The sequence below is a fragment of the Hungatella hominis genome (assembly GCF_014288005.1).
In the GTDB taxonomy this organism is placed as follows: Bacteria; Bacillota; Clostridia; order Lachnospirales; family Lachnospiraceae; genus Hungatella; species Hungatella effluvii.
The window spans coordinates 57672-115342 of record NZ_JACOPB010000005.1 but is presented as its reverse complement, the minus strand read 5'-3'; the positions used below and the strand labels follow the sequence as shown (position 1 = coordinate 115342).

The following is a 57671-nucleotide window of genomic DNA, read 5'->3' as shown; positions in this document are numbered from 1 at the left end:
ATTGATATAATTTTTTAAAAATTGGCCGATTTTCTTCGGAATTATCTACAAAAGGCGCAATTGTCATCAATCCCTGAATATGCACATGGGAAAATGCCGCAATTTCTCTCAGCGCCTGCTCCGTTTCCTCCAGGCGGAAGCCGTATTTGCTCTCCTCCTCCGCCACATTCACCTCCAGCAGAATGTCCGCGGTAATGCCCTTTTTTGCTGCTTCCTCGTCGATCTGAGCCGCCAGCCTGACCGAATCCACACTGTGAATCAGGACGGTCTTGTCCACCACCTGGCGTACCTTGTTTCTCTGTAAATGGCCAATCATATGCCAGCGGATATCTGATTCCAGCACCTCGTGCTTTTCACACAGCTCCTGAACCTTGTTTTCTCCAAAATCGCGGATTCCTGTCCCGTACGCTTCTTCAATCATGGAAACCGGCTTCGTCTTGCTGACCGCTACCAGCGTCACTTCCTCACGGCTTCTTCCCGCCCGTCTGCAGGCCTCTGAAATACGTCTTTCTACCTCTTCCAGATTTTCTTTTACCATATTGTAACACCTCTTTACTGATAGATTAATTCACCTTCACTGACTGTCGACGCATCCAGCACGATGTGGTCGTATACAGCCAGACCATAAGTCATATTCTTCTTAATTGTATAGTATTCGTCGTTGGACGCCAGCACATCGATCTGCTTAAACACGGCATAGCCCTTATTGATGTTGTACACACCTTTCAAGGACGCGCTCGCCCCGATCTGGTAGCGGTCTGTGGAATCCGGCTTCACGATGTAATCGCCTGCGTTAAAGCCGTTCTCTCCGCCCATCTCGATATAGTAGTTGTCCTCCTCGGAATAATAGATCGTCGTCGGAACAAATACCACAGAACTTCCCGATTCCGAATAGACTTCTTTATTAAATCCGCTTTCGGAGCTGTCGCCCCCCTGGGTTAAGTACTCCATGGGAACGAGATAGAAATCCTTCGTCGTCACGGCGCTGGCGGGAATCTTAAGCCCGTCCACCTTATCGGAAATAATCTCAAAGTCCACGTAACGGTCTGAAGCGAACTGGACCATATATTTATCAAAATCCAGTTTGCCGTATGGCTTTCCGTCCGTTCCGGTAAGCATGGAAAAGCTGCCTGTGGCTTTTAAATCATGACCGGAAAATGTGACCGTCAGGCTTGTCTTATCCCCATAAGTCTTCACATCATCGTCACTCAGCGGAAATACCACGGACCACTGATCCGACGTGATCATCTTATAGACAGGAATCCCCTTTTCAATCAGATTTCCTGCTTTTGTAATCGTCTTCGTATACTTGCTGCGGTCGAATACTGCCTCCGAAATTCCTGAGGCATTCAGGTTCTCATAAGAGTCCACTCCGTAGGACACGACACCGGCCTCATCGGCCCGCACCTGCTGAAAATTAAATCCCGCCTCATCAAGGAGGCTTCCAGCGTTATCGAGCGCATTAAAATTCATGTATTCCATCACGTCCGCTTCCAGCGTATACTTCGTATCGTAAACCGAGTTAAAACGGTTGTCGTCGTACGTAAGGCTGAATACAGTCAGCTGTTTCTTTAAATCAGCCAGATTCTCCGCTGTCAGTGTGACATTTTCTTCTGTATTTTCTTCCAGGAATGATGCGATATTTCCTGTTTCATCAATGGAATAGATCCGCGTTCCCACCGACGCCCTTTTTCCCTCCCGGATATAATAATTGATGTATCCGGAGCGGTCGGCGGTCTTCACCTCTTCCTCTCTCAAAATAATACCGGTATAATCGGTATTATTCACGATGCTTCCTTCCTGTACTTCATAGAACTGGATCTTGTCCCTCCGTATGTAGGTATAGACGCTGAACACCATATAAACAAAAATCAATGCGAAGATGATCATTCCGACATTAATATGAAGCGGCTTCCGGTATTTAATGATCTTCTTATTCTTTTTTTTCGGGGCCGCCTCCTTCTTTCGGGGCCTTACCTTCTGTTGTGCCAAGAGAGCGCCTCCTTTCCCTTCTAGTTATTATAAGAGTAAAATGCAAAAAGTTCAAGTGAAAGATATGCGGAAGATACGCGGACGCGGCTTAGGCTGTGAGGAAAGGAGCCATGGAGCGGGCGGGGAGCTTTGGCTCATGTTACCTCGGGGGATGTGTCTAAGCCGGGAGAGGCCATTCCACAGGGGGATCGGGCCTGGAGACTGCCCCCGAGGTAACATGAGCCAGGACTTCGACCGTCCCCCGCCGCTCTTCCGGCAAGCCTCCGACACGTCCGCGTCCTTCCGCCAAAAAAACAAAAAAACGCATCTGACTCCCGCCAATACTTTCAGCGTTAGTCAGATACGTCCCTCTTTTGTTTATGTATGATTATAATGAAACAATCACATCGGCCTGCGCGTTCTCAGGCAGATTCTCCGCGTCCATGGATACGCTGAGAACGAAGGTCACGTGATACTTTTCACCGATTCTTTCCAAAGTCGTGATGGTGTCTGTAATATCTTCACCTTCTAAACAGGACAGTTTTAAAAAGCTGTCTAAAAACATCATTTCCAAATCGTGATCCTGTGAAATGATTCCACAGATAAAACCAATAAATCCTTCACTCGATTTAATCGGGTACTCATTGACATTAATGAGACGAATCTTGTTGCTTAACTCATACATGTGCTTGGAACTCTTGTCTAAATAGACGATGGATCCCTTGGAATCCCTGATGGCGGAATTGGCCCTATCCAACAGATGTTTTGTCTTCCCCTTACCCTTTTTTCCTGCTATTATCTGCACCATAGCGATCTCCTCCTTGAGTTATATGATTTGTATAAAAAGTCTATTAATATTAAAGTAATTATAGTACAAATCCCCATAAAACGCAACGACTAATCTACAATTTTATTCAATATATTTGACATATTATCGTAAAGGCCCGTTCTATCAGGGGCTTTTAAGACAACGGAAATATATTCCATCCCTGAAGAGCCGCTGCTGCCCATGATCAGACAGCTTCCCGCAGCCTTTGTCGTGCCTGTTTTGCCGCCCAGCGCAGTCAGTCCTTCCGGCATATCCCGCTCACCAGTCATATACCAGTTGCTCTGCTTCCAGGTCTTTGTCAGCGTATCTCCCGAGGCCGTCGCGTAGACAGCGTCATAGGATGACGTACCGATCACCTTCCTGAAATCAGGATATTTCATGGCTTCATTGAAAATCAGATACAGATCGTATGCGGTCGTATAGTGGTTTTCATCGTTTAAGCCATGGGGATTGACGAAATGAGTCCCTGTCGCTCCCAGCTTTCTTGCCTCTTCATTCATACGGTCGGCAAACTTCTCAATACTGCCATCCATGTGGACTGCAATCGCAGCGCCGGCGTCATTGCCGGAAGGCAGCATAAGACCGTAGAGCAGCTGCTCCATAGTCAGTTTATCGCCTGGTTTGATGCCGCATAAGGTCGCACCGCTCTCCGTAATCACCGCTTCCTCCGGTACCGTTACCTCATCGGACAGATTCCCGTATTTGATCGCCAGCAGAGCCGTCATCGTCTTGGTGATACTGGCCGGATACAGCTTTTCAAAGGGATTCTTTCCGAAAATCACCGTTTTATCCGACAGGTCAAAGACCGCCGCCGCTTCCGCGGTAACCGCCTGATCTGTGGATGGAGTGTCCGCCGTGACGACACAGAGATTATGTGCAAAACTCTCTGCCCTGTCCGATAGCGCAGTTCCTTCATAAAGAGCTGTCCTCTGCGTGAAGTCATAGGGATTATCCAGTTTTTTGAAGCTGGAGCAGCCCGACAGCATGGTCACGCATAAAAACGCGCAGCCGGCTTTCATCGTAATTTTCTTCTTCACTTACAGACTCCTACTTATACATCTCACGCCACTCTAAGTCACCGCGGTCCAGAGACTTGATTAAGAGCTCTGCAGTCGCCAGGTTTGTTGCCAGCGGGATATTGTGCATGTCGCAGGTTTTCATGATATTAACGAGATCCGGCTCATGAGCCTTTGATGAGAGCGGGTCTCTCAAAAAGATCACCAGATCGATCTCGTTGTGCTCGATCTGGGCTCCCAGCTGCTGCTCACCGCCTAAATGACCAGCCAGATACTTATGGATATTTAAATTCGTGACCTCTTCAATCAGACGGCCAGTGGTCCCTGTCGCGTACAGGGTGTGCTTGCTTAAAATCCCCCGGTAGGCGATGCAGAAGTTCTGCATCAGTTTTTTCTTTGAATCATGTGCAACTAATCCTATATTCATAACGATATACCTCCTTAATAATTACCAATTTTGCGTTGCAATCCAACATTCAGAACAAGGCCCATCCCGATAAAGATACTGATCAGGGAACTGACTCCCGAGCTGATAAACGGAAGCGGCAGGCCGGTATTGGGGAAAATCTGTGTCGCTACGGCGATGTTGGCAAATGCCTGAAATCCGATAAGCGCCGCCATGCCGGTGCAGATCAGCCGCCCCGCCATGTCTCTGGATTTGTACGCCAAGCGCAGACATTCAAATACGATGAGACCGAAGAGCACAATGACGGTTACCCCGCCGATAAAGCCCAGCTCCTCTCCGATAATTGCAAAGATGAAATCTGTCTCTCCGGTGGTGCCCAGCCAGTTTCCATCCTTTACGGATGCGATAGTCGTATTAAAAAGTCCCTTCCCCTGAAGCTGTCCGGAACTGATTGCCATGATAGAATTCTTCTGCTGATACATATTCTCCGCGTACTGTTCCGCATGCGGATAGATCCACGCCAGAATACGTCTCGCCTGGTAATCGTGGATAAAGGGGATCAACCCCTGCGTCAGCAGATAGATAAACAATGCGCCTGCAGGTATGGCAACCGCAAGCACGCCGCCAATCCAGCGGTAACTGATGCCGGCTGTATACACCATACAGAGTATGATGACAATGACAACCAGACTGGTGGATAAGTTCGGCTCCGCGAAAATAAGGCCGATGGGTATTACGGCCAATATGGCCGCGATCCCCACCATAACAGGCATATTCATCTTTTCCTGATATTTATTCCAATACCAGGAAAAGAATACAATAAGCCCGATCTTCACGAATTCGGAAGGCTGTATCCGTCCGATACCCGGAACGTCGATCCACCTTGTGGCTCCGCCTGCCGTGTGACCCATCACCAGCACCGCACCTAAAAGAAGGATGCATACTGCGTAATCCAGCGCATATAAATTAATAATTCTATGATAATCGATGATGGAAAGCCCTATGGCCAGGGCAAATCCCACCAGGATACCGATTATCTGTTTTGTAACCGTCGAGGAATCCTGTCCGGATGCGCTTGCAACCACGAGAATCCCAATGACGGATAACGCCACCATGTAAAGAACCAAACGGTAATTATAGTATTTAAAATTGTAGTCAAAAAACATAGTCAGTATATCCCCTTGTCAGGTATATCGCGAATAGGGATGTTCGCATAAAGCACCGGCATATAGCTGTCACAGTCCGGCTGCTTCATCTTCGTCATCTGTATCTCTATTCTGTCGGAATCAACATCCATGTATCTCGATATCACATGGATCATGTCGTCTTTTATCATCTGCATAACTTCAGGAGAACAGTCCGCCTTGTCCGCAACCAGCAAAAGTTTCAGACGATTTCTTGCAATCTCTCCTGAATTCTTCTTACGGAATACAGGAAACAGGCTCATCTCATCCCTCCTACGCTCTCTTCAAGAGGTTGGAAAGCTTAAAGAAAAACCCTCCACGCGCCGCCACATGAAGGAGCGGCACCGTTTCGCCGGTTATACGTTTGCAAATGTCCATATAAGCCTGTCCGGCCGGTGTTCCTATGCCAACCAGAGGTTCTCCCTGATTGGTGGATATGACGATATCCTCGTCATCCGGGACTGCGCCGATGATATCGATGGCCAGAATGTCCATCACGTCATCGAGGGACATCATATCCCCGCGTCTCACCATATCCATACGGATCCGGTTCACCACCAGATCGATGGTTTTCATGCCGGAGGCTTCCAGGAGTCCGATAATGCGGTCCGCATCACGGATCGCCGATACTTCGGGTGTCGTTACCACAAGCGCCCTGTCGGCGCCTGCGATGGCGTTCTGAAAACCCTGTTCAATGCCAGCCGGGCAGTCCAGAAGCACATAGTCGAACTCTTCCCGCAGATCATCAACAAGTTTCACCATCTGGCCCGGATTCACCGAGGTCTTGTCCCTGGTCTGAGCCGATGGAAGCAAAAACAGATTTGGATATCTTTTGTCTTTTATCAGGGCCTGCTTCATACGGCAGTTGCCTTCTACCACATCTACAAGATTGTAGACAATGCGGTTTTCCAGTCCCATGACCACATCTAAGTTCCTGAGTCCTATATCTGTATCGATAAGAACTACCTTTTTCCCCAGAATGGCCAGGCCGGTACCAACATTGGCAGAGGTTGTTGTCTTGCCTACCCCGCCTTTTCCGGAAGTAATGACAATGATTTCACTCATTTCATATCCTCCTGATTCAATCCATATTCTATTCTACATTAATTTTCGGAATATTTCCACACTTTTTTTCATTGGTTTGATAGAGACTTTATTTCCATCCAGTGAAGCGGTCATCGGTCCGCGGCCCAGCTTCTTCCCACGGCCGTCAAGCCGCGAGGTGCAGTCTGCGATGCGAAGCTGCGTCGGCGCCATGGTCAACGCCACAATCACAGCGCCCTCATTGCCCGCAACACCCGCGCATACGGTGCCGTACAGCGCGCCGAGAACGATCACGTTCCCCTTCGCCATAACCTTGGAGCCTCGTTCCACATCTCCGATGATAATGATGCTGGCTTCCGATTCCAGCGTCTCTCCGTCCTGTAAATTTCCTTTAAAGAATTGTCCCGTCTGGCAGGACAGTTCCATCAGTTTCTCATTCAGTGCTTTTTCGCAGCGTTCGATGCGGTTAGCGTCCGTATCAACGAGGCAGACGATCTCTAAATTGGAGTTCTCCATAATCTGGTTTACAACCGCAAATTCCTCTTCCGCCGTCAGTTTTCTTCCCTCCAGCGTCAGCGTCATCTGGGCCGAGCCCCAGAACTTCGTGTTGTCCCCGAACTTCCTGCCGATATCGGCAAGAAGCGTCTGAAACGGGACCTCCGGTTCCAGATAAACGGTCATACCCGCCTTGTTGCTTTTAATCACTACGGTATTATGCATCATATCCACCTGACCTTTTCTCTCACCCTTCTTAATCGCGAATCGTGACATTCGCCGCATCACGCGCACCGGCATTCAGGATCGATTCCAAATCAATCTCTCCATAATAGTACTGATACACGCTCTTTGCTATATTCGCGGCATTGGAAGCCGAATATCCGAACGGAATGTTCACGGTAACACAGATCTCCGGATTGTTATATGGCGCATAGGAAATAAAGAACGCATGGTTCGGCTTGTTTTTTGCCTCCTGGGCCGTACCGGTCTTGCCGGCGATCGGAACCTCCAAATCGGCAAACAGCTTCTTCGCCGTACCACTGGCGATAACTTCCCTCATTCCCTGCTGTACAGTATCCCACGTTGAATCCGCCGCGTCAATATGAGAAGAAATCTCAGGGGTATAATCTTTAATCAGATTACCTTCAGAATCGGTTGTCTTATCCAGTAAGCTGAGTTCGAATACATTACCCCTGCTGGCGATCGCCGCCACATATCTCGATAACTGTACATTGGTATAGGCGTGGTTACCCTGTCCCATGGCGGAACGCTCCGGGTCGATGTCTGAAATTTGAGGCTCCAGCTCGTCGATTTCCACGCCGGATTTATGATCCAGTCCGAACAGGGCTGCGTATTTATGCAGCTTATCCAGTCCGAGAGACGGAACGTAATTGCCGTCGGCATCCATGGACAGCCTGTGTCCAAGGTCCGCAAAGAAGAAGTTGCAGGAATTCTGAAGACCGCCAACCATGTTAAGCGGGCCGTGGCGTCCAGGATATATCCAGCACTTGATCGGCGTGTCGATCTCTTCATATCGTCCGGTACAGTCGATCGTATCCTCGATTCCGATTGCATTTTCCTCCAGTGCAGCAACGGCAGTAAGAGGTTTAAAAGTAGATCCGGGCGCCTTCTTGGCCTGTGTCGCATTGTTATATAACGGCAGTGACAAATCATTCTGAAGCTGGCTGAAATAGGCGCTGTCGCCGATCCGGTTATTATCGTAACCAGGATACGACACGAGGGCCAGAACCTCTCCGGTCTTGATATCCGTTACCACCACACCTGCGTTGCACGGAGCCAGCGCCAGCTGGGCTGGTGTGATCTCAAGAGTTGATATCTTTTTCATCAGAAATGCGTATGCGTCACCAGTCGCCTTAAGCTGGCTAATATCTTCCTCATTGTATTCCAGGATTCCCTGGTCAAACAGAGCCAGACAGAGTTCCTGTCCCGTGATGACATCGTCATTGATCAGATAACGGTAAATTCTCTTTGTAAAGTTCCGGTCTTCCTTCAGTTCAGCCAGCACATAATCCACCAGTGAACGAAATGTATCGTCGGCGTTGGAATATTTGGAATCAGTTTCCAGCTTCGTGGTATCCAGCCAGCCGTTTGCAATTCCATAATACAGGTAATCTCGCAGACTGATCTCGTCTGCTTTCCACGCCAGGTATTCCGTACTCGTCTTATCAATGAAATCTTCTTTTATAATTCCCACAGTCGGGCTCGCCAGATACGTATAAATATAATACATATAGGCCGCCAGGTCCTGATCCAGGTCCTTTAAGGAAGCCGGATGGCTGCTCATCAATTCATTTTGCAGTTCTGTAAAAATCTGATCTCTGGATGATAAGAATTTACTGTTAATATTCTTTTCAACATCAGATGCTTCCTCTGATTCGAAGTGCTTCAGGGACAGAATATTGTTGTTAATCAACTGGAAATATGCATCCTTTACAGGAATTTTCATATTAGATCCGTCTGTGGAACTTGTAATCTCCACATCCCCGTTTACAATGGTCTTTAGCAGAACACCGGCCAAAGACTGTTCAACCAGATGGTAAATACCTGTCTGCAGGCCCGCAATCTGTGTAAGATAGATGTCATTGCCAGCCTTAGATTCCGTTTCATTAAGAGTCTCCCTGACCCGTCCGCGGCTGTCCTTGTAAATTGTCTTACTGCCCTTCGTTCCCTGAAGTTCCTGTTCCATTGTAGCTTCGATCCCCGTCGTTCCCACAATATCATTTACATCATAGTCCGGACGGCTCTTTTTCAGTTCCTCTAGCTGGTCTTCCTGTACCTTGCCGGTATAGCCAATAATAGGGGCAAATGCGATACTGTCATTATAAGCCCGAATGGTAGTTTCCTCCACGTTGACTCCCGCCAGGTCCGCCGTATGCTCCAGAACATCAGCAACGGTTTCGTCCGAAACCTGGGTTGCCACTGTAGTCGCCTCGTATTTACGGAACGACATGAGACGAAGTGCATACTTGATATTGATGATGTCCAGCGCCTCCTGATCTGTCATGGTAACAGGATTTCCGTCGGAATCCTTCATCTCATTTAACTTAGCCGTGACACACGCTTTTTCAAACAGCTCTCTGGCCGAAATCGCGGAAGGATACTTGTTGTCTTCGTCATCTAACTCCTCCACACTCTTTAAGCCGTAATAATCCCGCAGAAAGCGTTTCCTGCCGGCCTCTGAGGAAGAGGTATAGATCATATCCCCATTGCTGTCAATGGCTACCTCAAACTTTCCCTGTACCGTCTCCCCATGCTTCTCCAGGATTCTGACCAGCCTTAGATACATGGCGTTCTGCTCTGCCGTGGTCTTATATTCCCCGGTGTCCTGAACGGTCACGGAATAAGCCAGCTTGTTATAAGCCAGCACCTTGCCGTTCCTGTCATAGATGTTGCCGCGTGTCCCCGCTGTGGTAAGGGTCTGCTCCGTCAGCTGCATATAATCGTTTAACGCCTGTTCTCCGTTTACGATCTGTAAATTAAACAGCTTATGGACGAGTCCTGCGTACATGGCTATACAGATGATTCCCAGCACCAGGAGTCTTGACGATGCAATTTTCTTCAAAAAGTCTTTTAAGATGTCTAATAAATCTCTAAACAATCGATGAATCTCCTCTTTTTTCTATCTCTTCCAGATGACGGTTGAACATCAGGAAAATGCGGTAAATAAGCAGTGTTGTCACCACCGTGAAAATGATCTCCGGCAGCATTAAGTTCATGAAGTAGTATCCGATTCCGAGACGTTTCCGGATCAGGAACCGGAACACATAAATATAAAGATTGTACGCCAGATCATTGAGCACGCTTAAAATAAGCGGCAGCGTAATGTAATCCTCATAATAGTATTTGGTACAGATGCCGTTTACATATCCCACGTAGATGAAAATAAGCGTGTAAAAACCGAACGGGCCGCTGTAGAATAAATCCATCAGAAGACCGGAAAGAAGGCCGTAGTACATACCGGCCTCCTTTCCGTGGATAAATCCGAAGGAAAAGGTCAGAATCAGAAGCAGATTCGGAGATGCAGAGAGAAACGGGAGCAGCGGGAAGATACAGTTCTGAACCGTAAACGCCAGAATAATCATAAGAATATTAAAGATGATTCGTTTCATCGCCGCCGCTCCTTTCGTTATCGTTTTCTCTATTCTTCATAGCTTCTACTGTGCCGCAGCAGTCTCTTCTTCCGAAGAAGCCGCCGTCTCCCCGGCCTCGTTCGTCTCACTCTCTCCCGCCTGCGTCTCGGCAGAGGCGCCGTCTTCCGCGGTTGTCTCCTCTGTCATCTTCACTTTGAGATCGGTGATGACCAGAACCTCCTGCAGGCTGTCAAATTCAGCCGCAGGAATTAAGTAACCCGATTTGGTCACATTGTTTGTGTCATTGGTAATCTCCGCGGCATAGCCCACCAGGATTCCCGGCACAAAGACGGAACTGGTGTTGGAGGTAACGATCTTATCGCCATCCTTTAAGTCACTGTCCTTCAGCACGTTGGTGATGCGGAGGCGCCCCTCTTTAAACAGCGTTAAGTCACCGCCCACGATACAGCCGTCTCCGGACTGGATGGCCATGGCGCTGACCCGGCTGGAATCATCGATGATGGACCGGACCGTGGCGTAATTGGCGCCGACGTCCGTGACGATTCCCACCAGACCTCCGCCTGCAACCACGTTCATATCCGCGGCGATTCCGTCCTTCGATCCCTTATCGATCCGGAACACCTGGAACCAGTTGCTGGAGTCGTTGGCGATAACTCTGGCCCCGACCTTATTGTACTGGCCGTATTCCTGGTCCAGCTCATACAGCTGTCTCAGCCGCTTCAGTTCGAATTCCTCCGCCTGAAGCCTGGTATTTTCCTCCGTCAGCTGGGTGATGATGTCCTTCATCTCCTTGTTATCTTCCAGAGCGTCTTTCAGTTTTGTATAATCCACGATTTCATCGTAAATGGCGGAGCCCACCTTATTGACTCCGGACTGCACCGGGATCAGAAAGTACCCGACTCCGGTCCTCAAAGGTGTCAGCCACTCGTCATGGATTGATGTAAGGCCGATTAAAAGCACACAGATCACCGTTAAGGCAATCAGGACGTATTTACTGCGTTTCGATTCCATCTATATGATTCCCCGTTCTTTAAAACTGGTATAGGAATTGTCTCCTATGATAATATGATCCAACATGCGGATTCCGATCAATTCTCCGGCTTCCATAATTCTTCTGGTTAATGTGATATCTTCCCGGCTGGGTGCCGGATCGCCGCTGGGATGGTTGTGAACCACAATGACATTCACTGCGTGGTACTTCAGCGCCTCAATAAAAATCTCCCTGGGTGAAACGACGGAAGCGTTCACCGTCCCCTGGGAAATCAGCACATCTCTTATGAGCACGCCCTTTGTGTTCAGCAGCATGATGCGGATCTGCTCCTGCTCCATATGCCGCATGTCTTCCACATAGTAGTTCACGATGTCTTCCGGGTTTGAAAAGGTGGCCACGTCTTCCAGCACGGCTTTCTTCCAAATCCGCTTCGACAGCTCTCCGATACAGAGGAGCTGCGCCCCCTTCACCCTTCCGATTCCCTTAATCTGAGTCAATTCGGGGAGTGAAAGATGCAAAAGCCCTAAAATACCCTCGCTGGGGTAATTTAAGGCCAGTATCTTTTGTGCAAGTGCCAGGGAACTGTCTTCCCTGGATCCCGTCCGGATGATAATGGAGAGAAGTTCTCCGTCGCTTAACCCCTCAGGGCCTGTCCGAAGGCACTTCTCATAAGGCCGGTCATCCGCCGGTATGTCTTTCATCGTAATTCTGTTCATATGTCTCCTGTCCGTTACTCTCCAGGTACGTGTCAAAGACATATGTATTTAAATGAACCGATAGGTAATGAGAGCCAATGCCACTCCGATGATGCTCGCCATAGTGATCTTGATACTCAGGCCAAAGGTAATGACCAAAATACCGAAGTTAATAATGAGCGGTGAATCGAATCCGAAGGACTGTCCGAAATTCAGCCAGGACAGCCAGGATACATCCTGAGCCATCGTCCCGATAAATCCGCCCAGCACGATCCCCGTCAGCACCAGAAGAAGCAGTACCCAGCAGTTTTTACGTTTCATCTGTTACTACCCCTCATTTGTTTTTGGCAGGATAATCCATGCCTGCTTTGTTATTCTATCATAGAAACGCAGTCGTGTATACACTTTTTTTGCCGTTTGGCGCTATAACGTGATCAGTCCCGCGTCCTTTAATTTCTGCATGGACATGAGAATTCCAAGCTTCGCATGGTACCAGGTAAGCCCTCCCTGGAAATAAACGGCGTACGGAGGTTTGATCGGTCCGTCGGCGGAAAGCTCGATGGATGCGCCCTGTACGAAGGCTCCTGCAGCCATGATAACCGGTGCGTCGTAGCCCGGCATCGCCCATGGCTCCGGAGTGACAAAACTGTCCACCGGCGCGGCTGCCTGAATTCCCTGACAGAACGCGATAACGCCCTCCGGCTTTCCGAAGGTCACCGCCTGAATGATGTCGTGGCGCGGCTCGGTGCTGTTCGGAACCACGGAAAATCCCAGTTTTTCATAGACATTGGCTGCGAATACGGCTCCCTTCAAGGCTCCTGCCACCACCGTTGGCGCGAGGAACAGTCCCTGATAGAAGGACTGGTTAAGCCCCAGGCTGGCTCCTACCTCACGTCCCAGACCAGGGGCGGTCAGACGGTAGGAGGCGCGGTCGATGCAGTCCTTTCTTCCGGCGATGTATCCGCCGATCGGCGCCAGTCCGCCACCCGGATTCTTGATGAGAGACCCCACCATCATATCTGCTCCCACGTCGGCCGGTTCCATCCGCTCCACAAACTCGCCGTAGCAGTTATCCACCATACAGATGACATCCGGCTTCCGTTCCTTGATAAAGGCGATCAGCTGACCGATCCGCTCTACCGACAGGGTCGGCCGGGTGGCGTATCCCTTGGAACGCTGGATTGTCACCAGTTTCGTCTTCTCACCTACTGCCGCTGCAATTCCATCAAAATCAAAGCTTCCATCCGGAAGCAGATCCACCTGGCGGTAGATAACCCCGTACTCTTTTAAAGAGCCTGCGCTCTCCCGTATTCCGATTACCTCCTCCAGCGTGTCATACGGTTTCCCCACCGGTGAAAGAAGCTCGTCTCCTGGCCGCAGATTGCCGGACAGCGCCACGTGAAGCGCGTGGGTTCCGCTGATTAAGTTCGGCCTCACCAGGGCGCTTTCCGTGTGGAACACGCTGGCGTATACATCTTCCAGTGTATCCCGTCCCAGGTCGTTGTAACCGTATCCGGTGGTTGCGGCAAAATGAATGTCGCTGACGCGGTTGTCCTGCATGGCTTTTATCACCTTCAGCTGATTATACTCCGCCGTCTCATCGATCGCCGCGAAGCGCTCAGAAAGCAGCCCTTCTATCTCCTTTCCGAACTCCAGAACCTTTCTTTCGATTCCCAGCTGCTCATACATCGCATCCATTTCCATGATTTTCTGTCTCCAATCCATACGTTTCTCTGATATCCTGAAGCATTTTCTCCAGGACCTTTTCTCTGTCGCGGCCGAAGTCTTCCAGATTCAGCCACCGCACATCCCGCTCCCGCTTAAACCAGGTGATCTGGCGCTTCGCGAAATGTCTCGTATCTCTCTTTAAAATGGTGACCGCCTCGTCAAGAGAACTGTTCCCCTGAAGGTAATCCAGGATTTCCTTGTATCCCAGTCCCTGCATGGAGACCATGTCTTTTGTGCAGCCCATTTCCATTAATTTTTCCACTTCACCGACCAGCCCGGCCTCTATCATGGCGTCAACCCGCTGGTCGATCCGCTCATAGAGCATCTTCCTGTCATCCGTAAGGACGTAATACAGGAAGTCATAGGGAGAGCGTTTCTGCCTCTCCCGTTTGTTGTGCTCGGAGATTCTTTCTCCCGTCTGCCGGTAAAACTCGATGGCGCGGATCACGCGTTTCCGGTTGTTGGCATGGATTTCCATGGCAGCCTCCGGATCGATCTCCGCCAGCATATCATGCAGAAAAACGGCGCCGCGCTCCTCTCCCAGCCGTTCCAGTTCCTCCCTGATGTCCCGTTCCTCCCCCTGCTCTGTAAAATCGATGTCATACAGAAGGGCCTGAATGTAAAAACCGGTTCCCCCGGCAACGATGGGAAGATGTCCGTGAGCGTATATCTCCTGTACCGCCTCCGACGCCATTTTTTTAAACACGGCGACGTTAAACTCCCCGGCAGGCTCCAGAATATCAATGAGATAATGAGGAACCCCATCCATCTCCTCCCGGGTCACCTTGGCAGAACCGATATCCATGTGGCGGTAAACCTGCATGGAATCGGCGCTTATGATCTCTCCGCCCACGGCCTTTGCCAGACGTACAGACAGAGCCGTCTTTCCCACAGCCGTGGGACCCGTCAAGATAATCAGTGGTTTCATCATACTATCCTCTTGAATTTTTTCTCCAGCTCGTACCTGCTCATGGAGATAATCGTCGGACGTCCATGAGGACACGCATACGGATTCTCCAGATTCAGGAGCTGGTCTATCAGTTCGTTGGCCTCCGCCGTCGACAGCCGGCTGCCGCCTTTGACCGCAGCCTTGCAGGACATGGTCGCTACCCGCTCATAAATGATATCCGGATTATGAGTCGAAACATCGTCGGAAAGCCCGTCGATCATCTCGATCAGCAAATCCTTCTTGGCGATGGACAGCAAGTTGGCCGGTACGCCTCTCACTGCATACTCCCTGCCGCCAAACGGTTCGATCTCGAAGCCCATGTCCGAGAAATACTTCATGTGCTCTTTTAACAGCACCTCCTCATTCATGTTCAGTGTCAGAATGATCGGCGGGTTGAGCATCTGTGATGAGTATTCCCTTTTTTTAAGTGTTGCCATGGTTTTCTCATATAAAACCTTTTCATGGGCCGCATGCTGGTCAATAATGTAAAGCTGTTCGTTAAACTCCACCAGCCAGTAGGTGTCGAACACCTGGCCGATCAGCTTATGCATCAGCCTTGATTTCGGTTCCAGCAGTTTTCCATCAAAGAGATCCAGCTGTTCCGGCTTCCTGGAAAATGCGGCTGCCTGATTTTGTACCGTTTCCTCATTTTTCGCAGCCGATTCCGTCGATAACCCATGTAAAAAGTCTGCGCCTGCCGCCGTTTCTTCCGCCGCATCCCTTCCGTCGAAGCGGTTCGGAGCCATCTGCCCCCCAGCCGGCTTCTTCAGCCAGTTTTCAGCCAGAAAATCAGGATCTCTCATAAGAGACGGTTCTGCCGGCTTAAGCCGTTTGGAGCCAGGCGCGCAGGCGGCCTGCTGCCGGCTCATGGCCTCCAGCCTGCGAAGCTCAAAAGGCTCCGGTGACGGCTCGTGCTTCCTCGCCTCTTTTGCCTCCTGCTCCGCCTTTTCCTTATTCAGTTCCACCTCCGGAATCAGCTCCTTGTGAGCAAGCGCCCCTGATACGGCGTCGTAGACCATACGGTACACCATCTCCCCGTCGCGGAAGCGAAGTTCCATCTTGGTGGGATGGACATTGACATCCAGAAGCTCCGGCTCAATGGTGAAATGTAGCATGGTAAACGGATACTTGTGCTGCATCATAAACGGCTTGTAGGCCTCTTCTATGGCCTTCGATATGATGCTGCTTCTGATATACCGCCCATTGATAAAATAATTTTCGTAGTTTCTGTTGCCCCTGGCGATCACAGGCTTCCCGATAAAGCCGCTGATGGCGATATCCTGCTTCTTCGCCTCAACTGCCAGCAGATTCGCTGCGATCTCCCTGCCGAAGACCGTATAGATGATGTCCTTTAAGTTGTGGTTGCCGGAGGTATGCAGCTTGTTCTGGTTATTCTGGATAAAACGGATCGAAATCTCCGGATGGGAAAGCGCGATCTTTTCCACCAGCTCGGCCACATGGGAGCCCTCTGTCATGGGAGTCTTTAAAAATTTCCTTCTGGCAGGCGTGTTAAAGAATAAGTTTCTGGCGATAAATGTAGTGCCCTCCGGGGCGCCGATCTCCTCCAGCGGCCGTTCAATGCCGCCTTCGATGCTGTAGCGGCTTCCCGTCAGGGCTTCGCTGGTCTTCGTGATCAGCTCCACCTGGCAGACGGAAGCGATACTTGCGAGGGCCTCACCGCGAAAGCCCAGGGATGAGATCGTAAAGAGATCTTCCACGGACTTGATCTTGCTGGTGGAGTGGCGCAGAAACGCCAGAGGAACCTCTTCTCTCGGAATTCCGCAGCCGTTGTCGGTCACGCGGATGAAGGTGGTGCCCCCTTCCTTTATTTCAACCGTCACAGCCGTAGCCCTGGCGTCGATGGCGTTCTCTAAAAGCTCCTTCACAACAGAGGCCGGCCTTTCGATCACCTCGCCCGCTGCAATCTTGTTTATGGTATTTTGATCCAGTAGCGTAATGTTTGGCATATGGCTTATCGCTCCTTTATGTCCTCTAACAGTTCAGCCGTGCATCTATGCCTTACTGCCAGCGGTTCTTAAGTTTCGTCTGAAGGCGGTACAGCGTGTTCAGGGCGTCGATCGGCGTCATATTTCCCAGTTCCAGTTCGCCCAGTTCCCGGACAATGTCGTCGTCCTTTACCGTGTCAAACAGGGACATCTGCTGCAAATCCACTTCATCCGGCCGCGGAACACTGGTATGCTTCTGCGTACCGGCGCCTGTCCCCGCTTCCGCGATCTCCTTTGCCCTCGCCGTGATATCCGCGTCACTTAACTCCACCAGAAGCTCCTTCGCCCGTACAATCACGGAATCGGGAACTCCGGCAAGCTTGGCGACCTGAACGCCGTAGCTCTTATCCGCCCCGCCCTTCACAATCTTTCGAAGAAATACGATATCATCGCCCTGTTCCTTTACGGCGATGCAGTAGTTGTTGACGCCGTTTATGGTTCCTTCCAGCTCCGTCAGTTCATGGTAATGGGTGGCAAACAGCGTCTTGGCTCCTAAAAGCTTCGGGTTGCTGATGTGCTCCACCACCGCCCAGGCGATGGATAAGCCGTCGAAGGTACTGGTGCCCCGGCCGATCTCGTCGAGAACGATCAGGCTGTTTTTCGTGGCGTTTCTCAGGATGTTCGCGACCTCGGTCATCTCCACCATGAAGGTACTCTGGCCAGATGCCAGATCATCGGAAGCGCCCACACGGGTAAAGATTCTGTCGCAGATGCCGATATTGGCGTCATCCGCGGGCACAAAACTTCCCAGCTGAGCCATCAGTACGATTAAGGCCGTCTGGCGCATATACGTCGATTTACCGGCCATGTTGGGGCCGGTGATGATGGAGAGCCTGTTCTTCGTATTGTCCAGATACGTATCGTTGGCGACGAATAAATCGTCCCGCATCATCTTTTCCACCACCGGATGGCGGCCGTTTTTGATGTCGATCACACCTTTTTCATTAATGCGCGGCTTCACGTAATTATTCTTCGTAGCCACGGCGGAAAGGGAAGTCATCACATCGATGCCCGCAACCGCCCGGGCCGTCTGCTGGATCCGCAGGACCTCGGCGGCGACGGCGTCTCTCACCTCGCAGAACAGGCCGTATTCCAGGGTATAGAGCTTGTCCTCCGCTCCCAGGATCATGTCCTCCAGCTCCTTCAGTTCATCCGTTGTGTACCGCTCGGCGTTGGCCAGCGTCTGCTTGCGGACAAAGTAATCAGGAACCATCCCTTTAAAGGAGTTCGTCACTTCGAAGTAATATCCAAATACCTTGTTGTACTTGACCTTTAGGTTCTTGATTCCGGTCTTATCGCGCTCTCTCGATTCCAGTTCGGCGAGCCACGTCTTTCCTTCCGTCTTTGCATGGCGCAGCTTATCTGTCTCCTCGTGATAGCCGTCCTTTATGATTCCGCCGTCACGCAGGGATATGGGCGGGTCCTCCACAATGGCGCGGGAGACGAGATCGTGGACATCCTCTAAGGCATCCAGCTCTTCCCAGAGCTCTTTCAGCAGAGGAGTCGTGAATTCTCCCATAAGGTCTTTTATGTAAGGAAGCATTTCCAGAGAATTCCTGAAGGAGATTAAATCCCTGGGATTCGCCGTCTTATAGCTGATGCGGCCAATCAGACGTTCCAGATCGTAGATGGGATTTAAGTATTCACAGATTTCCTCCCTGGAAATGTAATTCATGTTCAGCTCTTCGATGGCATTCTGACGGGCAATAATATCGTCCCTGTGGATCAGCGGCTGTTCGATATAGGTTCTCAAAAGCCTGGCGCCCATGGCCGTCTTCGTCTTATCCAGCACCCACAGAAGGGTTCCCCTCTTCTGCTTCTCCCTCATGGTCTCCAGGAGTTCCAGATTCCTTCTGGTCGAGGTGTCGATAATCATGAACTGCCCTGTGGAATAGGGAACGATGGTCGTAATATGGGACAGCGTGCTCTTCTGAGTCTCGTACATGTACTCCATGACGGCCCCCGCCGCGATCACTCCCGTATCGTAATCCTGCAGTCCCAGACCGTCCAGAGAGCCTACTTTAAAGTGTTCCTTTAAGATCCTCCTGCAGCCCTCGTCGGAAAAGAAATGGCTGTCAAGTGCGGCAATCACGGTCTGGTAGCGGTTCTTGACCTCCTCTGTGTCCACGCCGGACACAAAGAACGCATCGTTGCAGATAATCTCGGAGGGGCTGAACTTGTTGATCTCATCCGCCAGCTCCCGCTCTGTCTCCACCTCAGTCACCAGGAAATCGCCTGTGCTGATATCAGAGACGGCAATGCCGAACCGCTGGTCGATATAGACGATGCCCATCAGGTAGTTGTTCTTCGTCTCATCCAGCGCCTGGGCGCTGGTAATGGTTCCGGGGGTGACGACACGGATGACCTCTCTCTTAACCAGCCCCTTGGCCTGCTTCGGGTCCTCCATCTGCTCTGCGATCGCTACTTTATAGCCCTTCTGTACCAGCCTGTACAGATAATTTTCAAGCGCATGGTAAGGAATACCGCACATCGGCGCCCGTTCCTCCAGCCCGCATTCTTTTCCTGTCAGGGTAATCTCCAGTTCCTTGGAGACGGTCAGCGCGTCTTCAAAAAACATCTCATAAAAATCTCCCAGCCTGTAAAACAGGATACAGTCCGGGTACTGTTTCTTGGTTTCCAAATAATGGACCATCATTGGTGACATTCCGGCCACGTTTTTTCCTCTTTTCTTCTGTCGTACTGTTACGTTGCTATTTCATGGTTCCCATATAATAAAAGCCCTTCGACTCATCCAGATATACTTCCACCATCTGACCGATCAGCGCGGAATCCCCTTTAAAATGAACGATGGTATTGTTATCGAGCCGGCCCGTTACGAAGCCTTCCACATGGTCGTCTTTTTCTTCCACCAGCACTTCCTTAACGGTATGCGCGTCTCGTCCGCACACTTCGGCTGATATTTTCTGCACCTCTGAGAGCAGGCGGTCAAACCGTTCCTTCACCACATCCTCCGGAATCTGTTCTTCCATGGCCGCCGCCGGAGTGCCTGTGCGCTTCGAGTAAATGAACGTAAATGCACTGTCAAAACGGACCTTTCTCACCACGTCCATAGTCTCCAGGAAATCCTCCTCCGTCTCTCCCGGGAAGCCGACGATAATATCCGTGGTCAGAGAGATATCGGGAACCGCTGCCCTGATCTTTTCTACCAGTTCCAGATACTGTTCCTTCGTGTATCTCCGGTTCATTGCCTTCAAGACCCTGCTGCTTCCGGACTGGAGCGGCAGATGGAGATGATGGCAGATCTTCCCGGAATTCTTCATGACCTCGATTAAGTCATCTGATAAGTCCTTCGGATGAGAGGTCATAAAACGGATCCGCCGAAGTCCATCGATGGCCTCCACCTCTTTTAACAGCTGTGCAAATGTCATGGACTCCTCCAGATTCTTACCATAGGAGTTGACATTCTGCCCCAGGAGCATGACCTCGACCACGCCGTCTGCAACCAGGCGTCTGATCTCTTCCACAATATCCTGAGGGTTCCGGCTTCTCTCACGGCCGCGCACGTAAGGAACGATACAGTAGCTGCAGAAATTATTGCAGCCAAACATAATATTAACGCCGGACTTGAACGGATACTTCCGGTCGGTGGGAAGTTCTTCCACGATGCGGTCGGTCTCTTTCCAGATATCAACCACCATCTTTTTCTCATCCATGCGTTCAGAAATCAGTTCTGCCAGTTTGAAAATATTATGGGTTCCGAATATAATGTCGACAAAGCGGTAGCTCTTCCTGATCTTTGCCACCACGGTTTCCTCCTGCATCATACACCCGCAGAGAGCGATCATCATATTGGGATTCTTCTGTTTCATTTTTTTTAAATAGCCAAGACGGCCATAGACACGCTGATTTGCATTATCCCGGACGGTACACGTATTATAGAGGACAAAATCCGCTTCTTCCTCCGTATCCGTCTCTGTAAAACCGGATGCCTCCAAAATTCCGACCAGCTTTTCCGAATCCCTGGCATTCATCTGACACCCCATATTAACCACACAGGATTGGGGCGCGCGTCCATTTTGCTTCTCAAAGTCTTTTGCCCACTCTCTGCATTTGGCCATGAAATAATACTGACGGGCTGGTTCTTCCGCAGGTGGTTCTGATTTTATATCTATTTTATCTATATCAATTTCATTATACATTTCTGTTGACTTTCTCCTTTTCTATGTATATAAAAATAAAAAGAAGTGGTTTTTTTACCGTACAGCTTTATGGCTCAAGCGGGGTGCTCGCTTCTTTTTTTATATTTATAATGTCATATAAATACATCTTTCCTTTTTCAGAATGTCTTATCATCAACTCCTTTATAATGCCTATGTTCTTTCTCATCATGTATTTATCCGCATTCCCTGTTTTGACTTGAATATTATAGCATAAATAAATTCTATTGCAAACACAAAAAATAAAGTGCCTGATCCAAAAATATCCGGGATTCAGTTAAGAATCCCGGATATTTTTATCAAAAAGCCCTGCTGCAATCAGCGGGGTAAAAGTCTTCTTATTCCGCCGTTACTGTACGGAGCGCCTCCAGCAGCTGATCCCGTATGCCCCTTTTATCAAAGACCATAGAAACTCCTTCCTGCCGTTTTTTCCTGCCCTTCACGGATACATCCGCCGTCCGATACCGAAAGACAATTTCATAGTTTTGATTTCTCACGTTCGCATTGCCTACTTTTTGAGTCGTCGTATAGGCATCCGTTTCAATCTTTTCTACTTTTCTCAAATCAACCAGCTGGACAAGGTTGGCAGACGGATTAATTCTCAGAACAAAATCCTTTGTTACCCGGATCACTTCCTCTTTATGGCTGTTCTCATTCTTTGTAATACGGCAGAGGCTGTCTTTGCCATACCGGCCCAGCATCTGAGCTGCAAATTCTTCTTTTTCACTATCCTGGGGAAATTCCTTATCCAGCATGCGGCGAATGAACTTTTTATAAGATTTTCCGGGGGTAAAGCCAAAATAGCTCATGAGGCACAGGAAAAATACCACCACACCAGCCAATGCTCCGTATTTTATGTTGCTGATTCCCTGTTCCAATATTCCGTTTGATACCCATCCAAGTGCAAAAAGGCCAAGAACACAGGCAACAGGAAGCCCTATCATCCATTTCACCATTGATTTTTTAAATCGTTTATCAATCTCCTCGGCCCATGCATCCTCGGCTTCCAGCCATGTCCCATAATTTGTTCCCATATGTATACTCCTCCGTTTCTATATCAGCCGTCAATCTTTCTCATAACGGGACTCGTAATGGTATCCGCTCCCATCCTCTTTGATCACGAACTTCATGGAATAATATCCCTTTTTCCATATTACGGTAGTTTCCCCATCATCTGTACGGCTGCTTTTCGGCTCTCCTGCAGCTTTCGTCAGCGCATCAATGCTGATATCTGCTCCTGAAACTCCATCGATCGAAGATTGTTCGGCATCCGTATCGGAATTAAATACCATAACAGAGCGTACCTTACACTCTAATGCCATCTTACTCGAGGAAGATTCATTAACAATCTCTATCTTGGCGTACTTTTTATCGTCTTTGGTTAAGTCCATATTCATATAGTAGCTTTTTGCATCCAGTTCATCCAGCAAATTGTAAATCCGGATTCCGGTGCCTCTCTTATCGTAAGCTGAAAGCTGAAATCCTGCAGATGACAATTCCTGTACGGTGGTCTTACCCGGTTCGATGGTAAAACCGGCCACAATTACCGGATGCGGTGTGCCGATAAAAGCCGGGTGGTGGCTGTCAAGGTAAACATAGGCCAAAAACACTACAACAGCAATCCCAAGCACCACTTGTTTGATCAGTTTCTTTTTCCTGCCTTCCGGTGTCTGTTCCGCTGCAATTCGTTCTGATTCTTTGTCTACTATTTCCATACTTTTTATGTCCCCTTCCGTATAAAATCACCATCACTTTTCTTATGAGGCGTGTAAACCTCCCAATGATGATAAGTATATTATATCTGCAAAAGCATATAAAACAACCGTTTCGACTTTATCGGGCCGAATTCAGCATAAAATGTCAGCTATATAAGAATATTTTCTGCATAAACCAGTTATCCTCTTCCCAATAACTATATTCCCCATGGTATTTCTCCACGATCTCACGGATACTGCCCATCCCAAAGCCGTGTCTCATACTCTCTTTCTTATGGCTTTTTAAATATGGATTGCTGCTTATAACCGATTCACGGATATTGTTGCCTACTTCAATTGCGATTCCTTCCTGTTCCCTTTTTACGATAATCTCAACTTCCCTCACACCTTCCCCCATCTCACTCGCTTCAATTCCGTTAATCAGAAGATTATAAACCAGATTCCCCATATCCATACTGTCGATTTTCTCAATTTTCCCCAATATCACATAGTGAAACCTTACTCCCCGTTCCCTGCATTCCTGTATCGCCTTCAGCAGCGCCGCATTCAGCCCCTCATTCCCAGTATCCTGCGGCAGTTCCTGATAATCCCCCCACTCGTCCCCCAGCTTTCCTATACATTCCTCCGCTTCCTCATACTTTCCTGCCTTCAGCAAACGATACACCACATGAAGCTTTACCTTCATGTCATGTCTCATATGATTGGCTTCCCTTCCGATTCGGTACAGCTCATGGATCTGCTTCTTTTGGATATCCTGTTTTGCCTTTTCATACTCTGTCTCCAATTTCTCTCTGCGGTACATTTCCAGACGGCGGCAGAGGCTGCATGCCAGCAGCCCCAGCATGACCATTCCTCCCGACAAACAAAGTGACAGGTAATAACTTTCCTTCCGGGACAGCATTTCCGCCTGCATATAGAACATGCCGATAACCAACAGAAATATCAACAGGCAGATTACGCCCATCAGCCCGTCTTCCATGCGGGCCGAAGCCCCCCTCTTCTTCCGGTACAGGGCCAGAGCCATTCTCCCCAGCGAGAACTTCAGCACACCTGCCGCAAAAGCACTGTAGATCCGTTCCTCTCCCTCACTCATCAGCAGCGTCTCAATCCCTTTATCCGTCATAATACCAAGTATGCCAAATATCACCGATGCACTGACCGCCGCGATCAGCACCCAGATCAGGCAGAGTACCGCCATCTCTGTTCTTTTTCCTGACAGCGCCAGCCTGCCATAAAGATACAGCACTACTCCATAACACAGCCCCAGTACTCCTTCATACTGGCTCATCCAATTTAACGCGGTAACTGTCAAAAAATACAACAGGCATCCCGCCATTGCCAGCAGAATGCCAAAACTGCCTCTATGCTTTTTTTCGAACCCGTGGCTGATGTATTCCACCGCGATCATGGACGACAGTCCGTTTATAAGATATTCTGTGATTTTATACATACCTCCCTTCACGCCGGCTTACAATTTCCTTAAGTTCCCTGCGTTTTGATCTGCTTAGGTCTAACTCTGTCCCATCACACAGCTGCACGGTTCTGCTCCCCACTTCATTTATGTACTGTCTGTTCACCAGGTAATTTTTATGAATCCGGATAAATCCATATTTTGAAAGCTCTTCCTCCACTGGTTTTAAACTTCCGTAGACATTATAGTGTTTCTGATCTGCCATCCAAAACTTTAGACTGTGGCCCCAGCATTCAATATACATCATATCAAATACCAGCACCTCCTGGCAGCCAAATCCATCCTTCAGCCGGTAATTAATCCTTTTCTTTACTGCTGCATGCTGATATTTCCGGAGAGCCCGAAGCATATCCCGCTCCATAAAACGCTTCCGGACAAACCACAGCGGAGTATATTCATAGGAATCAAACACCAGGCTCTCATGGTTGGAGATGAATACGACACTGGTTCCTGTTTTTTCCAGGCACAGCCTCTCTGCGAGTTCAAAGCCATTCCATCCGGGCATCTCCACATCCAGAAAAACCAGGCCAAATCCCAGCCGGCTGCTTTCACGATACAGCGCCTCTGCATTTGTAAAAAGGTGTACAGCTGCATCCTTTTCATCCAGAACATCCAAACACTGAAAGAGGGTATCCCGAATTCGCTCTAAATCCCCCGGATCATCATCGCAGATACCGATTTCAAGATTTTGTGTACTCATTAAACCATATAACTCCTTCGGTTAGATTCTGACTTTTTATCCGCACGGTCTGCTCTTATGGGCGGACCTGACCGTTTCCGTATATAATATACTTTGTCGTGGTAAGCTCCTTTAGCCCCATAGGGCCTCTCGCGTGAAGCTTTTGGGTGCTGATGCCGATCTCTGCGCCAAAACCGAACTCGAATCCATCCGTAAATCTGGTGGAAGCGTTGACGTAAACGGCAGCCGCATCGATCTCATTTAAAAACTTCTGAGCATTGGCGTAATCCGACGTGATGATAGCCTCGGAGTGCTTCGTATTATAGCGGTTGATATGGGCGATGGCCTCGTCTATGGAATCCACCAGCTTCAGGGACAGAATATAGTCTAAATACTCCGTTCCCCAATCCTCCGCAGCAGCCGGGACAAATGCAGGCACGATACGGCAGGCTTCTTCATCCGCCCGCACCTCAACCTGCTTTTCATCGAGCCTGGCCTTTAACAGCGGCAGGAATTCTTCCGCGATATTTCTATGTATGACCAGTGATTCACAGGCGTTGCAGACGCCGATCCTCTGGGTCTTTGCATTGAAGATGATGTCCAGAGCCATCTTGTAATCCGCAGTCTCATCCACGAAGATATGGCAGTTCCCGGTTCCCGTCTCGATGACAGGCACCGTACTGTTCTCCACCACGGAACGGATCAGCCCAGCTCCGCCCCGTGGAATCAGCACATCCACGTAGTCGTGCAGGCGCATGAATTCCTTCGTCACTGCCCTGTCGGTATCGGTGATAAGCTGTACACTATCCTCCGGGAATCCCGCGTTCTTAAGCCCTGCACGGAGGCATTTGACGATAGCCTTATTTGACTCCAGAGCGTCGCTTCCGCCCTTTAAGATCACACAGTTTCCGGATTTGAAGCAGAGACCGAAGGCGTCTGCGGTCACATTAGGTCTGGCCTCATAGATGATGCCGATCACTCCCATGGGAACGCGTTTCTGTCCGATGGTGAGTCCGTTTGGCCTGGCCTTCATGGAGATCACCTCCCCCACCGGGTCCTCTAACACGGCCACGCTGATCAGTCCGTCAGCCATGGCCTCGATCCTGGAAGGCGTCAGCTCCAAACGGTCGATCATCCCGGCGCTCATGCCATTTATCGTCGCCTGAATCACATCCTCCTGATTAGCCGTCAGAATATCTTCCTCACCCTCAAGCAAAGCGGCCGCCGCGGCCCTTAAACCTTCGTTCTTCTTATCAGAGCTGAGAATTCCCAGAACACCGGCTGTCTCCTTCGCTCTTTTTCCTATCTCAGTTAGTGTCATATCGCGTTCCTCCCTGTTATCCTCTAAACTAAACTTATGGAGTGATTACCATATCCATTCCCTTGTCATGGGCCTCTGCCGGCAGAGAATCGAAAAGCTGGAAGGGATAGGCGATTCCGAATCTGGGATGATCCGGCTCTTCGTCGAAGAAGCGGTCGTAGTAGCCGCCGCCGTAGCCGATCCGGTGTCCTTCCCTGTCAAATGCGATTCCCGGCACGATGACTGGTGCGAATTCGTCGCCGATGCGCAGACAGCTGGATTTCGGTTCCATGATCCCCATGACGCCGCTCTCTAAATCTTTTTTTCCCTGAATTGCATAGAATACCAGTTTTTTTCCTTCTACCTTCGGTACTGCCACGTATTTTCCCATCTCCAGCAGGCCCTGAATCAGCTTCTCAGTTCCTGCTTCATGGCGGAAGGATACGTAGCAGTAGACACAGAATGCCTGCCGGATTGACCGGAGGCTTAAAACCTTCCTGCAGATGGCGTCATTCCACTCCATCTCCTGTTTCTGTGTGAGAGCCTGCCGGTTCTCCTTCACCCAATCCCTGATTTCATTCTTGCTTGACATTTCCATACTTTTTCCCCAGATCCGTAATGGTTCCGTCCTCTTCCTTAACCGAAATGCTGTTTAAGTTTCCTCTTAAGCTCATGCGGATCGCTTCAATGTATTCCTTTCTCAGGGCGGCCTGCTCGGCCTTCTCCTCATCAGAAAGTCCTACAGCCTGCGCCTTGTGGTAGAGCGTGTTGATTCTGTCTATTTTTTCCTGCTGCATCGATGTGCCTCCTAATATTCATTATTTATGTAGTGCATCAGATCGAAATCAAAGTTGGGATGGGCCAGGAAAAGCGTCCCCTTATTGTCACCCGTCATGATCTGTGAAACGACCTCCACGTCATCCCCGTTTGCAATGACCATATCGGAACCGCTGTCTGTGGCAATCCTGGCCGCCGCCAGCTTCGCCGCCATGCCTCCGGTGCCCACATCGCTGCCCGAGGTGGCCTTTCCCATCTCCATCAGTTCCGGCGTGATCTCATCCACCTGGCTGATAAAACGCGCCTTTGGATTCTGTCTCGGATCGTCAGAGTACAGGCCGTCGATATCCGACAAAAGAATCAGTAAATCCGCGCCGATCAGAGCCGCTACAATGGCGGACAGCCGGTCGTTGTCACCGAAATTATCGACGTAAGGGATCTCTGAGGTGGATACCGTATCGTTCTCATTTACAATCGGTATGGCGCCCAGCTTCAGCAGCTCGTCGAAGGTATTCTGCGCGTTATAGCGGGAGCTGTCGTTGATCATGGTATCCTTCGTCAGCAGGACCTGCGCCGCCACCTGATTGTACTCTGCAAACAGCTTCTGATACACCATCATGAGGCGCGCCTGGCCTACTGCCGCAAACGCCTGTTTCTCCGAGATGGTAACCGGCCTTGTGTGGTGGCCAAGAGCCTGGCGCCCCACCGCGATGGCTCCGGACGAAACCAGAACCACGGATTTCCCTTCCCCCTTCAAATCGCTGATGACACGCACCAGCTTCTCGATCTTCATCAGGTTCAAGTCCCCCGTATACGTATGGGTCAGGGAAGACGAACCGATTTTTATGACAATCCTCTGTTTATCCTTCAGCTTTTCCCGCACTTCAGTTCTCATGGTGTCTCCAATCATGTTCTTCAGTCTTTTTGTCTCATATCTTACAACATTTTTATCCATTCGTCAAATGTGCGGCGGTTGGAAAGTAACAGTTCTGTCCTCGCTTCCGGCAGCCGGAAGCGAGGACAGAACTGTTACGTTGGGACTGAGAAGCGTGCCGCGACTGCCTCCGCCGTCTTGATCCCATCCATGGCCGCGGACGTGATGCCGCCCGCGTAGCCGGCGCCTTCCCCACAGGGATAGATGCCTTTGATGCTGCTCTCAAACCGTTCATCCCTCGGTATGCGCACCGGGGACGAGGTTCTGCTCTCCACGCCTGCCAGGATGGCGTCGCCTCTGGAAAATCCTGCGATCCGCCCGTTAAACGCCTCTACGCCCTCGATCAGCGATTCCGACAGCGTATCCGGAAAGAATTCCCGCAGATTAGCCATGGCGTACCGCCCTTCAAAGGCTGGCTCCACATCTCCAAAAGCCGTTGTCGCCCTTTTCTTCTTAAAATCACGGTACAGCTGCACCGGAATTTTCCCTCCGCCGCACCGGTAGGCCGCTTCCTCCAGACGCCGCTGGTAGGCAATACCCGCAAGAGGGCTGTCTTCCGGAAAATCCTGCGGCGTGACGGTGACGATCAGCGCGCTGTTCGCATTCACCCCGTCCCTCGCATGATAGCTCATGCCATTGACAGCCAGACGCCCAGGTTCAGAGGACGCATCGACAACGTAGCCGCCCGGACACATGCAGAAAGAATATACGCCCCTTCCATTGGCACACTGATGGGTCACCTTATAATCGGCCGCCCCCAGCGCCTCGATCTCTGCAGCGCCGTACTGTGCGGCATTGATATCTCTCTGCGGATGCTGAATGCGCAGTCCGACGGCGAACGCTTTCTTCTCTATGGGCACGCTTCTCTCCAGCAGCCTCTCAAAGGTATCACGCGCGCTGTGTCCCACGGCCAGAACGGTAACATTTGTCTCAAATTCTTCCGTCCCGTTTACCGTGATACCCTTCAGCGCTCCGTCCTTAATCCGAAAATCGGTGACGCAGCTCTGGAAGTAAAAGGTACCTCCCAGGCGGATGATCTCTTCCCTCATATTTTTCACGATCACACTAAGCACATCGGTTCCGATATGGGGCTTATTCTTATAAAGAATGGATGGATCAGCTCCGAACTCCACGAACACCTCCAGCACTTTTCGGTTCCGCATCAGCGGGTCTTTCACCAGCGTGTTGAGTTTCCCATCGGAAAATGTTCCCGCGCCCCCTTCTCCAAACTGTACGTTGGAGTTGCTCTTCAGCTCACCGTCCTGCCAGAACTGAAGCACCGACCGTTTTCTCTCTTCCACCCGCTCTCCCCGCTCGAATACGATAGGGCCAAAGCCGGCTCTTGCCAGCATCAGTGCACAGAAAAGGCCGGCCGGTCCGCTTCCTATGATGACGGGGCGGTGCTCTAAACGCTCCGCTCCCGGTTCCGGAAATTGATATTCCTTCTTCTCGGCCTTCGCAATGTTCGGACTGTTCACTCTATGTAATACCTTGTCCTCCTTCGCTACCTCTACGTCGACTGTATAGATGAACAGCACTTCACTGCTCTTTTTTCTCGCATCCACAGACTGCTTCACAACCGTTACACGGCGAACATCCGCCGGCTGAAGCTTCAGCATCTTTGCCGCCTTCCTCTTTAAATCTTCCTCGCTGTGGTTTACAGACAGTTTTAACTGGCTGATTCTTATCATATAGGACCTCTTCCTGCGTTTCTGCCCGCCAGAATTCCCGATGACCACGCCCACTGAAGGTTATAACCTCCGCAGATACCGTCCACATCCAGAATTTCTCCCGCCAGAAACAGCTGACTGACTAATTTTGATTCCATGGTACACGGATTTACCTCTCTCGTATCGACCCCGCCGCAGCAGATCTGCGCCTGCTCAAAGGGATTCACCGCTGTCACGGTGGTTTCGAGCCCTTTGATCCGGTCTGTCAGAACCCCCAGCTGCTTTTCCGTGATCTCCCGGGTCCGGCGGCCAGCCGATATCCCGGATTCCTTAAGAAGCACCTGATGCAGCTTCTTATTCAGGACGCCGTTTAGAAATTCTTCCCCAGGCCGGTATCCCAGCCGTTTTACCCGTTTCGTTAAGAATTGGAAGAGCTCCTTTTTTTCCATAGCCGGCAGAAGATCCTGCCGGACAGTCACTTTCTTCCCATCACTTAAGGCGCGCGCCGCAAACCGGCTGATCTGAAAAACAGGGATTCCGGAGATTCCATAATCCGTAAACTGCAGTTCTCCCCGGTCGGAAGCGACCGCTTTCCCATCGGAATACAGTGTCACAGAAGCCTCTGTCCTTACTCCTGCAAACTGTTTATACCATGTCTCCCTGCATTTTAACTGCACCAGGGCCGGAAGCGGCTCTATCACGCTGTGCCCCAGACTCTCTGCCAGCTTATAGCCGCTGCCATCCGATCCCGTTGCCGGCGCCGCTTTGGAACCTGCCGCGAGTATGACCGCATCCGCCTTCATGGCTCCCTGGGATGTGGCCAGCTCCAGCTTCTTTGACACGCTTAAGACATCACATTCACATAGAACCGGAATCTTTAAGCGTTCCAGTTCGAAGCGCAGCGCATCCAGCACAGAAGACGCCTGCCCCGTGGCGGGGTAAACGTATCCGTTCCGGTCTGTCAGCACCAGACCCAGATCCTCAAAAAAGGAAAGTGTCTCTTTTACCGGCACCTCCCCGACCACCTTCCATGCGAATCCGGGATTCTCCCCGCGGAAGGCTTCTTTTCTCATATCCAGGTTTGTTAAATTGCATTTCCCATTCCCGGTAGACAGGATCTTCTTCCCGGGTCTCTTTGTATGTTCCAGAATTACGGCGTCGGCTCCCTCCCTGGCAGCCGCAATCGCAGCCGTCATACCGGAGGCGCCTCCGCCTATGATCATCACTCTTCTCTTCATGGATTCCTCCTTGCTGTGAGCACTTGGCGGACGTACTGTCACCAGCCCTATTGTATCCGCATCCTCCATTCAATTCAAGCATTATTTTTCCTGACGAGTCCTGTGCTCCGGTCCATTCTGTCGAACACGCTCTAGCTGGTATACGACTCCAGATAGTTAAACACCTCAATCATGGAGGAGAACCAGATGCCATCCATAAGACGGCCCCGCTCCTCCTCCGGGAAATCGGTGACCGGCATATGGGTATACAGGCAGATCGTCGTCTTATCCTGATACAGGACAAGCAGATAACCGTCTTCCGATACGAGATAAAATTTCTCCTTTTCCTTCTCCGGCGCAGGCGACACCTTCTCCTGATTGATGACGATCTGGTCCTCCGTCACGGTCTCCGTCTCCAGAGTCGCTCCGGGTATGGCCTCCTCCGGCTGTACACTGTCCTTGGTAATAACAAAACCGATTCCGAGGCAGAGAAGCGAAGTGGCTGCAAATAAAAGAAAGCAGAACATATACTTCTTCATAGGATAATACCTCCTTCGAAGTATAGTATCTGCTTTCTTCTCTCATTTTAATCACATCAAATGGCATTTCTGTGCGATTCTTACCAGTTTCGTGCCGCCGGGCATACCGGCAAGCTCTGTCTCATCCACACAGCGCAGCTTCAAAAGCAGGACGCCGTAGACCATAACCGCCACCACAATTGCCAGAAGCACGCCAACAGTGTTGCTCTTGACCGTCATATGAACCAGCTTGTAAACGCCGTAAGCCGCCCCGCCCATGATACCGGAGGCGATGGTCGGAAGAATGAACGTCTTCTTCATCTCCTGCCTGTAATTTAAGAACCGTCTGATGGAAATTCCATTCAGGATGCACATGAAGAGTGCAAACAGAATGTTGGAATATACCACACTGTAGATCCCCATCTTAAATCCGAACAGCATGACGCAGAGCACAAGGATATGGAGCACAAGCGAAATCACTGCGTTCTTAAGCGGTGTCTGCATATGGTTGATTCCCTGCAGAACGGCGTTGGTAACCGTTGACAGGGAGAAGAATACGACAGCCAGCGAACCGTACATCATCATGCGGATTAAGTTGGTGTTATCGTAACGGCTGAACAGCAGATTGCACACGGGGCCTGCGAGCACGGTAAGTCCTACCGTGGCCGGAATCGCGATCACCATGGAAAAGCGAATGACCATGGAAACCCTGCTCACGATCTGTCCGCGGTTTTTGCCTGCCACCGCCCGCGACAGGGACGGAATCAGGGAGGAGGCCAGCGAATTGGCTATGGCCACCGGAATATTAAACAGCAGGTGGTATTTTCCGGCATAGACGCCCCAGGTTGAGACTGCCTCCGACGCTCCCATTCCGAGAAACGCCATTCCTTTCCCATAAATGCTGTTATCGATGACCGTGCTGATATTGTAAGCCACGCTGCTCATCACGATGGGAAGAACGGTCATCAGCAGAACGGAAGAGATCTCGCCGTAGCTGTCTCTCCGTCTGGTCCGGTCACGCTTTGCCTGCCTCATCATGACAGGCCGGTAACTGGCCATCAGAAAAAGCAGGAACAGAAGCCCCGCCACCGCGCCCGCGCCTGTACCGATGGTGCCGCCGGCGGCTCCGAAGGCAAAGGAAAATTCCGTAGTTTCATGAACCAGGTTTGCCTTTAATCCTGCGTTGAACAGCCGTTCCGCCGCCACAATACTGATAACGGCATTGATAATCTGCTCAAAAATCTGCGAAAGGGCCGTGGGAATCATCGTCCCCAAGCCCTGAAAATATCCGCGGAACACGCCGAGATACGCGATGACCCATATGGTAGGAGCCAGCGTCTTAAGCGCATATCTGGTATACGGCATGTTTAAGAAACGGGTGGCGAAGAAATCAGCGCCGAACCACAAAACCGCAGCTCCGATCCCTCCGACTACCGTGCCATAAAACAGAGCTGCCTTTAAAATACGGACCGAATTCCTATACTCTTTCCTGGCATTCTTCGTCGCGATCATCTTCGAAACAGCCGTTGGAAGGCTGTAGGAGGAGACGATCAGCAAGATAGAATAGATGGTAAAAGCCGAACTGTAGTATCCGTTTCCCTCATCCCCCAGAATGTTGGCAAGAGGAATCCGGTACAGCATCCCGATCAGACGCACAATGATTCCCGCCGCCGCAAGAATCGTTCCCTGTATGATAAAATTTGACGCGCCCTTTTTCTCAGGCATTTTTCTGCTTCTGCTTGTCCTGTTATTTTCCATAAACCTCTACATTTGAGGAATCCTGTGCGGAAATAACGCATATCCACGTCTTTCCCTGATTCAGAATTACCTCGTTATTCTCCATGTCGTAATAATGTGTCAGGCCGAACTCCCCGTCCTTCGTCCACTTCACAGGGATCGCCTTCCCCTCCGTGGCATAGAGCCCGTAGGAGTCGTCGTGAACGTTGATATCCAGATAATCCGTGGTAGCGTAGTGCCCTGACGGGCAGTACTGGAAAAGAATATTCTTCACGGCGATCGGGCCTTCATTGCCCTTATGGGCCGCTCCGTACTGATACCGGTAGTATAAGCCGTCGCTCTCGTTATATTCAAACCACGGCTTATTCATCACGTAACCCGGATAGACCCTGGCCGCTTCCATCACACTGGGCGCTCCGTCCAGCGTCACCTCATGACCAGTTTTCGCAAAGCGGTAATGGCCCTTGTAATCCGCGCTGTAGCTCTCTGAGTATCCCAGCTGGGCGATTGCCCTGTTCAGCCGTTCTCCGCTGGAATATGCGTTGTGGGGTGATTTACGGTCCTTCGTCCTGTAATACGCCACGGTGCCGATTCCATCCAGCCCGTTGATGTTGTCCACATTGGCCAGATACGGCTTGGCAAAGGTGCTCTGCCCGTAGTGAGCGTAAATGGCGTCAAATTCGCGGGCAAAGTATGTATAATACGTCCGGCAGCTTCTCACGGAACCGATTCTGTCCAGATCGTCGTAATCCTCGATAATGGCCATGTAACGGTTCATGCCGCCCTCCACAGGGGCCTCATACACGATATCCGCCCGGTTGATACCATACTGCGGCAGCGACGCCTTGTCGTTGCTCATCATGATCGCGATGGGCCTGCGGTTTCCGATTGCCGCATCGACCATCTCACCGGTTAAGTAGCTACGGATCTTTCCCTCCTGCTCGGTGCGCTCCTCGAAGGTATACCAGTCGCCGGATTCCACAACTTCCTCCGCAGGCGCCTCAGTGGTAGTCTCAATCTTAATCTCTTTCGTAGGGGCGGGCGTGGTGTCCGTCTCTGCCGAGGCGTCCGTCACAGCCACCTCCTGATATTTTCCCTGGCATCCGGTCACCGTTCCCATCAAAAGGATTAGTCCGGCCGCACAGAACCATGCCCGTTTCTTCATCGTTCGTATCCCCCTCGTTTCAGAATCTCTTCCTGCTTTTTCTCCATGACGAGACGTTCCTCATCCACCATGTGATCGTAGCCGCACAGATGCAGCATGCTGTGCGCCACTAAGAAGGCCAGCTCCCGTGTCTCGGAATGGCCGTATTTTTCCGCCTGCTCTTTCACCTTGTCCACGGAAATGACGATGTCTCCCAGCAGCAGCTCCCCTGTCTCCGGATTAAAGTAATCGCTTGCCATGTCTTCCAGACGGTCAAAATCCGACGGGCTGTCGTAGTCGGCCATTGGAAACGACAGCACATCGGTCGCACGATCGATCTCCCGGTATTCTTTATTGATCTGCCGGATGTCCTCGTCATCCGTAAGGAGCACATTCACCTCCGCCTCATAAGGGCAGTTCTCATAATCCAGCGCCTCGTTCACCACAGCGGTGATGATCTCCTCATACGGAAGCTTTAACTCCTCTTCCGTCTCATACTCAATATGAATCGTCATAACGTGCCTTTCTGCCTCCGGGGGCTTTTGTTGTCTTTCGTTCTTTCTCTGCAGGTTTTTTCTTCGTCTCATAATCATCGTAAGCCTGTACTATCTTCTGGACCAGCGGATGGCGCACCACATCGCTGCTGTTTAAGTAACAGAAGCCGATGTCATCGATGCGTTTCAGCACGCGGACCGCTGTATCCAGACCGGATACGGCTCCGGCCGGCAGATCCTTCTGCGTCTGGTCACCGGTGACGATGACCTTGGAACCGAATCCGATTCTCGTCAGGAACATCTTCATCTGCGCCGGCGTGGTGTTCTGCGCCTCATCCAGGATTATATAGGCGTTGTCGAGTGTACGGCCCCGCATGTAAGCGAGGGGCGCCACCTCAATCAGCCCTTTCTCCGCATTGTGTAAGTAGCTCTCCGCGCCCATGATCTGATACAGTGCATCGTAAAGCGGCCGTAAATACGGATCGATCTTACTCTGTAAATCGCCGGGCAGAAAGCCCAGTTTCTCTCCCGCCTCAATGGCCGGACGTGTCAGGATAATCCGGCTCACCTCGCCGTTTTTAAATGCCTGGATCGCCATGGCCATGGCAAGGTACGTCTTGCCGGTACCGGCCGGGCCGATTCCGAATACGATCATCTTTTTCCGGATCTGATCCACATACTGCTTCTGCCCCATGGTCTTCGGCTTTACCGGCTTGCCTGTAATGGTCCTGCAGATGATGTCCTTGTCAATCTCCAGAATCTGTCCGTCGCTCTCCGAGAAGGACAGGGACAGGGCATAATCCACGTTCTGCTCCGTGATCGCATTTCCACGCTTCGACAGCTCGATCAGATTATTAAATACGCTCTTCGCCTTCTGCACCATCTGTTCCGGGCCGATGATCTTCAGCGCGCCGTCGCGTTCGATCATGGTAACATGAAGAGTCCTCTCTATTTTCTTCAAATAGCTGTCAAACTGTCCGCAGACATTCTTCTCGTGTTCAGCCGGTATATCTATGATTGTCTCAATTACGCTCATTGGACTCTTTCGTCTCCTCTTGTTCCTGATTAATTGGTATCTCTACGCTCGTCCGTTCCCCCACGGGTTCCTCCGCCACAATATCGATGGCAATTTGGCATAAAGATTCATTATCTAGTATTTTAACATGATTTTCCAGAATTTGTACCCCTTTTTCCAATAAATTTTTTTTCAAATTATCGTTGATGGTTTCAGCCGCCTGATTCTTCTCCTCCTCCGTGTAGGGGCGCTCGTAGGAAATGTATTCTTTGGCCGTGATATCGCCGAGATATATGGGCAGATAAAAATTCTGAAACAGGTGAAGCTGATCCTCTTCCATGGTCACCTTCCAGGTGGTTCCCTCCTGCTTCGGGCGTATCAGCATCAGGGAATACTGAAATGCCTTCGCATACTTCCCGCGGCGTATTCTCCCGGTTTCCACGTCCACGCGCTTAAACAGCGGCATCTGCCTCGTGATATGGTATTCCGTCCGCGCCGTGATATCCGCGTCGGAATGGACATAGTGCGTGTTCATGATTTCCTCGCCGTCGCCGATGACATGGAGTGTGCCGCTCACCAGCACATCGCCCTTCTTTACCTCATCGCCCACGGAAACCGCCGGAACGCCCTGGCGCACAATCATGGATGTGATCACGCCGTCCTTTGCCGCCACGATGTCGCAGGGTGACTCATCCTTAACAGGTATTTCAGAGAGGACCTCGTTCTCCTTTATCTTAACCAGAAGACGTGTTCCCGATACCCTGGCCGACACCCAGGTAATTTCCGGAAATGCGCTCCGCAGCGATTCTTCCAGGGCGTCGCAGTCGATCTTCGATTTTATCATGCCATAGCGGATATCCTCTGTTTCACAGTATTTCAAAAGGGTGTCATACGTATACATGTGATTTCCGTCAAACTCGATATCCCATATAAAGATGGAGAGTATGTAAAGCAAAGCAAAAAAGGACACCATCCCGGCCGCATAGAGCTTTCGCTTCCTGTTTCTGTATAAAAAAAAAGGAAGTCCAAACTTTCCCAGTACCTTAAGTCTGACCTTCGATTTCCGGACAATGGGTTTTATCTTCCTAAACCCTTTCACGGTCATATAAAAGCGATAGGAATGGCCTGTATCGGACACTCCCCAGATTTCTATCTCATGAACGCTGCACATATTAAAGAACCGTTCCGGAGAAAATCCCGTCATCTCCACGAACAGATAACCGGATATCCGGTGGTTAAGCCATGTTACAATCACGCTGGTACCTCCTTGTTTTCTATCCTTATTCAAACTCCATGGATTTGATGAGTCCGTTAATCTTCATCTCCTCATTCGTATAATATTCAATCACAAGACGGCTTCCCGATACCGTCACGCGGCACGTCTTTGCCTGGAGCTTAATCAGGGTATCTGTATAGAGAATGATGCCGCGGTAATTTTCAATCACAACACTGTGGCGCCCCAGAAAAGATACCAGCACTTCGCCCAGGACCACATCCTTCGGAAGCTTTAAGTTCTCAGCTGCACTAAACTTCATCTCTTCGAACATATCGTTTCTGCCTTTCAGCCAATGATATTATACTATATGCAAAAACGGCGTCCGATTATGCAGGGTAAAGTGAAAGTAAACAAATGTAACAGTTCAGCCTCCGCTTCCGGCTGCCGCAGGCCGGAACGCGGCAGCCGGTAACGGGGCTGAACTGTTACAAACAAAGAAATCCCTGATCATAAAATGACCAGGGACTAACCTTGTTTGACTAATCAATTATTAGTTATATTTACGTTTTCTTGCAGCTTCAGACTTTTTCTTACGTCTTACGCTTGGCTTTTCGTAATGCTCTCTCTTACGAATTTCCTGCTGGATACCTGCTTTCGCACAGTTTCTTTTGAATCTGCGTAAAGCGCTATCTAAGCTCTCGTTGTCTTTAACGATTACATTTGACATAGCTCACACCTAACCTCCCTCCAGTTGTGTACTTGTGCATAATACAACTGTTTGGGTATTTTATAGCACTGATATGATTATAGCATAATTTTCCCATTCGTCAAGGAAAATTTCATTTTTTTCTGGGAAAATTGTAACAGTTCAGGCGGCTCATCTTCTTAACCGAAAAATCCGGTCAAGAAGCATCGGATATTCATCCGATGTAAAAATTGATGCATAAAGCCGCTTACAAGCAAGCTTGACGCTGCTTCCTGCGCCAATTTTCCCTCCGTCTGAACTGTTAGGGAAAATTCTTACTTATTTCATCTGGCCTTCCACTACTTTATAAACCTCTTCCAGACACGCGTCAACTCCGGCCGGATTCTTGCCGCCGGCCTGGGCCATATTCGGCCTTCCACCGCCGCCGCCGCCAACGAGTCCTGCAACAGCCTTGATTAAGTTGCCTGCATGGGCACCCTTCTTCTGCGCTTCCTCTGTAGCGGTTGCCATTAAGTTCACTTTGCCGTCCATGACGGAAGCCAGTACGATCACGCCTTCACCCAGCTTATCCTTTAACTGGTCTCCCAGATTTCTCAAGCCGTTCATGTCCACATCGGCAACCTTAGTAGCCAGAACCTTGACACCGCCGATCTCCTTCACCTGGTCCATAACATCGCCCAGGGAGTCCTTGGCCAGTCTGCTCTTTAGCTTCTCATTTTCAGAATGGAGCGCCTTGATCTCCTCAAGCATGGCTTCAATCTTGGCTGTCAGTGTCTGAGGCGTGGCCTTAGCCGCCTTCGCCGCCTCGTGAAGCTCGGTCTCTGCCTCCTGATAATACTTCATCAGGCCGTCGCCCGTCAGGGCTTCGATTCTGCGCACGCCGGCTGCGATTCCCGTCTCAGATAAGATCTTAAAGGAGCCGATCACACCTGTATTGGAAATATGGGTACCGCCACAAAGCTCCGTGGAGAAATCTCCCATCTTCACCACGCGTACATTCTCCCCGTACTTCTCGCCAAACAGGGCCATGGCACCCGATTTCTTCGCCTCGTCAAGGCTCATAACCTCTGTCTTTACATGCAGCGCTTCTTTGATCTTCTCATTGACAAGGCATTCCACCTTCTTAATCTCATCTGGTGTCATGGCGGAGAAATGAGTGAAGTCGAAACGAAGACGGTCTTCATCCACATAGGAACCTGCCTGCTCCACGTGCTCTCCCAAAACGGTGCGGAGCGCCTTCTGAAGCAGATGGGTCGCGCTGTGGTTTTTGCCGGTGCTCATACGGCTCTCTTCACAGACCTTTAAGGTGACTACGTCACCGATCTGGAACATGCCCTTCTTCATCCTGCCTACATGACCGATCTTGCCGCCCTGTAAATGAATAGTGTCCTCCACCACAAACTCGCCGTTTGCACTGACAATTACACCCTTATCGCCCTGCTGGCCGCCCATGGTGCCATAAAAGCAAGTCTCTTCCGTCACAATCGTGCCGGTCTCGCCATCCGTCAGCGCTTCCACCAGATCCGTCTCTGTCGTCAGAGAGGTGATCTTAGAATCGCAGGCAAGCTTATCGTATCCGACAAATTCCGTGGTGAGCGCAGGATCGATGGACTGGTACACCGTCACATCAGCGCCCATATAATTCGTGGTCTTTCTGGCCGCTCTGGCCTTCTCGCGCTGTTCCTGCATGGCCTTCTTAAAGCCAGCCTCATCGATCTCAAAATGCTTCTCTTCCAGAATTTCTCTCGTTAAATCCAGCGGGAATCCGTAAGTATCATAGAGCTTAAATGCATCCTCACCGTCCAGCACCGTCTTGCCTGCGGCAGCCATCTTCTCTTCCATCTCACCGAGAATGGCAAGTCCCTGGTCGATAGTCCGGTTAAACTTATCCTCTTCCTCGGTAAGAACCTTTAAGATCATGGCTTTCTTCTCTTCCAGCTCCGGATATCCGTCTTTGGAAAGCTCGATTACGGTCTTGGAAAGCTCCGCGAGGAATCTTCCCTCAATGCCGAGCAGCCTTCCGTGGCGGGCCGCTCTCCGAAGCAGACGGCGCAGCACGTATCCGCGTCCTTCGTTGGATGGCATGATGCCGTCGGAAATCATAAAGGTGCAGGAACGGACATGGTCTGTGATCAGACGCAGGGAAACATCAATCGATGCATCCTTCTGATACTCCGTGTGGGCAAGTTCTGCAACCTTGTTTAACAGAGCCTTGATGGTGTCCACATCAAAGATGGAATCCACATCCTGAACCACCACGGCCAGACGCTCGAGACCCATGCCGGTATCGATATTCTTCTGGGCCAGTTCCTCGTAATTGCCATGTCCGTCATTCTCGAACTGGGTAAATACGTTGTTCCATACTTCCATGTAACGGTCACATTCACAGCCCACGGTGCAGCCCGGCTTTCCGCAGCCGTACTTCTCCCCGCGGTCATAATAGATTTCAGAACACGGTCCGCAGGGGCCTGCTCCATGCTCCCAGAAGTTATCTTCCTTGCCGAAGCGGAAGATACGTTCCGGGGCAATGCCGATTTCCTTATTCCAGATATCGAAAGCCTCGTCGTCGTCCAAGTAGACGGATGGATATAACCTGTCCGGATCCAGTCCTACAACCTCTGTCAAAAACTCCCAGGACCAACGGATCGCTTCCGTCTTAAAATAATCTCCAAAGGAGAAATTGCCCAGCATCTCAAAGAAGGTGCCGTGACGGGCAGTCTTTCCCACATTCTCGATATCTCCGGTTCTGATACACTTCTGGCAGGTGGTCACACGCTTTCTCGGCGGTATCTCCTGTCCTGTAAAATATGGCTTTAAAGGCGCCATACCTGAGTTGATTAACAATAAGCTGTTATCATTATGCGGAACCAGGGAGAAGCTTTTCATCGCCAGATGTCCCTTACTCTCAAAAAATTCAAGGAACATTCTCCTCAGTTCATTCACACCTGTCTTGTTCACGTTACTGTCCTCCGTTAGTTATTTACTTTCTTCTGTCACACTGCCTGCATTCTTTGCATCCTTGTAATCTCTGTACTTCTTGCCGCACACGATTCCCCCTCCTGCCACTGCAAGGAAAAACAGAAACTTGATTGCTGTCTGCAGAAAACTTGCTAAAATTGCTGTCATAGATTCAACCTCCGTTCTTAATACATTAGCCAAACTCATTGTACTATCCTATCATATCGAATTTTATTTATCAAGATGTTGCCGTCGATTTTCTGTGATATTTCCTAAATCCACGCGGCAAAGCCGTTATAGCCCCGGTTATCTTTTCACAAAATCGAAGTCCCCATACAGAACCGATACTCCTGTTCTGTATGGGGATTCTCCTTCTTCTAACTTTCATTCTCCGCAGGCAGCGAGTTAATATACGTTTCCACGAGATCGTACGTCCTTGTTCTCGTGGTCTCGGCCTGGGAGGCCGTGTATTCGACGCCTTCCAGAGAACCGCCGCTGTACTTTCTCGCCGCTTCCTCCGCCTTTGTATCCCGGCTCTTCAGCCAGGTCTGCTGCTCACTTTCCAGCTTTCCCTTCGCCTCCTCGTCCAGTCCATTCATGATTTCCGCGTAAATGGTGTTCATCTCGATATTCCAGAGCTTAAACTCCTTCTCGGCCAGTGTCTTCATGGAGTACGTAGTAGAATCAGAGGATTCGCTGCGCATCTTCTGCACCTGGGCGTCCAGCTCTGCCAGACGTTTTTCGTAGTAGGCCAGCTTTTCCTCCTCGTCGCTTTGAAGCAATGTGCTTCCGCCCGGACCTAACGGAGATATGGATGGGGCCGCTGCCGCATCCGCCTTGCTTCCCGGTCCTGCTGCCGCTGCTTCCGGGACTGCTTCATCTGCAGCCTCCTTATTCTCATCCATCTGAATGGATTCCGGAGCAGGCACCGCCGCTCCCTCTGCCGCCATCATCCGGGAGGAAGCAGGTTCCGGTACCGCCGCCCCGGCGGCGGCTTCATCCGTGTTCCCGGATACTGCTCCTTCTTCCTCGACGGGGGCTGTTTCTTCCATACGCTTCCTGGCCGCGGCGGGAAGCTCCGTACCCGCTCCCTCCGTATAGGCCTGCGGCATGCCGCCGCCCGCTGTCGTCCCGGGCATCTGCGTCACCGCGACGGTATCCAGAGAGCCGCCGTTCTGCCGGATAAATCTGCTGGTCGCAAACGTCACCGCGATTCCGATGATCAGGATGGCAGCGATTACAAGCCAGATTCCTCTATTTTTATTCATGATTATCATCCTAACATACTTTGATAAAATTACCATATCATAAATAAAAAAGAAAGGAAATAGGGTACGTTAATTAGTAAGAGATTGTAAGAGATACGTAAGTTTTATATGCCTTCATCCACCAGTAAGTTGTCCCCATCCGCGGCAGTGGTCGCCAGTGTATCACACCGCTCGTTTTCCGGATGGCCGGCATGTCCCTTTACCCAGCAGAAGGTGACGCGGTGGGGTTCAATGGCTTTTAAAAGCCTCTCCCACAAGTCGATATTCTTGACCGGGCCGCTCTTACCGCGCTTCCAGTTGTTCTTCACCCAGTTATCGATCCAGTGCTGGTTAAATGCATCCGTCAGATACTTGGAATCCGAATACAGCTCCACTTCGCAGGGCCGGTTTAACGCCTCCAGTCCCGCGATCGCAGCCATCAGCTCCATACGGTTGTTGGTCGTTCTCACATATCCGGCCGACAGCGTCTTCTCATGGAGCTGCCCTTTGGAATCCGTGAACTGAAGCACAGCTCCATAACCACCGGGTCCGTCCGGATTTCCTCTTGCAGCTCCATCTGTAAACAATAGTACTTTTCCCATCTTATGTCACTCTCCTAGCTATCTGTCCCATTTATCGCATAACGAATTGATCTGGTCTGCGAACTTTGCCAGATCCTTGTTGGCTCCGCCCTCGTTGTGGCGGATCACCGACAGCAGGCGCTCCCCGGCAGCCAGCAGACGGGCATAGACGCCTACCGCCCGCTTCGCCGTCTCCACCGTCTTCGTCACAACGACTCCGGCCCTCTGCTCCAGCCATCTGCCGGAGGCCAGGTCGTAAACGGAGCCGGAAAACGGCGCCTCCGCCTGATATCCATACTCTTCCTTTAAAACCTGCCCGAACGAATCGCACACGTCGTCATTCCCGTGTACCAGAAATACTTCCCCTGGCTTCTCCTCAAATGCATTCAGCCACTGAATCAGCCCTTCCATATCTGCGTGGGCGCTCATTCCATCCATCTTCTCAATATGGGCCTCCACCTGAATGGTTTCACCGAAAAGTCTCACCTCCCGGCCGCCTTCCAGCAGGCTTCTGCCCAACGTCCCGATGGACTGATATCCCGTAAAGACGATGGTACACTCAGGCCGCCATAAATTATGCTTTAAGTGGTGCCTGATCCGGCCCGCGTCGCACATGCCCGCCGCGGAGATGATGACCTTTGGTTTTGTGTCGAAATTGATATCTCTCGATTCTGCGCTGGTAATAGAAAGCTTCAGTCCCGCAAACGAGATCGGATTGATCCCCTGCGCGACGAGCGCCTTCGTCTCCTCGTCGTAACAGTCCGTCAAATTCTCTTTAAACACATTGGTCGCCTCGACGGCAAGCGGACTGTCGACATAGACCTCGAATCCGTCGTGGCCCTTCACCATGTGCTCCGCCTTAATGATGCGGAACATGTAGAGAAGCTCCTGCGTCCTCCCCACGGCAAATGCAGGAATCACCACATTGCCGCCCCGGTCCAGCGTCCTCTGGACAATATCTGCGAGGATGGAAACGTGGTCTGGGATCTGGCCATGAAGCCGGTCGCCATAGGTACATTCCATTACCACGTAATCCGCATTTTGAATATACTGCGGATCCCGGATCAGCGGCTTGTTCTTGTTGCCGATATCTCCGGAAAATACGATCTTCTTTGAGATATCATTCTCTGTGACCCACACCTCAATGGAGGCAGACCCCAGTAAATGTCCGACATCGGTGAACCGAATGGTAAGGCCCTCCTCCAGTTTTATTATTTCATCATAATTACAGGGGTTAAACTGCTTTAACACCCCTACCGCATCATTCATTTCATACAGCGGCACTTCTTCCTGCCGCCCGGCTCGTCTGGCCTTCCTGTTCTTCCACTCTGCCTCTGATTCCTGGATATGTGCGCTGTCCTTCAGCATGATATTGCACAAATCCGCTGTAGCTTCGGTGGTGATAATTTCTCCGCGGAACCCTCTCGCATAGATAAACGGAAGCATCCCGGCATGGTCGATATGGGCATGAGTCAGGAGCACGTAATCGATCTCCGAATAGCTCACCGGAAGCTCTGCATTCTCAAAATAGTCCACACCCTGCTTCATACCGCAGTCCACCAGAATCTTAAGTCCTGCGGCTTCTAAATAGTGGCAGCTGCCGGTAACCTCATGGTCCGCACCGATGAACATTAATTTCATTGAAAGCCCTCCTTATTTTTCTTCTGTCGGTCATTTTCCTATTATAGCATAAATTAAAACCTCGTGAAAGACCCCATCCTCCTCTTCTGCGGTTCATGCTTATTTTATATGATAATGCAGATCATTCCTCCGTTGCTGTCGTTGATAATCTTCTGAAGCGTATCCTGAAGCTTTAACTGACAGTCCTCCGTAAGCTGGGAGACTTTTGCGGAGATTCCATCCTCCACGATCTGTTCGATGGACTTTCCAAAAATATTGGTATTCCAGATGCCCTCCTCGCTCTCTCTGGCATTTTCCTTGATGTATGCGATCAGATCCTCCGCCTGCTGTTCGCTGCCTACGATCGGGGCGATCTCCGTCTGGATATGAGCCTTGATCAAATTGATGGAAGGCGCCTCCGCCCGCATCTTAACGCCGTATTTGTTGCCGTGCTTGATCACTTCCGGCTCATCCAGGATAATTTCCGAGCGTTCCGGCGTCACGACGCCATACCCTTTTAAGCGCACCTGGCTCATGGCCTGGTTCACCTTTTCGTACTCCGCCCGCATCTTTGCAAGATCGCTTAAGGTCTGCATCAGCTGGTATTCGCCTTCGATGGGGATTCCCACATAGTCGCTTAAAATCTGGTAATAATAGCTGTCATCCACGTCCACGCCCATGGAAACGCTTCCATCCGCCATATTCATATTTTGTACTTTTACGGCCCGGATACTCTCGGCCGCACCGTCAAACAGATCCGACGTGATATCCTTCATATGGGTAACCTTTTTCACCATGTCCTTGGCAGCCTGGATAATCTGGGATTTCAACCAGTGGCTTGCAGGCAGGATCTCCAGCCATTTGGGGATATAGAAATCCATCTCCGTAACCGGGAATTCCTTCAGCACGCGTTCCAGGATATGATAGACGTCATCCTTTTTCAGCTGTTCACAGTTTACCGGCATAACGGTCACGCCGTATTTTTCCCTCATATCCTTTGCAAGGGCCGTGGTCTCATCGGAATACGGCCTAACGGAGTTTAAGAGGACGATAAACGGTTTTCCAAGCTCCTTTAATTCGGTAATGGTCCGCTCTTCTGCGGCTATGTAGTTGGGGCGTTTCAGTTCCCCGATGGTGCCATCCGTCGTGATAACGACACCGATGGTGGAATGGTCATTGATGACTTTTCTCGTTCCAATCTCCGCAGCCTTCGTAAAGGGAATCTCATATTCAAACCACGGGGTCTTTACCAGGCGCTCCTCATCGTTTTCAATGTGTCCGGCCGCTCCTTCTACCATAAATCCAACGCAGTCGATGAGCCGCACCTTCGCCTCAATCTCATCGCCCAGCCGTATCTCAGCCGCTTCCTTCGGTATGAATTTTGGTTCCGTCGTCATGATCGTCTTTCCGGCCGCGCTCTGCGGAAGTTCGTCTCTCGTCTGTGTTTTCTGATGCTCATCCACCATTTCCGGAAGCACCATCAGTTCCATAAACCGTTTGATAAAGGTGGATTTACCCGTCCGCACCGGTCCTACAACGCCTATATAAATCTCTCCATTGGTCCGGGCTTTAATATCACTGTATACATCAAAATTGTCCATAAAGATACCCCCTTCTGTGCTGTTATAATATATGCGGGGGATCACTTAATATTCCAGCAAGTCTTTTTAAGATATCTTTTGATTGATATACTTCCCATTTATAAGGAAAGCCCCGGGTCCTTTTGGCCCTGGGGCTTTTCTTTCATGAATCATTAAGATGCATCCGGCTTCTCTGACTGATTCACAAAATCATACTTTGAATTTCTGTAATAATACCAGACACCTATAAAAGTAAGCAAGGTTACTATGGTGGTCAGTATACCTCCTTCGATTCCAAAGGCCCCTCCATTTAACACATTGCTCTCAGTATATTGTGTTGTAATCATGCCTGGTACATGAAGACCACTTACGGGCATCCCATAAACAAGCCCCTGAAAGATGTTCCAGGTAATATGATATCCAATACACATCCAAATAGAACCTGACTTTATGAACATATAGGAAAAAAGTATCCCAACAAGTACAATATTCGTTACGGAAAAAAATGTTACTCCAGGATTTCTCAGATGGATCAATCCAAAAATTACAGATGGAACGACCATAATGGCAGGGAGATTGCGGCAACGCCGCAAAACACCCATTAAAAATCCACGGTTCATCACTTCTTCGGCAACCCCAACCAAAATAAACGTTAACAGCCACCAGAAACCCAGCACCGAAATTTTAATTCCATCGGAAACGACACGTCCCTTTCCAATTGTAATAACCAGGAGAAAAATAACAGAGCAGTTTACAACTCCCAGCATCATACCAAAAGCCCCATCTTTTCGATTCTGCTTACCCCCTAAAGAAGAAAGCCCCAGTTCCCGGACAGAGCGCTTCATCCCCAATCGCCATATGGCGATTGGGATTATCAGCATGATAAGATCCGTAATCATCTGAATCGCGACAGGCAGTGAGACCTCATCGAGCCAGTCAACCAGGCTGGAGTATTCTCCTGTAGTCAGGTTAATATCGCCCGTGCCAATCAAAATCTGTCTCAGTACCCTGATAAAAAGGTCACTGACGCCCCACGCCAGAATATAGAAAGCAGCCATTGCAAACAGGATTATCCACCCTGACCGCACCTGGCCAAATCTGTTTTTAATAAGTTTGTTGTCCCATAATCGGCTCATTTGCCGCTCCTTCTGGCTATTCACTTAAATAGGCCTTCTTCACGGAATCATCATTCATCAGTTCCTCCGCATCACCGCTTAAAACGATGTCACCTGTCTCTAAAACGTAGGCCCTGTCAGCGATGGAGAGCGCCTTCTTGGCATTCTGTTCCACCAATAGCACCGTGGTTCCGGACTTGTTGATCTCCTGAATAATGTCGAAGATCTCGTTTACATAGATGGGAGACAGACCCATGGATGGCTCATCCATGACGATCAGCTTCGGGTGAGACATCAGCGCGCGCCCCATGGCCAGCATCTGCTGTTCACCGCCGCTCAAGGTACCGGACGGCTGGTTCTTACGCTCCAGCAGTCTCGGAAAGCGCTTGTAGATCATCTGCAGAGTCTCTTCGATCTCCGTCTTGTCTTTCCTCGTATAGGCGCCCAGCTTCAGATTCTCAAACACGGTCAGATCCGCGAATACGCGTCTTCCCTCGGGAACGTGAGCCATTCCCATGCTGACGATTTTGTCCCCGCGGACCTTCGTTATATCGCGTCCGTCAAAGCCTATCGAACCGCCTGCCGCTTTCAGCAGACCGGTGATCGTGTGAAGCGTCGTCGTCTTTCCCGCGCCGTTGGCTCCGATCAAGGCCACGATCTCCCCTTCATTTACTTCAAAGGATATGCCCTTTAACGCCTTGATGACGCCGTAATATACTTCCAGATTTTTAACTTCCAGTATTGCCATGCCTGTCTCCTCCTATTCTCCCAGATATGCCTTGATGACCTCCGGGTCATTTAACACATCCACCGTATTGCCCTGGGCGAGCACCTGACCGAAGTTTAACACCGTCAGCTTCTCGCAGATACCGGAGACAAGTTTCATATCGTGTTCGATCAGAAGGATGGTCATGCCGAAATTATCGCGGACAAACCGGATGGTATCCATCAGTTCCTTCGTCTCGTTAGGGTTCATACCGGCCGCCGGCTCGTCGAGAAGCAGAAGCTTCGGGTTCGTCGCCAGCGCACGGGCTATCTCCAGCTTCCGCTGCTTGCCGTAGGGCAGATTGGAAGCCAGGTAATCCTTTTCCTTATCCAGATCAAATACTTTCAGCAGCTCTACCGCTTTCTCGTCCATAGTCTTCTCCACCTTAAAATACTTGGGAAGGCGCAGAATTCCGGCTACGGTTGTATAGGAATACTGGTTGTGAAGGCCCGCTTTTACATTGTCGAGAACGGTCAGTTCCTTAAACAGACGGATATTCTGGAAGGTTCTGGCCACACCCGCGCGGTTGATCTCCATGGTCTTCTTTCCCGTGATATTCATGCCGTCCAGCTGGATCGTTCCCATATTGGGCTTATAAACACCGGTCAGCAAGTTGAATATCGTCGTCTTACCGGCGCCGTTGGGTCCGATCAGGCCATAGAGCTGGCCCTTCTCGATGGTTATGCTGAAATCATCCACTGCGCGCAGTCCGCCGAAAGAGATACCGAGGTTTTTAATTTCAAGTAATGCCATGCCTATGAAACCTCCTTATCTGCCGTGTTTTTATGGAAATACCGTCTCAGGGAATGACGTTTTCTGAAATCGATGAATTTCGGACTCCAGTTGAAAATCATCATGACGATCAGGATGATGGCGTAGATCAGCATACGGTACGTATTGAGTCCGCGGAGCAGCTCCGGAAGCAGCGTCAGGATCACCGCCGCAATCATGGAACCGCGGATATTGCCGATTCCGCCCAACACAACGAATACAAGAATCATGATGGACTGGTTGTATCCGAAGTTCTTCTGTGTCGCCGTCAATGCCGATAAGTTGTGGGAATAAAGAACTCCCGCAACACCGGCCAGAGAAGCCGATATCGTAAACGCCATCAGCTTGTACTTCGTGATGTTGATTCCGATGGATTCCGCCGCAATCCGGTTGTCGCGCACCGACATGATGGCGCGGCCCGATCTGGAATGAATCAGATTCAGGACGATAAACAGCGTGATCAGGATCAGGATAATTCCCACCGTAAACGTGGCGTTCTTAGGCGTTCCGTTGATGCCCTGGGCGCCGTTCATGATAATCTGGCCGTCTTCCGCCATATTAAGCGCCATGGCGTTCTTGATGGAGACATGGATGCCGTTCGCATCCTTTCCCAAATATATGACATTGACCACATTCTTGATAATCTCACCGAATGCCAGCGTAACAATGGCCAGATAGTCGCCTCTCAGCCTTAACACCGGGATTCCCACGATGATGCCGGCTGCAGCCGCGGCCGCAGCGCCCACCAGAATCGCCAGTGTAAAGCGGACTCCCACACTGGGAATCGCCTCCAGCATACAGATGGAAAACAGAGAGCTGGAAAATGCGCCCACACACATGAAACCGGCGTGTCCCAGGCTCAGTTCCCCCAGTATGCCTACCGTCAGGTTTAAAGAAATCGCCATAATTGTATAGATACAGAGCGGCACCAGAAGGCCCTTCATCAGGCTGCTTAAATGCCCCCCATTTATAAGGATCTCTACAATAATATAGGCTGCTATCACAATCCCATAGGTCACTAAATTATTTCTTGTTGTTTTATTTATCTGCAGACTCTTCGTCTTTCCACTTTTTCCCATGGCCCCCACCTACACTTTCTCGTTAATCTTCTTGCCCAGAATACCGGTAGGCTTTACAAGAAGTACAATGATCAGGACTGCGAAAACGATGGCATCGGAAAGCTGGGAAGAGATGTATGCCTTGCTCAGGTTCTCGATCACGCCCAGAAGCAGGCCACCGATAAAAGCGCCCGGAATAGAGCCGATTCCGCCGAATACGGCGGCAACGAAGGCCTTGATTCCCGGCATGGAACCGGTGTACGGCGTCAGGGTAGGATATGCGGAACAGAGTAAGGTGCCCGCGATGGCGGCTAATGCGGAACCGATGGCAAACGTCAGCGCGATCGTTCCGTCCACGTTGATTCCCATCAGCTGGGCGGCCCCTTTATCTTCTGAGACAGCCAGCATGGCCTGTCCCGCCCTCGTCTTCTTGATAAACGTGGTCAGTACAATCATAATCACGATACAGGAGACAATGGTTACCAGCGTTTCTCCTGAAATCGTCAGTCTTCCGCCGGCAAGCTTCAAAGCCGGAATCGTTACAACAGATGTAAAGGATTTCGGATTGGAGCCAAAAACGAGCAGCGCGATGTTCTGAAGTAAGTAGCTGACACCGATTGCCGTAATTAAGACAGCCAGAGGTGAAGCCATACGGAGAGGTCTGTATGCGACCTTTTCAATGGTTACGCCGAGAACCGTACATATAATGACAGCAAGAAGAATGCCAACAGCCGGTGGAAGCCCCATCGTGCTGACAACGGTGAATACCACGTATCCTCCGATCATGATGACATCGCCGTGAGCGAAATTCAGCATCTTGGCGATACCATATACCATGGTGTATCCCAGAGCAATTATTGCATACACACTGCCCAGGCTTAAACCATTAATAAAATAGGATATGAAACTCATCATATCATCGCACCTCATTCGTTGTTTATTCCCGCGAGGGTATTGGATTTGAAAAGAAGAGGGTCGTCCTCTGGACGACCCTCCATTGGGTCATATACCAAGCAGTATTTACCTGATAAACTTACATTGCATTGTATACGCCGTCTACGATCTTTACAGCCTTCGGAGCCTTCTCCGGCTCGCCGTCAGCGGTCCACTTCATGCCTAAGCCGGTTAATCCGTCAACAGAAACCTCTGTCATGGATACCTTTAACTTGTCACAGATTGTAGAAGCGTCCATATCCGGAGTAATGCCCGCTTTTTCTCCGGCAGCCTTGATCGCATATACTGCGTCGTAGGCATCAGCGGCGAACTGGTTCGGTATGTCACCGTATTTCTCTTTATATGTAGTAACGAAATTCTTTGTTAAATCATCCTGCGCATCGGCAGCGAATGGTGTCAGCAGCATAATGCCCTCTGCCAGTGATGTATCAAAGTTCTCCACGGTTAAAAGACCATCCAGGCCATCACAGCCGAAGAAATCCGGTTCGTATCCCATCTGTTTTGCCTGCACCAGAATTAAGGAAGCCTGCTGATAGTAGATCGGAAGGAATACCAGTTCTGCACCGGCGTCCTGTGCCTTCTGAATCTGTACGGAGAAGTTCGTATTATTGTCAGCGGTAAACGCTTCATCAGCTACCACTTCAAAGCCCTGGTTAGCGGCTTCTGATATGAACTTGTCATGAATACCGGATGAATAAACGTCAGAACTGTCATAGATAATTGCTACTTTGGTAGCCAGCTTGTTTTCGCCGATATACTGGGCCGAAGCAGCACCCTGGTTCGGATCGGAGAAGCAGATACGGAACTGATTGTCAAACTTTGCACAGTCCACAGCAGAACCTGACGGTGTCAGCTGAAACAGGTTGTCATTGCTGGACTCTGCGCCTACAGCGATACACGGTGCGGAAGTAACCGTACCGACTAACATCTGCATACCCCAGTCCTTTAATGTGTTGTAAGCGTTGACTGCTTTTTCTGTATCGCTCTCATCATCCTGGAAATTGTACTCGATCTGTGCTCCGCCGATACCGCCGGCCGCATTGATCTCATTGATTGCCAGTTCAGCGCCGTTCATAACGGCCTGTCCGTAAATAGCATTTCCTCCGGTAATCGGTCCGATTCCGCCGATCTTAAAGGAACCTCCTGCAGTCTGGTCAGCTGCTGCTGTTGACTCATCTGCTCCGGCATCCGCGGCAGCTGTCGTTTCCGCTGTGCCTGCCGTTGTCGCGCCATTGTCACTCTTGCCGCCGCATGCAGTTAAGGATGCAGCCATAGCGGCAGCCAGGCCAAGGCTTACCAGCTTCTTTGTTGTTTTTTTCATAATTCATTCCTCCTCTTGAATTTTGAAATTCATATATACAGTTCCTATGACTATATATACATAGTCTCTATAATAAGATGGCTTTTTTAAAATGTCAACTAATTTCCAGATATTCTTTCAAAATTCAATCTTCCATCCATATTTTACCATGGAAGGTCTGAGCTCTCGATGGTTTTGTCCCGCAGCATCAGGCCTTTTACAGCCTCAGAGGCTGGTTTATCATCGAATAATATTGCATTAACCTGTTCCACGATGGGCATGTCGATCTCATATTTTTCTGAGAGCTTCAGCGCCGCCTTCGCGGAGTAGACGCCTTCCACCACCATCTTTACTTCCTTCATGGCCTCTTCCATGGTATACCCTTTTCCAATCAGGATTCCGGCGCGGCGGTTCCGGCTGTGCATGCTGGCGCAGGTAACGATCAGATCACCGATTCCCGACAGTCCGCAGAAGGTCTGGAACTTACCGCCCATTGCGGTTCCCAGCCTGGCAATCTCGGCAATTCCCCTCGTGATCAGCGCGGCCTTCGTGTTGTCGCCGTATCCCAGTCCATCCGCAATACCGGCGGCCAGGGCAATGACATTCTTAAGCGATCCGCCCAGTTCGATTCCCTGCATATCCGGGCTGGTGTAGACGCGGAACACCTCACTCATGAAGACGGACTGAACGTACTCCGCAGTCTTTTTGCTGTGGGCGCCTGCGACGCAGGTGGTGGGAAGCCCCTTACTCACCTCTTCCGCGTGGCTGGGTCCCGACAGAACCGCGACGTCCGCCATGGGAAGCTCCTCCTCCAGAATCTCGGAAAGCGTTTTAAGCGTCGATTCCTCAATTCCCTTTGCCACATTTACAATAATCTGCCCTTCTCTGCAGTAAGGCTTCATCTTCTGTGCTGTAGAGCGAACATAGACGGAAGGAACGGCGGTAACCAGCACGTCCTTATCCTTCATGACCTCCTCCAGGCTTTCCGTAAACATCATACCATCCGGAAGAACCAGATCCGGCAGAGTGTGATGGCGCCCAGTCGTCTTCATCTCCGTAATTTCCTCCGGCAGCGCCGACCATACGGATACGTAATGACCGTTGTTATACAGGAGAACAGCCAAAGCGATTCCCCAGCTTCCTGAACCGACAATCCCAATCTTTGCCATGATACTTCACCTCGTTTTTATTTTTTACCAAAACTTATTTTGTTTTCATTTCCATGAACCAGTCTTACAATATTGGCCCTGTGGCGCCAGAATGCCTGGGCGCTGATCACAGCCGCAACTATGTAAAACTCAGGAAGATATCCCGCCTGTACAGAAAAGCTGCCGTTACTACCCAGAACAATCATCCACACGAGAAAAATCGTGGCTACCACCAGCGATCCCAGTGAGACGAACCTCGTCACAGCCACAACCAGGACAAAGGCCAGGAGAGTCACCACCATCAGCCGTAAGTCCAGGGCTACGATGAGACCGGCGGTGGCCGCGATTCCTTTTCCGCCCTTAAAATTCAGATAGAACGGATAGTTGTGTCCCAGAATGACGCCAAGACCGGTATAGAGTACCAGCAGACAGGCGATCTCCGGCCGGTCCCTAAAAAGGATCCGGACAAGAATACAGGGGATAAACGCCTTCAAAAAGTCTCCGAAGAAGACAACCGCTCCCGCTTTCTTTCCCAGCACGCGAAGCGCATTAGTCGTCCCTGAGTTGCCGCTTCCGTAATTACGGATGTCAATCTTATTCAGCCTGCCGTAAATATAGCCGGTCTGAAGCAGGCCAAATAAATAGCCCGCTGCCAGACAAATGATTCTTTCCATACCTACTGTTCCTTTCCGCTGCGCTCTCTGGCAATAAACTTGAGAGAGGTTCCCTTGAAGCCGAAGGCTTCCCTGATCTTATTCTCGATATACCGCGTGTAGGAGAAATGCATCAGATTCTTATCATTGACGAAAATGACGAACGTCGGCGGCTTCACCGCTACCTGTGTAATATAGTAGAGTCTCAGGCGTTTTCCCTTATCCGACGGCGGCTGCTGTAAGGCTACCGCTTCTGTCATGATCTCGTTTAACACACCCGTGGCGACGCGAAGCGTCTGGTTCTGTCTCACCATGTCAATCAGCTCAAACAGGCGGTTCGTCCTCTGTCCCGTCTTCGCCGAGATGAACACGTACTCCGCATATGGCATGAAGGCCAGCGTATCCTTAATCTTATTGGTGTATTCGTAAATAGTCTTATCGTTCTTTTCGATAGCATCCCATTTATTCACGGCAACGATGATTCCCTTTCCGCGCTCATGGGCGATGCCGGCGATCTTGGCATCCTGTTCTGTCACACCCTCTGTGGCGTCAATTACCACCACCACCACATCCGCGCGTTCCACCGCGGTTACTGTACGGATGATGCTGTAGCGTTCCAGTTCTTCCTTAATCCTGCTCTTCCGGCGAAGTCCGGCCGTGTCGATAAAGACGTACTCCGTCCCGTTATGCACGATCTCCGTATCCACCGCGTCCCTCGTGGTTCCCGCGATATCGGATACGATCACACGGTTTTCTCCCACCAGCTGGTTGATAATGGAGGATTTGCCGACGTTGGGCTTACCGACGATGGCAATTCTCGGTCTGTCATCCTCCTCTTCCTCTTCTGTGCTCTCGCCGAAGTATTTGACCACCTCGTCGAGCAGCTCGCCCAGGCCGAGTCTGGAAGCAGCCGAAACCGGAACCGGATCGCCGATGCCGAGATTATAAAACTCGTATACATCATTGCCGAACTTCTCGAAGCTGTCCACCTTATTGACAGCCAGAACGACCGGCTTCTTGGACTTGCGCAGCATGTCCGCAACCTTGGAATCCGCGTCCACCAGGCCCTGGCGCACATCCACGATGAAGACGATGACGTCCGCAGTCGCGATGGCGATCTCCGCCTGTTCTCTCATCTGGGACAGGATGATGTCGCTGCTGTCCGGCTCGATTCCGCCTGTATCAATCAGGGTGAAATTCTTGTCCAGCCACGTGCAGTCGGCATAGATTCTGTCTCTTGTAACACCGGGAGTATCCTTAACAATGGATATCGTATCTCCGGCCAATACATTAAACAACGTAGACTTCCCGACATTGGGACGGCCTACGATGGCAACAACTGGTTTACTCATATGAAATCTCCTTTAACTCGTATCCTTCATAGGAAGGGCTTCCCTCTTCCACAGGATGAAGTACGGCCTGTACAAAATCCTGACCGCTTGATTTTACAATATCTACCTTTACTTGTAAAGCTTTTTGTAATTCGGCGCGGGTAATATCGTCCAGAAACACCTCTTCGCCGCTGCGGAACATGCACTCCGGAAGCAGCAGTCTCGATCCCAGACGCTTATCCTTAAGCTGGCCGATCAGGTCCTGCCCGGTGACCAGCCCGGCCACTGTGATCTGCTCCCCGAAGAAGTAATTCCTGATCGGGTACACGTGAATCGTAAAGTTCGGATATTTCCTGCGGATGGAATTCACGTGGCGCTCAATGAACGGGGCCGCCAGCTGTCCGGTGGCAATGGAAATCTCCTCCTCCACGCTGTCTCCCTGCAGTTCCTGAAGCGCGGATTCAACCTCCTCTTCCAGGAGCCTCAGCATCCCGACGCCGTTCTCCAGCTGAATGTATCCGTCATACCGTTCTTCCTCCGGCAGCGGACGTCCCGCCAGAATGTAAAACTCGTCGCTGGCGTGAATAAAATGGGTCCCGTGTTCCTCATAGAGCTTCTTCTGCCACCGCTCGATCAAGTCGATGGTTTTAGCAGCATCTTCCTTTTCAATGGGCTTTAGCGGGTAGAGTCCGTCGCGGAACTTGGAGAGCCCGACGGGAACCACGGAAACGCTCTCCATATAAGGCAGATACTTCGATAAGTCTCTTATGGTCCGTTCCAACTCCTTCCCGTCATTTAAGCCCTTGCATAAGACGATCTGGCCGTTCATGGGGACTCCTGCTTCGTAAAGCTCATCGATCCGCTTTAATGCCTGTCCGGCAAAACGGTTATGAAGCATCTCGCAGCGAAGTTCGGGATTGGTCGTCTGCACCGAGATGTTGATGGGAGCCAGCTTGAACTTAATGATGCGTTCCACATCGTAATCGCTTAAGTTGGTCAGTGTCACGTAATTGCCCTGCAAGAAGGACAGCCTGGTATCGTCATCCTTAAAATACAGCGTCTCGCGCATTCCCGGCGGCATCTGGTCGATGAAGCAGAACACGCATTTGTTCCGGCAGGAACGGTACTCGCTCATCAGGCCGTTCTCAAAGGTGATTCCCAGGTCCTCATATCCGTTTTCTATCTCCAGCTCCCACTCTTCGCCGTCGGCCTTTCTGACCTCCATGACGATAGATTCGCTGTTCATATAATATTCATAATCGAAAATGTCTTCCAGCTCATGGCCGTCTATCGACAACACGCAGTCGCCAGGCTCCAGTTCCAGCGCCTCCGCGATGGACCCAGGATCCACAGCCCCTATTTTATGTCCTTTTCTGCTCATATTTTCTGTTGTTTCCCTTCTGTTTTATCTTCTCTATCATAACAATATTATCAATCTTTGTAAAGAAAGCCTTTTTTGTTTTTTTCCATGAAATGTAAGAATTGCTATTGACGCATTGTGTCGAAGAATGGTATAAATGGATGTAAGATTAGAACTGGGCAGTCTTACGGGACTGCCTGTTATTAATTTATGGAGGATTTCATTATCATGGCAAATGATTATGTATTTAATGACCAGCTGCCGGTTGCACCGCTAAAGATCGCGGCACTGGAAAGCTGCCGGGAACTGGCAGGAAAAGTCAACGACCATATCGTAGATTTCCGTCGAAACGATATCGAGGAATTAAAGCGGCGCGAGGCCGATCTCCACTACCGTGGATACGATGTCGATTCTTATCTTCTTAGCTGCGACTGTCCCCGTTTCGGAAGCGGTGAAGCCAAAGGCATCATCAAAGAGTCCGTCAGAGGTACCGATATTTTTGCAATGGTGGACATCACTAATTACAGCATATCCTATACCGTCAATGGTTATACCAATCATATGTCTCCGGACGACCATTTCCAGGATTTAAAGCGAATTATAGGCGCCTGCTCGGCTACGGCACACCGCGTCAATGTTATCATGCCTTTTCTCTATGAGAGCCGCCAGCACAAGAGAAGCAAGCGCGAATCCCTCGACTGCGCCATGGCGCTGGAAGAGCTGACCTCCATGGGTGTCAGCAACATCATCACCTTTGATGCCCATGATCCGCGTGTGCAGAATGCGATACCGCTTCACGGATTCGATAATTTTATGCCTACCTACCAGTTTGTAAAGGCATTTTTATGCCATTATCCGAATCTGCCCATCGACAAGGATCATCTCATGGTCATCAGTCCGGACGAGGGCGCCATGGACCGCGCCGTCTATCTGGCCAACAACTTAAGCGTGGACATGGGTATGTTCTATAAGAGAAGAGACTACTCCAGAGTCGTAGGCGGACGCAATCCCATCGTAGCCCATGAGTTCCTGGGCGCTTCTGTGGAAGGCAAGACTGTTCTCATCGTGGATGACATGATCTCCTCCGGCGAGAGCATGCTGGACACAGCCAAGGAGTTAAAGGAACGGGGAGTGGAAAAGGTCATTGTCTGCTGTACCTTCGGACTCTTCACAAACGGCCTGGACAAGTTCGACGAATACTATGCAAAGGAATACATCGATCTGGTTGTGACTACCAACTTAAGCTACCGCCCGAAGGAGCTGCTGAGCCGCGAATGGTACGTGGAAGCCGATATCAGCAAGTATATCGCCGCCATCATCAATTCCTTAAATCATGACGTATCGATCAGCACGGCGCTTTCCCCTACGGAGAAGATTCAGAATCTGCTCAAGAAACGCCACAGCGACGGATACGATTACTATCAGACCATCCTGTAGCTGCAGTCTCCCGAAAGGCTGCTCAGGCGGCATATGCAAGACCCCCTCAGACGGTATCACGACCGTTTCGGAGGGGGTCTTTTATTTCAAAGA

54 protein-coding genes (1 of these 54 only partly in view) are annotated in these 57671 nt (G+C 50.4%); 1 reads left to right on the top strand and 53 read right to left on the bottom strand.

Annotation, left to right across the window (positions count from 1 at the left end; all coding sequences use genetic code 11):
• The 53 genes from H8S75_RS13050 to H8S75_RS12790 form a co-directional block, all read right to left on the bottom strand.
• Positions 1–538 carry the 5' portion of a YggS family pyridoxal phosphate-dependent enzyme gene (locus tag H8S75_RS13050; protein WP_055652803.1) on the bottom strand. 167 nt of this gene lie to the left of the window's left edge, so only the first 538 of its 705 coding nucleotides appear in the window; its start codon is at positions 536–538; the stop codon falls past the left edge of the window.
• Positions 539–552: 14 nt separating this feature from the next.
• The gene (locus H8S75_RS13045) at positions 553–1992 is read right to left on the bottom strand and encodes a biotin/lipoyl attachment domain-containing protein (protein ID WP_187022001.1); all 1440 of its coding nucleotides are present in this window, start codon (positions 1990–1992) and stop codon (positions 553–555) included.
• Between the two features lie 367 nt (positions 1993–2359).
• Positions 2360–2779, bottom strand: coding sequence for a hypothetical protein (locus H8S75_RS13040; protein ID WP_055652805.1), 420 nt, complete (start codon positions 2777–2779; stop codon positions 2360–2362).
• 89 nt (positions 2780–2868) lie between these two features.
• Positions 2869–3819 (bottom strand): D-alanyl-D-alanine carboxypeptidase family protein, encoded by a 951-nt coding sequence (locus H8S75_RS13035; protein WP_187022205.1) that lies wholly within the window; start codon positions 3817–3819, stop codon positions 2869–2871.
• A gap of 28 nt (positions 3820–3847) precedes the next feature.
• Complete coding sequence (gene mgsA, locus H8S75_RS13030; protein WP_002604018.1) at positions 3848–4243, bottom strand: methylglyoxal synthase; 396 nt, start codon at positions 4241–4243, stop codon at positions 3848–3850.
• A 14-nt stretch (positions 4244–4257) separates the two neighbouring features.
• A complete protein-coding gene (locus H8S75_RS13025) occupies positions 4258–5388 on the bottom strand; it encodes an FtsW/RodA/SpoVE family cell cycle protein (protein ID WP_002604017.1) in 1131 nt (376 codons plus the stop codon).
• A 2-nt stretch (positions 5389–5390) separates the two neighbouring features.
• The gene (minE, locus tag H8S75_RS13020; protein ID WP_002604016.1) at positions 5391–5669 is read right to left on the bottom strand and encodes a cell division topological specificity factor MinE; all 279 of its coding nucleotides are present in this window, start codon (positions 5667–5669) and stop codon (positions 5391–5393) included.
• 10 nt (positions 5670–5679) lie between these two features.
• Positions 5680–6471, bottom strand: coding sequence for a septum site-determining protein MinD (gene minD, locus H8S75_RS13015; RefSeq protein ID WP_187022000.1), 792 nt, complete (start codon positions 6469–6471; stop codon positions 5680–5682).
• A 33-nt stretch (positions 6472–6504) separates the two neighbouring features.
• Positions 6505–7170, bottom strand: coding sequence for a septum site-determining protein MinC (locus H8S75_RS13010; protein WP_002604014.1), 666 nt, complete (start codon positions 7168–7170; stop codon positions 6505–6507).
• 31 nt (positions 7171–7201) lie between these two features.
• Positions 7202–10066 carry a penicillin-binding transpeptidase domain-containing protein gene (locus H8S75_RS13005; protein WP_187021999.1) on the bottom strand — a complete coding sequence of 955 codons (2865 nt, stop codon included), beginning with the start codon at positions 10064–10066 and terminating at the stop codon, positions 7202–7204.
• Entirely contained in the window at positions 10059–10577 is a 519-nt protein-coding gene (mreD, locus tag H8S75_RS13000; RefSeq protein WP_002604012.1) for a rod shape-determining protein MreD, read from the bottom strand. Before mreD ends, H8S75_RS13005 begins: the two co-directional genes overlap by 8 nt.
• Before the next feature lie 45 nt (positions 10578–10622).
• Complete coding sequence (mreC, locus tag H8S75_RS12995; protein WP_187021998.1) at positions 10623–11570, bottom strand: rod shape-determining protein MreC; 948 nt, start codon at positions 11568–11570, stop codon at positions 10623–10625.
• Entirely contained in the window at positions 11571–12266 is a 696-nt protein-coding gene (radC, locus tag H8S75_RS12990; RefSeq protein ID WP_002604010.1) for a RadC family protein, read from the bottom strand. It lies immediately after the preceding gene.
• A 48-nt stretch (positions 12267–12314) separates the two neighbouring features.
• Positions 12315–12566 (bottom strand): DUF4321 domain-containing protein, encoded by a 252-nt coding sequence (locus H8S75_RS12985; protein ID WP_002604009.1) that lies wholly within the window; start codon positions 12564–12566, stop codon positions 12315–12317.
• Positions 12567–12668: 102 nt separating this feature from the next.
• Positions 12669–13949: a methionine gamma-lyase family protein gene (locus H8S75_RS12980; protein WP_187021997.1), complete on the bottom strand. Its 1281-nt coding sequence runs from the start codon at positions 13947–13949 to the stop codon at positions 12669–12671.
• On the bottom strand, positions 13927–14904 hold the full coding sequence (miaA, locus tag H8S75_RS12975; RefSeq protein WP_187021996.1) for a tRNA (adenosine(37)-N6)-dimethylallyltransferase MiaA: 978 nt from the start codon (positions 14902–14904) through the stop codon (positions 13927–13929). Before miaA ends, H8S75_RS12980 begins: the two co-directional genes overlap by 23 nt.
• Complete coding sequence (gene mutL, locus H8S75_RS12970; protein WP_187021995.1) at positions 14901–16889, bottom strand: DNA mismatch repair endonuclease MutL; 1989 nt, start codon at positions 16887–16889, stop codon at positions 14901–14903. Before mutL ends, miaA begins: the two co-directional genes overlap by 4 nt.
• 52 nt (positions 16890–16941) lie before the next feature.
• Positions 16942–19593, bottom strand: coding sequence for a DNA mismatch repair protein MutS (gene mutS / locus H8S75_RS12965; protein WP_349768922.1), 2652 nt, complete (start codon positions 19591–19593; stop codon positions 16942–16944).
• A 46-nt stretch (positions 19594–19639) separates the two neighbouring features.
• Entirely contained in the window at positions 19640–21088 is a 1449-nt protein-coding gene (gene miaB / locus H8S75_RS12960) for a tRNA (N6-isopentenyl adenosine(37)-C2)-methylthiotransferase MiaB (protein ID WP_187021994.1), read from the bottom strand.
• Between the two features lie 356 nt (positions 21089–21444).
• Entirely contained in the window at positions 21445–22140 is a 696-nt protein-coding gene (locus H8S75_RS12955) for a hypothetical protein (protein WP_187021993.1), read from the bottom strand.
• Between the two features lie 30 nt (positions 22141–22170).
• Entirely contained in the window at positions 22171–22821 is a 651-nt protein-coding gene (locus H8S75_RS12950) for a hypothetical protein (protein WP_187021992.1), read from the bottom strand.
• Between the two features lie 145 nt (positions 22822–22966).
• A complete protein-coding gene (locus H8S75_RS12945; RefSeq protein ID WP_187021991.1) occupies positions 22967–24271 on the bottom strand; it encodes a sensor histidine kinase in 1305 nt (434 codons plus the stop codon).
• A complete protein-coding gene (locus H8S75_RS12940; RefSeq protein ID WP_187021990.1) occupies positions 24264–24992 on the bottom strand; it encodes a LytR/AlgR family response regulator transcription factor in 729 nt (242 codons plus the stop codon). Before H8S75_RS12940 ends, H8S75_RS12945 begins: the two co-directional genes overlap by 8 nt.
• Positions 24993–25047: 55 nt before the next feature.
• The gene (locus tag H8S75_RS12935) at positions 25048–26292 is read right to left on the bottom strand and encodes a glutamate-5-semialdehyde dehydrogenase (RefSeq protein ID WP_187021989.1); all 1245 of its coding nucleotides are present in this window, start codon (positions 26290–26292) and stop codon (positions 25048–25050) included.
• A 34-nt stretch (positions 26293–26326) separates the two neighbouring features.
• The gene (locus H8S75_RS12930) at positions 26327–26869 is read right to left on the bottom strand and encodes a 5-formyltetrahydrofolate cyclo-ligase (protein WP_187021988.1); all 543 of its coding nucleotides are present in this window, start codon (positions 26867–26869) and stop codon (positions 26327–26329) included.
• Positions 26847–27068, bottom strand: coding sequence for a DUF896 domain-containing protein (locus H8S75_RS12925; RefSeq protein ID WP_002604001.1), 222 nt, complete (start codon positions 27066–27068; stop codon positions 26847–26849). Before H8S75_RS12925 ends, H8S75_RS12930 begins: the two co-directional genes overlap by 23 nt.
• 11 nt (positions 27069–27079) lie before the next feature.
• On the bottom strand, positions 27080–27943 hold the full coding sequence (proB, locus tag H8S75_RS12920; protein WP_055652815.1) for a glutamate 5-kinase: 864 nt from the start codon (positions 27941–27943) through the stop codon (positions 27080–27082).
• Positions 27944–28077: 134 nt separating this feature from the next.
• On the bottom strand, positions 28078–29673 hold the full coding sequence (locus tag H8S75_RS12915; RefSeq protein WP_187021987.1) for an NAD(P)/FAD-dependent oxidoreductase: 1596 nt from the start codon (positions 29671–29673) through the stop codon (positions 28078–28080).
• Positions 29670–30890 carry a BaiN/RdsA family NAD(P)/FAD-dependent oxidoreductase gene (locus H8S75_RS12910; protein WP_187021986.1) on the bottom strand — a complete coding sequence of 407 codons (1221 nt, stop codon included), beginning with the start codon at positions 30888–30890 and terminating at the stop codon, positions 29670–29672. The genes H8S75_RS12915 and H8S75_RS12910 overlap by 4 nt, the downstream gene beginning before the upstream one ends.
• A gap of 131 nt (positions 30891–31021) precedes the next feature.
• Positions 31022–31408, bottom strand: coding sequence for a hypothetical protein (locus H8S75_RS12905; protein WP_002603997.1), 387 nt, complete (start codon positions 31406–31408; stop codon positions 31022–31024).
• Positions 31409–31459: 51 nt separating this feature from the next.
• Positions 31460–33145: a putative polysaccharide biosynthesis protein gene (locus tag H8S75_RS12900; RefSeq protein ID WP_187021985.1), complete on the bottom strand. Its 1686-nt coding sequence runs from the start codon at positions 33143–33145 to the stop codon at positions 31460–31462.
• Positions 33135–34289: a DUF3048 domain-containing protein gene (locus H8S75_RS12895; protein WP_187021984.1), complete on the bottom strand. Its 1155-nt coding sequence runs from the start codon at positions 34287–34289 to the stop codon at positions 33135–33137. Before H8S75_RS12895 ends, H8S75_RS12900 begins: the two co-directional genes overlap by 11 nt.
• Complete coding sequence (gene ybeY / locus H8S75_RS12890) at positions 34286–34783, bottom strand: rRNA maturation RNase YbeY (RefSeq protein ID WP_002603994.1); 498 nt, start codon at positions 34781–34783, stop codon at positions 34286–34288. Before ybeY ends, H8S75_RS12895 begins: the two co-directional genes overlap by 4 nt.
• A complete protein-coding gene (locus tag H8S75_RS12885; protein WP_055652819.1) occupies positions 34767–35798 on the bottom strand; it encodes a PhoH family protein in 1032 nt (343 codons plus the stop codon). The genes ybeY and H8S75_RS12885 overlap by 17 nt, the downstream gene beginning before the upstream one ends.
• Positions 35785–37032 carry a sporulation protein YqfD gene (yqfD, locus tag H8S75_RS12880; protein WP_187021983.1) on the bottom strand — a complete coding sequence of 416 codons (1248 nt, stop codon included), beginning with the start codon at positions 37030–37032 and terminating at the stop codon, positions 35785–35787. Before yqfD ends, H8S75_RS12885 begins: the two co-directional genes overlap by 14 nt.
• Before the next feature lie 25 nt (positions 37033–37057).
• Complete coding sequence (locus tag H8S75_RS12875) at positions 37058–37324, bottom strand: YabP/YqfC family sporulation protein (RefSeq protein ID WP_187021982.1); 267 nt, start codon at positions 37322–37324, stop codon at positions 37058–37060.
• 219 nt (positions 37325–37543) lie between these two features.
• Positions 37544–37720 (bottom strand): 30S ribosomal protein S21, encoded by a 177-nt coding sequence (rpsU, locus tag H8S75_RS12870; protein WP_003504099.1) that lies wholly within the window; start codon positions 37718–37720, stop codon positions 37544–37546.
• Positions 37721–38017: 297 nt separating this feature from the next.
• Complete coding sequence (gene alaS, locus H8S75_RS12865) at positions 38018–40624, bottom strand: alanine--tRNA ligase (RefSeq protein WP_207729133.1); 2607 nt, start codon at positions 40622–40624, stop codon at positions 38018–38020.
• Positions 40625–40675: 51 nt separating this feature from the next.
• Positions 40676–40825 carry a hypothetical protein gene (locus H8S75_RS12860; RefSeq protein ID WP_002603989.1) on the bottom strand — a complete coding sequence of 50 codons (150 nt, stop codon included), beginning with the start codon at positions 40823–40825 and terminating at the stop codon, positions 40676–40678.
• A gap of 209 nt (positions 40826–41034) precedes the next feature.
• Complete coding sequence (locus H8S75_RS12855; RefSeq protein WP_187021980.1) at positions 41035–41925, bottom strand: lysozyme inhibitor LprI family protein; 891 nt, start codon at positions 41923–41925, stop codon at positions 41035–41037.
• Positions 41926–42029: 104 nt separating this feature from the next.
• Complete coding sequence (gene rnhA / locus H8S75_RS12850) at positions 42030–42506, bottom strand: ribonuclease HI (protein WP_187021979.1); 477 nt, start codon at positions 42504–42506, stop codon at positions 42030–42032.
• Positions 42507–42524: 18 nt separating this feature from the next.
• A complete protein-coding gene (locus H8S75_RS12845) occupies positions 42525–44126 on the bottom strand; it encodes an MBL fold metallo-hydrolase RNA specificity domain-containing protein (RefSeq protein WP_187021978.1) in 1602 nt (533 codons plus the stop codon).
• Between the two features lie 104 nt (positions 44127–44230).
• Positions 44231–45706: a stage IV sporulation protein A gene (spoIVA, locus tag H8S75_RS12840; protein ID WP_187021977.1), complete on the bottom strand. Its 1476-nt coding sequence runs from the start codon at positions 45704–45706 to the stop codon at positions 44231–44233.
• Between the two features lie 152 nt (positions 45707–45858).
• Positions 45859–46821, bottom strand: coding sequence for a CPBP family intramembrane glutamic endopeptidase (locus H8S75_RS12835; protein ID WP_187021976.1), 963 nt, complete (start codon positions 46819–46821; stop codon positions 45859–45861).
• A gap of 16 nt (positions 46822–46837) precedes the next feature.
• Positions 46838–47548: an ABC transporter ATP-binding protein gene (locus H8S75_RS12830; RefSeq protein WP_187021975.1), complete on the bottom strand. Its 711-nt coding sequence runs from the start codon at positions 47546–47548 to the stop codon at positions 46838–46840.
• Positions 47549–47560: 12 nt separating this feature from the next.
• A complete protein-coding gene (locus tag H8S75_RS12825) occupies positions 47561–48319 on the bottom strand; it encodes an ABC transporter ATP-binding protein (RefSeq protein ID WP_187021974.1) in 759 nt (252 codons plus the stop codon).
• 2 nt (positions 48320–48321) lie between these two features.
• Complete coding sequence (locus tag H8S75_RS12820) at positions 48322–49416, bottom strand: branched-chain amino acid ABC transporter permease (RefSeq protein ID WP_187021973.1); 1095 nt, start codon at positions 49414–49416, stop codon at positions 48322–48324.
• A gap of 9 nt (positions 49417–49425) precedes the next feature.
• Positions 49426–50307, bottom strand: a complete 882-nt coding sequence (locus tag H8S75_RS12815; protein WP_025529313.1) for a branched-chain amino acid ABC transporter permease — start codon at positions 50305–50307, stop codon at positions 49426–49428.
• A gap of 121 nt (positions 50308–50428) precedes the next feature.
• A complete protein-coding gene (locus H8S75_RS12810; RefSeq protein WP_187021972.1) occupies positions 50429–51670 on the bottom strand; it encodes an ABC transporter substrate-binding protein in 1242 nt (413 codons plus the stop codon).
• Between the two features lie 143 nt (positions 51671–51813).
• Positions 51814–52818 carry an NAD(P)H-dependent glycerol-3-phosphate dehydrogenase gene (locus H8S75_RS12805; RefSeq protein WP_187021971.1) on the bottom strand — a complete coding sequence of 335 codons (1005 nt, stop codon included), beginning with the start codon at positions 52816–52818 and terminating at the stop codon, positions 51814–51816.
• Positions 52819–52835: 17 nt separating this feature from the next.
• Entirely contained in the window at positions 52836–53471 is a 636-nt protein-coding gene (gene plsY / locus H8S75_RS12800; RefSeq protein WP_187021970.1) for a glycerol-3-phosphate 1-O-acyltransferase PlsY, read from the bottom strand.
• A 2-nt stretch (positions 53472–53473) separates the two neighbouring features.
• On the bottom strand, positions 53474–54802 hold the full coding sequence (gene der, locus H8S75_RS12795; RefSeq protein WP_025529311.1) for a ribosome biogenesis GTPase Der: 1329 nt from the start codon (positions 54800–54802) through the stop codon (positions 53474–53476).
• Entirely contained in the window at positions 54795–56162 is a 1368-nt protein-coding gene (locus H8S75_RS12790) for a DUF512 domain-containing protein (RefSeq protein ID WP_187021969.1), read from the bottom strand. The genes der and H8S75_RS12790 overlap by 8 nt, the downstream gene beginning before the upstream one ends.
• A gap of 207 nt (positions 56163–56369) precedes the next feature.
• Here H8S75_RS12790 and H8S75_RS12785 point away from each other — a divergent pair, with 207 nt between their 5' ends.
• Positions 56370–57578 (top strand): ribose-phosphate pyrophosphokinase, encoded by a 1209-nt coding sequence (locus tag H8S75_RS12785; protein WP_187021968.1) that lies wholly within the window; start codon positions 56370–56372, stop codon positions 57576–57578.
• The last annotated feature ends 93 nt before the right edge of the window (positions 57579–57671 follow it).

Excerpts from the sequence above, each read along its gene's own strand:
- H8S75_RS13040 (WP_055652805.1), bottom strand. The coding sequence starts at position 2,779 with ATGGTGCAGATAATAGCAGGAAAAAAGGGTAAGGGGAAGACAAAACAT.
- H8S75_RS13035 (WP_187022205.1), bottom strand. The coding sequence starts at position 3,819 with ATGAAAGCCGGCTGCGCGTTTTTATGCGTGACCATGCTGTCGGGCTGC.
- mgsA (WP_002604018.1), bottom strand. The coding sequence starts at position 4,243 with ATGAATATAGGATTAGTTGCACATGATTCAAAGAAAAAACTGATGCAG.
- H8S75_RS13025 (WP_002604017.1), bottom strand. The coding sequence starts at position 5,388 with ATGTTTTTTGACTACAATTTTAAATACTATAATTACCGTTTGGTTCTT.
- minE (WP_002604016.1), bottom strand. The coding sequence starts at position 5,669 with ATGAGCCTGTTTCCTGTATTCCGTAAGAAGAATTCAGGAGAGATTGCA.
- minD (WP_187022000.1), bottom strand. The coding sequence starts at position 6,471 with ATGAGTGAAATCATTGTCATTACTTCCGGAAAAGGCGGGGTAGGCAAG.
- H8S75_RS13010 (WP_002604014.1), bottom strand. The coding sequence starts at position 7,170 with ATGCATAATACCGTAGTGATTAAAAGCAACAAGGCGGGTATGACCGTT.
- mreD (WP_002604012.1), bottom strand. The coding sequence starts at position 10,577 with ATGAAACGAATCATCTTTAATATTCTTATGATTATTCTGGCGTTTACG.
- mreC (WP_187021998.1), bottom strand. The coding sequence starts at position 11,570 with ATGGAATCGAAACGCAGTAAATACGTCCTGATTGCCTTAACGGTGATC.
- radC (WP_002604010.1), bottom strand. The coding sequence starts at position 12,266 with ATGAACAGAATTACGATGAAAGACATACCGGCGGATGACCGGCCTTAT.
- H8S75_RS12985 (WP_002604009.1), bottom strand. The coding sequence starts at position 12,566 with ATGAAACGTAAAAACTGCTGGGTACTGCTTCTTCTGGTGCTGACGGGG.
- H8S75_RS12980 (WP_187021997.1), bottom strand. The coding sequence starts at position 13,949 with ATGGAAATGGATGCGATGTATGAGCAGCTGGGAATCGAAAGAAAGGTT.
- miaA (WP_187021996.1), bottom strand. The coding sequence starts at position 14,904 with ATGATGAAACCACTGATTATCTTGACGGGTCCCACGGCTGTGGGAAAG.
- mutL (WP_187021995.1), bottom strand. The coding sequence starts at position 16,889 with ATGCCAAACATTACGCTACTGGATCAAAATACCATAAACAAGATTGCA.
- mutS (WP_349768922.1), bottom strand. The coding sequence starts at position 19,593 with ATGTCACCAATGATGGTCCATTATTTGGAAACCAAGAAACAGTACCCG.
- miaB (WP_187021994.1), bottom strand. The coding sequence starts at position 21,088 with ATGTATAATGAAATTGATATAGATAAAATAGATATAAAATCAGAACCA.
- H8S75_RS12955 (WP_187021993.1), bottom strand. The coding sequence starts at position 22,140 with ATGGGAACAAATTATGGGACATGGCTGGAAGCCGAGGATGCATGGGCC.
- H8S75_RS12950 (WP_187021992.1), bottom strand. The coding sequence starts at position 22,821 with ATGGAAATAGTAGACAAAGAATCAGAACGAATTGCAGCGGAACAGACA.
- H8S75_RS12945 (WP_187021991.1), bottom strand. The coding sequence starts at position 24,271 with ATGTATAAAATCACAGAATATCTTATAAACGGACTGTCGTCCATGATC.
- H8S75_RS12940 (WP_187021990.1), bottom strand. The coding sequence starts at position 24,992 with ATGAGTACACAAAATCTTGAAATCGGTATCTGCGATGATGATCCGGGG.
- H8S75_RS12935 (WP_187021989.1), bottom strand. The coding sequence starts at position 26,292 with ATGACACTAACTGAGATAGGAAAAAGAGCGAAGGAGACAGCCGGTGTT.
- H8S75_RS12930 (WP_187021988.1), bottom strand. The coding sequence starts at position 26,869 with ATGGAAATGTCAAGCAAGAATGAAATCAGGGATTGGGTGAAGGAGAAC.
- H8S75_RS12925 (WP_002604001.1), bottom strand. The coding sequence starts at position 27,068 with ATGCAGCAGGAAAAAATAGACAGAATCAACACGCTCTACCACAAGGCG.
- proB (WP_055652815.1), bottom strand. The coding sequence starts at position 27,943 with ATGAGAACTGAAGTGCGGGAAAAGCTGAAGGATAAACAGAGGATTGTC.
- H8S75_RS12915 (WP_187021987.1), bottom strand. The coding sequence starts at position 29,673 with ATGATAAGAATCAGCCAGTTAAAACTGTCTGTAAACCACAGCGAGGAA.
- H8S75_RS12910 (WP_187021986.1), bottom strand. The coding sequence starts at position 30,890 with ATGAAGAGAAGAGTGATGATCATAGGCGGAGGCGCCTCCGGTATGACG.
- H8S75_RS12905 (WP_002603997.1), bottom strand. The coding sequence starts at position 31,408 with ATGAAGAAGTATATGTTCTGCTTTCTTTTATTTGCAGCCACTTCGCTT.
- H8S75_RS12900 (WP_187021985.1), bottom strand. The coding sequence starts at position 33,145 with ATGGAAAATAACAGGACAAGCAGAAGCAGAAAAATGCCTGAGAAAAAG.
- H8S75_RS12895 (WP_187021984.1), bottom strand. The coding sequence starts at position 34,289 with ATGAAGAAACGGGCATGGTTCTGTGCGGCCGGACTAATCCTTTTGATG.
- ybeY (WP_002603994.1), bottom strand. The coding sequence starts at position 34,783 with ATGACGATTCATATTGAGTATGAGACGGAAGAGGAGTTAAAGCTTCCG.
- H8S75_RS12885 (WP_055652819.1), bottom strand. The coding sequence starts at position 35,798 with ATGAGCGTAATTGAGACAATCATAGATATACCGGCTGAACACGAGAAG.
- H8S75_RS12875 (WP_187021982.1), bottom strand. The coding sequence starts at position 37,324 with ATGTTCGAAGAGATGAAGTTTAGTGCAGCTGAGAACTTAAAGCTTCCG.
- rpsU (WP_003504099.1), bottom strand. The coding sequence starts at position 37,720 with ATGTCAAATGTAATCGTTAAAGACAACGAGAGCTTAGATAGCGCTTTA.
- alaS (WP_207729133.1), bottom strand. The coding sequence starts at position 40,624 with ATGTTCCTTGAATTTTTTGAGAGTAAGGGACATCTGGCGATGAAAAGC.
- H8S75_RS12860 (WP_002603989.1), bottom strand. The coding sequence starts at position 40,825 with ATGACAGCAATTTTAGCAAGTTTTCTGCAGACAGCAATCAAGTTTCTG.
- H8S75_RS12855 (WP_187021980.1), bottom strand. The coding sequence starts at position 41,925 with ATGAATAAAAATAGAGGAATCTGGCTTGTAATCGCTGCCATCCTGATC.
- rnhA (WP_187021979.1), bottom strand. The coding sequence starts at position 42,506 with ATGGGAAAAGTACTATTGTTTACAGATGGAGCTGCAAGAGGAAATCCG.
- H8S75_RS12845 (WP_187021978.1), bottom strand. The coding sequence starts at position 44,126 with ATGAAATTAATGTTCATCGGTGCGGACCATGAGGTTACCGGCAGCTGC.
- spoIVA (WP_187021977.1), bottom strand. The coding sequence starts at position 45,706 with ATGGACAATTTTGATGTATACAGTGATATTAAAGCCCGGACCAATGGA.
- H8S75_RS12835 (WP_187021976.1), bottom strand. The coding sequence starts at position 46,821 with ATGAGCCGATTATGGGACAACAAACTTATTAAAAACAGATTTGGCCAG.
- H8S75_RS12830 (WP_187021975.1), bottom strand. The coding sequence starts at position 47,548 with ATGGCAATACTGGAAGTTAAAAATCTGGAAGTATATTACGGCGTCATC.
- H8S75_RS12825 (WP_187021974.1), bottom strand. The coding sequence starts at position 48,319 with ATGGCATTACTTGAAATTAAAAACCTCGGTATCTCTTTCGGCGGACTG.
- H8S75_RS12820 (WP_187021973.1), bottom strand. The coding sequence starts at position 49,416 with ATGGGAAAAAGTGGAAAGACGAAGAGTCTGCAGATAAATAAAACAACA.
- H8S75_RS12815 (WP_025529313.1), bottom strand. The coding sequence starts at position 50,307 with ATGAGTTTCATATCCTATTTTATTAATGGTTTAAGCCTGGGCAGTGTG.
- H8S75_RS12810 (WP_187021972.1), bottom strand. The coding sequence starts at position 51,670 with ATGAAAAAAACAACAAAGAAGCTGGTAAGCCTTGGCCTGGCTGCCGCT.
- H8S75_RS12805 (WP_187021971.1), bottom strand. The coding sequence starts at position 52,818 with ATGGCAAAGATTGGGATTGTCGGTTCAGGAAGCTGGGGAATCGCTTTG.
- plsY (WP_187021970.1), bottom strand. The coding sequence starts at position 53,471 with ATGGAAAGAATCATTTGTCTGGCAGCGGGCTATTTATTTGGCCTGCTT.
- der (WP_025529311.1), bottom strand. The coding sequence starts at position 54,802 with ATGAGTAAACCAGTTGTTGCCATCGTAGGCCGTCCCAATGTCGGGAAG.
- H8S75_RS12790 (WP_187021969.1), bottom strand. The coding sequence starts at position 56,162 with ATGAGCAGAAAAGGACATAAAATAGGGGCTGTGGATCCTGGGTCCATC.
- H8S75_RS12785 (WP_187021968.1), top strand. The coding sequence starts at position 56,370 with ATGGCAAATGATTATGTATTTAATGACCAGCTGCCGGTTGCACCGCTA.